A 57,671-nucleotide genomic window follows, 5' to 3' on the forward strand; every position below is an offset into this window, starting at 1 on the left:
GGGGTCGCACGCACCAGTCACCGGGCGACGTCGCGTTGTTCGACACGCTGCCCGGCTGGACCGTTCACGTGCCCGGACACCCGGACGAGGTCACGCCGTTGCTCCGGCAGGCGCTCAAGGACGACAACCGGGTGTACGTGAGGCTTTCGCTGCACGAGAACACGCAGGCGCATCCGGTGGGCGCGGGGTTCACGACCATCCGGCACGGGAAACGTGGTGTGGTGCTCGCCGTGGGGCCGATGCTCGACCGCGTGGTCAAGGCCGTCGAGTCGGAGAACGCCGACGTCGCGGTGCTGTACGCGGCCACGGTCCGGCCGTTCGACTCGGACGGGCTGCGCAAGGCCGTGCAGGACACCGACCACGCTGACGTGATGGTGGTGGAACCGTACCTGGAGGGAACTTCTTCTCATCTTGTGTCCGAGACGCTGCAACAAATCCCGCACCGCGTTCGTTCTATAGGTGTCAAACGGCACGCAGAGCTCCGCAACTACGGCACGGCCGAAGACCATGACGCGGCTCATGATCTCGACGTGGTGGGGCTGGGGAGTGCTGTGCGGAGTTTCTTCAGGGGGTGAAGAAACATGTTCGCAGTCATGGGGGATGACTGGACCGGCGCGCCTTCTCGCGCGGTTTAGGGGGCGGCGCCCCGTGCCGTCGGGTCGGTCTGGAGTGGACGGAGCCGGCGGCGCGGACGCGCCGTGAATTGCATTGGAGTCCGTTGGATTCCTCGGGGGCGTTCTCCTGGAATGATGTTGGACGTGAGAATGCTGATCTGGACCCCGTTGAACGCCGCCGAGCTGCAGAAGTCCATGCACAGCGGCAACGTGGGCCCCGCGGCGCTCGTCCCGGTCCAGTCGGGCACGGTGCTGCTGCCTCCGCCGGGCACCAGGCTCAACGAGGCCGCGTACATGGCGAACAGGGTGCGCAAGCTCGGGAGCGGCGCCGCCCTCGCCGTGTGGAACGACGAGGCCGCGCTGCTCTACCTGTTCACGTCGACGATCGGGCGCGCCTCGATGTGGGGGTCGCGCGAGGCGGTGCTGCGGTTGTCGGCGCAGGCGAAGCAGTCGGGGCCGGTCGGGCTGGCCTTCGACCGCCTGACCGCGGGCCTGGTCACGCTGCGGGAGAAGGAGAAGTGGCAGCTCGACGCCATCGACAAGCTCACCGCGCTGTACCCGGCTGCCAGCCGCAAGGGGCCGCTCGAACGCATCCGCGACTTCGAGAACGGCCGTGCGGCGATCCCGGACTTCTTCCGCGCGGCGGGGCTGCCGGAGGTCGCGCAGGTCGCCGAGCTCGCGGAGCAGGGCCGTGCGGACTTCGTGCTGCAGACCCTGGAGGCGCCGCACGCGAAGCTGTGGCCGCTCGCGTTGATCTTCCCGCTGCTCGTGGTGACCGCGCTGGTGACGGTGCTGCTCCACATCCCGGCGATGGTCTACTACCTAGTCGGCGGCGTGCTCTTGGTGCTGATGTGCACGTTGCTCGTCGTGCTCAGGCGTCGGCTCGTGCGCACGAAACCGATCAACACCGTGTTGCCGGTCATCCCGGTCACGCAGGGCGCGGTGCCGACCGACTAACCTGGTCGGCGTGGCACGTGTCGTCGTACTTGACTATGGATCCGGCAACCTCCGCTCCGCCGAGCGCGCGCTCCAGCGGGTCGGCGCGGACGTCGAGGTGACGTCGGACCATCGCGCCGCCCGGAACGCGGACGGCCTGGTCGTCCCCGGCGTCGGCGCGTACGCGGCGTGCATGGAGGGCCTCAACTCGGTGCGCGGCGCCCGGATCATCGGCGAGCGCCTCGCCGGCGGCCGCCCGGTGCTCGGCATCTGCGTGGGCATGCAGATCCTGTTCGACCGCGGCATCGAGCACGGCGTGCTGACCGAGGGCTGCGGCGAGTGGCCCGGCACCGTCGAGCGGCTCGAGGCGCCGATCGTGCCGCACATGGGCTGGAACACCGTGCGCACGCCCGAGGACTCGAAGCTCTTCGCGGGCCTCGACAAGGACACGCGGTTCTACTTCGTGCACTCCTACGGCGTGCGCCGCTGGGAGCTGGAGCCGGCCGAGCACCTGAAGCCGCCGCTGGTGACGTGGGCGGACCACGCGGGCGACGAGTTCGTGGCGGCCGTCGAGAACGGTCCGTTGTGGGCGACGCAGTTCCACCCGGAGAAGTCGGGTGACGCCGGAGCACACCTCCTGCAGAACTGGTTGACTACCTTGTCGTGATCACACGACTGCTGACGGTAGCCACTCTGGTGGCTGTCACCGTCGCCGTGCCCGGGGCTGCGTACGCTGCTCCGGCACCGTTCCACGACACCTTCGACAACGCCGTGGACGCCGACCCGACCTACGGCCTCAACGACGACCTGAAGCAGCGCCAGGGGACCGGCGCCGTCACGTACAGCCGGGTGTCGGGCAAGTGGAACACCGGCGACGTGCCACGTCCGTGGTACGTGCAGGTCGGCCATCCGAACCACCGCGGCGCGCTGTCGATGCACCTCGGCACGACGGCGGTGCGGCTCGACGCGCCGTCCACGGGGTCGTCGATCTCGGCGACGCTGACGCCGGTGGCAGGCGACCGCACGTCCGGCGACTGGTCGTCGATCGCTCTGGGACGCTCGGCGAACAGCTGGGGCTATGTGTCCAATCAGGACATCGATCTCGGCTTCCTGGTGCGCGCCAACGGAGGCGTGCAGCTCTTCCAGTCGGGCAGGCCCGTCGTGGACCTGCCGACGTTCGCTGTGGCCAAGGCCGACGGCTCGTTCGACGTGACCTTGAAGCTCGCCGGGCCGGCGCTCGACCTGTCCGTCAACAGTGCTCGCAGGACGATCACGCTGGGCACGGCGGTGCCGGCCGAGCGGCTGTGGATCTACCTCGGGCGCTACTCCGACGACCCCGAGACCGTCAGCCTCGTCGACGACCTGCGCGTCGAGCGGATGAACTCCGACGACCTGCGCAAGCGTCCCGGCTCGCAGCTGCGCTACTACGGGTACTTCGGGGCGCGGCTGAACGCCGCCGGGGGCAACCACCTGCCCGAGGTGCGCGGCCGCAGCAACCTCAACTGGGTGCAGATCAGCGACGTCGACGCCTACCGTCCCGAGGTGCTGCGCGACTGCGCGCCCGCAGGATGCGTCGTCCACACGGGCAACGAGTTCTTCGACTGCGATGCGTCCGGCTGCCCGCTGTACCCGAACGCCGTGGAGCGCTGGCAGGTGCTCGCGGAGAAGGTGCGTCCGCACCTCGACCGGGTGGCCGGGTTCGTGTTGCAGGACGAGCCGTTCCACCACGGCGCGAGCTTCGCGGACGTCGAGCTCTCGGCCCAGCAGATCAAGAACACCTTCCCGGACAAGAAGGTCATGCTGATCGAGGCGGGTGTCCGGGTCGACGACTCCTTCCGCGTGCCCGCCGCCGTCGACTGGGTCGGCTTCGACGAGTACTGCGTCGGGTACGAGGCGCTGGACGCCCGCATGACCGAGCTGGAGCAGCGTGCGCCGGGCAAGGAGCTGTTCCTGCTGCCCGAGGCCGCGCCGCAGTCGTGGTGCGCGGACAGGACCGACGCGGACCTCGCGAGCACCCAGTACCTGCACATGGCGCTGGCGCAGGAGCACCCCGCGTTCGTCGGGATCATGGTCTTCGGGCCGTGGACGGGCGTCGGACCTGCCGCGACGGGTCCCGGTACGCCGGTGCCGTCGACGTTCCCGCGCGCCACGGAGGCCCAGGAGCGCGTGGCCGCCCTCGTGCTGGGGGACGCTAGGCTGCCCGGGTGACGTTCACACTCCTCCCCGCTGTTGACGTGGCCGACGGTCGTGCCGTCCGGCTCGTGCAGGGCGAAGCCGGTACCGAGACGAACTACGGCGAGCCGCTCGACGCGGCCCTGCAGTGGCAACGCGACGGAGCGGAGTGGATCCATCTCGTCGACCTCGACGCCGCGTTCGGCCGCGGCTCCAACCGCGAGCTGATCGCACGTGTCGTCGGCGAGCTCGACGTGAAGGTGGAGCTGTCCGGCGGCATCCGCGACGACGCCTCGCTGGAGGCTGCCCTCGGCACCGGCTGCGCCCGCGTGAACCTCGGCACGGCCGCGCTGGAAGACCCGGAGTGGTGCGCCAAGGCGCTCGCGGCGTACGGCGAGAAGATCGCGGTGGGCCTCGACGTCCGCATCACCGAGCAGGGCCACCGGGTCAAGGGCCGCGGCTGGACGTCGGACGGCGGCGACCTCTGGGAGGTCCTCGACCGGCTCGACCGCGACGGCTGCACGCGTTACGTGGTCACCGACGTGTCGAAGGACGGCACGCTGACGGGCCCGAACCTGGAGCTGCTGAGCGAGGTCTGCGCCCGCACCGACGCCCCGGTCATCGCGTCCGGCGGCGTGTCCACTGTGGACGACCTGGTCGCGCTCGCGAAGCTGTCGCGCGACGGCGTGGAGGGCTCCATCATCGGCAAGGCCCTGTACGCCGGCGCCTTCACGCTCCCGGAAGCGCTCGCTGCGGTCCGTTGACCACGCCCTCGATGTGAGTGGCCGCGGCCGCGTGCGTCACACCCGTGTTGTGCAGCACGTCAGCCGCGGTCCCCTCGGCTTCCAGCAGCACGCCGAGCAGGATGTGCTCGGTGCCGATGAACATGTGACCCATCCGGAGCGCCTCGCGCACGGCCAGTTCGAGGGCCTTCTTGCAGTGCGTCGTGTAGGGCTGCTTCTCCGGCCGTTGCTGGGCCTCTGAGTCGAGCCGGTTCAGCGTCGCGATGCGCGTGCTGCCGTCGCCCGACTCGAGCTTCGCGATCGTCTTGGCCGCGAGCCCGGCCGACTCGTCGAGCAGCCCGAGCAGCAGGTGCTCGGTGCCGATCCGCTCGCTGAACCGCGCGTGGTGCCTGGCCAGCGCGATCACCCGCCTCGACCGCTGGGTGTAGCGCTCCATGCTCGGCTTGCCCAGCTCCGGCGACTCCTTGGGCACGAACCGCTTCTGCGCGGCCTGCTTCGTGACGCCGAGGCTCTCGCCGATCTCGGCCCAGCTCGCCCCGCCCCGCCGGGCCTCGTCGACGAAGTGGCCGATCAGGTGGTCGCCGAGCTCGTTGAGCTGACCGCTCAGCTCGACGGCCTTAGCCAGACGCACGAGGGCGTCGTCAGCTTCTTGAGCGACCGTGACGATGAGGTCGGTCAACTGGATCATGCGTCAACTCTAGGTTGACGCTGAGCGGCGGGTCAACCTCGGGTTGACGGTCGACGTCGATTCAACGTTGACACACCTGATCCACGTCGAGTCCACGTCGAATCGATGTGGACGCTCGCGATCAACATGGACGTGCCGCATCAACATGCACAGAAGACAACGTTGTCATCGCTGTGGACAGCGTCAACCCCGCATTGATTCTGTTCAAGTCAATGTCGATCGGACGGCGATCAATGTCGAGTCGACATCGGATCAACGTGGACAGGCGCCATCGACGTTGATCGGCGGGATCAACGTGGACTCGACGTCGACGGGTCAGCTCACCGGCGTGATCTCGATGCCGACCGTCCCGGTCCGGCCGCGGCGCAGCCTGCTGCCGGTCATCGTCAGCCAGCCCATGAACCCGTACTTCTTGACGATGCGCGAACGAACGTCGTCGCTGGCGGAGTCGTCCAACAGCCGGGCCCGCGCCTTGACCGACGGGCCCTGGGGGTTGCCACGCAGGTCGCACGGCCCGATCTCCACGTCGCCGCTGCGGCGGATCCGCTTGACCTTGCCGGTCTCCTTGGCGCTCCAGGCGTAGATCACGTCGTCGGAGGGGCCCGGCGCGACCCAGGCCGGGGTGGGCACCGGGGTGCCGTCCTTGCGGAACGTCGTCAGCAGCAGGTACTGGCCGCGGCCCAGTTCGGTGATCATGGCGCCGCAGCGTAGTCCTCAGGCCTCCCTTGTAGGCTTTCCCGCATGTCAGTCGCGGTCCGTGTCATCCCCTGTCTCGACGTCGACCGGGGCCGGGTGGTGAAGGGCGTCAACTTCACGAACCTCGTCGACGCGGGTGATCCCGTCGAGCTCGCCAGGGCGTACGACGCGGAGGGCGCGGACGAGCTGACGTTCCTCGACGTGACGGCCAGCAGCGGCGACCGGGAGACGACGTTCGACGTCGTCCGGCGCACGGCCGAGCAGGTGTTCATCCCCCTCACGGTCGGCGGCGGCGTGCGCAGCCCCGAGGACGTCAACAAGCTGCTCCGCGCCGGCGCGGACAAGGTCAGCCTCAACACCGCCGCCATCGCCCGTCCCGAGCTGCTCAAGGAGTGCTCCGAGCGGTACGGCGCGCAGTGCATCGTGCTGTCGGTCGACGCGCGGCGCGTGCCCGGCGGCACCGGCTTCGAGGTCACCACGCACGGCGGCCGCACCGGCACCGGCATCGACGCGATCGCCTGGGCCGCGAAGGGCCAGGAGCTGGGCGTCGGCGAGATCCTGCTGAACTCGATGGACGCCGACGGCACCAAGGCGGGCTTCGACCTGGAGCTCCTCGAACTGGTGCGCCGCGAGGTCGACGTCCCGCTGATCGCGAGCGGTGGCGCCGGCGCGGTCGAGCACTTCCCGCCGGCCGTCGCCGCGGGCGCCGACGCCGTGCTCGCCGCGAGCGTCTTCCACTTCGGCCAGCTCCGCATCGGCGAGGTCAAGGACGGCCTGCGCCAGGCGGGCGTCGTGGTGCGATGAAACCCGTCGAGGTGCGCGTCGCCTCGGCGGTCGCGTTCGGTGGCGCACTGGTGTTCTTCGCGGTCGGCCTGATCCTCTGGCGCACGACCGGCGATCCCGACGTGCTGAAGCTGCCGTCGTTCCTCGCGATCCTCGAGCTGCCGGTCGCGGCCGCGCTGCTCATCAGGCTCCGGTTCATGCACTACCCGGCGATGATCGTGTTCATCCTGGTCGCGCTGCTGCACCTCGTGATCGTGCTGGCAGACGGCCCGGCGTGGGCACGCGTCGCGTCCGGAGTGCTGTCCGCCGTGCACATCTACGGAGTGGTCCTGCTCAACACCGGACCGGCTCGTGAACACCTGGGAGGTCCCCGTTGAGCGCTCAGCTCGATCCCGCCGTGTCCCAGCGCCTCAAGCGCACCGCGGACGGCCTCGTCTGCGCCGTCGCCCAGCAACGGGGCACCGGTGAGGTGCTGATGGTCGCGTGGATGGACGACGAGGCGCTGCACCAGACCCTCACCACCCGCCGCGCGACGTACTACTCGCGCAGCCGCCAGCGGCTGTGGGTGAAGGGCGAGACCTCCGGGCACACCCAGTACGTGCACGAGGTCCGGCTCGACTGCGACGGCGACACGCTGCTGCTGACCGTCGACCAGGTCGGTGCTGCCTGCCACACGGGCGACCGCACGTGCTTCGACGCCACGGTCCTGCTCGCCGAGGCGGATCAGTCCAGTTCGCCGGTGAGGTAACGCTGCATGTTCGGCGCGATGGCCTTGACCACCGTCTCCAGGTCGGTCGACGCCAGCGGTTCGAAGCGCACGACGTAGCGGACGATGCCGAGCCCGACCATCTGCGTCGCGCACAGCGTGGCCCTGAGCTCGTGCTGCTCGGCGCCGATCTCCGCGAGCACCTTCTTGAAGATCGCGTTGATCAGGAACGACTTCAGCGCGCCGGCCACCTCGGGCTGGCTGGTGACGCTGCGGATCAGGGCGGCGAACACACCGCCGCCGGTCGCGTCCCACACCGTCACGAACGTGCGGATGATGCGTTCACCCGCCTGCTCGACGGGGCCGTCGAGCAGGCGTTTGAGGATCTCGGCCGGGTCGAAGGGGAGCTGCAGCACGGACTGGGCGAACAGGCCCTCCTTGCCGCCGAACCAGTGGTTGACCATCGCGGCGTCGACGCCCGCCTTGCCGGCGATCGCGCGTACCGTGGCGCCGTCGTAGCCCTTCTCGACGAACACCTCGCGGGCCGCTGCGACGAGCGCGGCCTTGGTGTCCTCGCCCGCGGCGCGGCGGCCTCGGCGCTTCTGGTTCACTTGCTCCACGTGGGCCATAGTTCAACAGATGTTGAATTTATGCAACAATCAGCGGCATGGTGAGCGTCATCGGGGCTGTGGCCGCCGCTGGTCTGGGGGCCGTGAGTCCCACGCGTGAGGAGTTCCGCGAGCTGGCGGTGAACCGCCGGGTCATCCCGGTCGTCCGCAAGCTGCTCGCGGACGCGGAGACCCCGGTCGGCCTGTACCGCAAGCTCGGGGCCGATCAGCCGGGCACGTTCCTCTTCGAGTCGGCGGAGAACGGGCGCTCCTGGTCGCGATGGTCGTTCATCGGCGTGCGGTCCGCGGCGGCGCTGACGGCGACCGGCGGCGAGGCGTTCTGGACGGGCACGCGGCCCGTCGGCCTGCCCGACGGCGGTGACCCGCTGCAGGCGTTGCGCGAGACCATCGAGGTGCTGCGCACCGACCCGTTGCCCGGCATGCCCCCGCTGACCGGCGGCATGGTCGGCTACATCGGCTACGACGCGGTGCGGCGGCTGGAGCGGCTGCCCGTCATCGCCGAGGACGACCTGAAGATCCCCGAGCTGGTCATGCTGCTGGCGACCGACCTCGCCGCGCTCGACCACCACGAGGGCACCGTCACGCTCATCGCGAACGCGATCAACTGGGACGACTCGACCGAGCGGGTCGACGCCGCCTACGACGACGCGGTGCGCCGCCTCGACGAGATGACGGTGGCGCTGCACACGCCCGCGCCGCCCACGGCCGCCGTGTTCTCGCGGCCCAAGCCCGAGTTCCGGCGCCGGCGCTCGCAGGCCGAGCACTTCGCGGCCGTCGAGAAGGCCAAGGAGGCCATCCGCGCGGGCGAGGCGTTCCAGGTCGTCGTGTCGCAGCGGTTCGAGATCGACACGGACGCCGACGCGCTCGACATCTACCGGGTGCTGCGCGCGACGAACCCCAGCCCGTACATGTACCTGCTGCGCCTCGACGGGTTCGACATCGTCGGGTCCAGCCCGGAGTCTCTGGTCACGGTCCGCGACGGCAAGGCGACCACGCACCCCATCGCGGGCACCCGCTGGCGCAGCGAGGACCCCGAGGAGGACGCCCTGCTCGAGAAGGACCTCCTTGCGGACCACAAGGAACGCGCCGAGCACCTGATGCTCGTCGACCTCGGCCGCAACGACCTGGGGCGCGTCTGCAAGCCGGGCTCGGTGCACGTCGTCGACTTCTTCAAGGTCGAGCGGTACAGCCACGTCATGCACATCGTGTCGACCGTGACCGGTGAGCTGGCCGAGGGCAGGACGGCCTACGACGCGGTCGCCGCCTGCTTCCCGGCGGGCACGCTGTCCGGTGCGCCCAAGCCGCGCGCGATGGAGCTCATCGAGGAACTGGAGCCCACGCGCCGCGGCCTCTACGGCGGCGTCGTCGGCTACTTCGACTTCGCCGGGGACGCGGACACCGCCATCGCCATCCGCACCGCCCTGGTGCGCGGGGGAGTGGCGTACGTGCAGGCCGGTGGCGGCATCGTCGCCGACTCGGACCCGCTGGCCGAGGACAACGAGTGCCTCAACAAGGCGGGAGCGGTGCTGGCCGCGATCGCCACCGCGCAGACGATGGCGCCGGCAGTTGAAGGCTAGGTCGCTGCTGTGGACCGCCGTGCTCCTGCTCGTGGGCGCGGCGGGTGCCTTCTGGGGCGCGGGCTCCGTGCCGGTCGCGTTGCTGTGCCTCGCGGCCGTCGCGGCGGCCGTCGCCCTGAGCGGGGTGACGCGCCGGGTCCTCGGCGCGCTGCTGGTCGTCGTCGGTGTCGCGGGAGCGCTCTCGGGCCACTGGCTCGCGATCGCCGGTGGCGTGTTCGTGGTCGCCTCCGGTGTGCTCCAGGCGGCGTTCGGGGCGCGGATGCCGAAGATCGGGGTGGGTGGGCAGAAGGCCCGCGCGCACGACCCCGAGACGGACATGTGGCGCGCACTGGAGCGCGGGGATGATCCGACCGACGACAAGAGCCCCGGCGGGACGATCTCGAAAGAGTGAAGATCATCATCCGTGTTCCCGCATGTGACACGTGTACGGCCTCGGTTAGCTGCGGGGACACTTGAACCCCGGTGGCTGGGGCGTTACTCCGCCGGGGTTAGCATCCCCGTAGCGGGAAGGGGAACAACACTGTGACGGTTCTCGAGTCGATCCTCGAAGGTGTGCGTGAGGATCTCGCCGCTCGCGAGGCCCAGTTGCCCTTTGAAGTCGTGAAGGAGCGCGCGGCCAAGTCCGCGCCGCCGCTCGACGTGCTGTCGGTGCTGCGCGGGCCGAACGTGGGTGTCATCGCCGAGGTCAAGCGCCGCAGCCCCTCCAAGGGCGCGCTGGCGGAGATCCCGGAGCCGGCCGAGCTCGCGTCCGCGTACGAGGCGGGCGGCGCGTCGGTGATCAGCGTGCTGACCGAGCAGCGCCGCTTCGGCGGGTCGCTGGCGGACTTCGACGCGGTGCGCCGGGCGGTGAAGATCCCGCTGCTGCGCAAGGACTTCATCGTGTCGCCGTACCAGGTGCACGAGGCGCGGATGCACGGCGCGGACCTGGTGCTGCTGATCGTGGCCGCGCTGGAGCAGAACGCGCTCGTGTCGCTGCTCGACCGGGTCGAGTCGCTCGGCATGACGGCGCTCGTCGAGGTGCACACGGCCGAGGAGGCCGACCGTGCGCTGGAGGCGGGTTCGTCGGTCATCGGGGTGAACGCGCGCAACCTCCACACGTTGGAGGTCGACAAAGACGTTTTCGGCAGGATCGCTCCGGGACTACCCTTCGAGACGATCAAGATCGCCGAGTCGGGCGTGACCGGGCCCGGCGACCTGATGTCGTACGCCGGCGCGGGTGCCGACGCGGTGCTCGTCGGCGAAAGCCTGGTGACCAGCGGAGACCCCAAGGCCGCCGTGAACAAGCTCGTGACCGCGGGCTCACACCCCGCGTGCCCCCGGCCCAGCCGGTAGGGCACGGTTGATCCAAGCGCTAGAGGAGCTACCCGATGGGCCAGTTCACGCCCACACCGCATGATCCCGACGCACGTGGCCATTTCGGTCCGTGGGGCGGCCGGTTCGTCCCGGAGGCCCTGATCGCCGCGGTGGACGAGCTGGCCGCCGAGTACGACAAGGCGCGGCTCGACCCGGAGTTCGTGAACGAGTTCAAGCGTCTCCTGCGCGACTTCGCGGGCCGTCCGTCCCTGCTGACCGAGGCCCCGAAGTTCGCGGAGCACGCCGGTACGCGGGTGTGGCTCAAGCGCGAGGACCTCAACCACACGGGTTCACACAAGATCAACAACGTGCTCGGCCAGGCGCTGCTGACCAAGCGCATGGGCAAGCAGCGCGTGATCGCGGAGACCGGCGCCGGCCAGCACGGCGTGGCGACGGCGACCGCGTGCGCGCTCCTCGGCCTCGACTGCGTCGTCTACATGGGCGAGGTCGACACCGAGCGCCAGGCCCTGAACGTCGCGCGGATGCGCCTGCTGGGTGCCGAGGTCATCCCGGTGAAGTCCGGGTCGCGCACCCTGAAGGACGCGATCAACGACGCGTTGCGCGACTGGGTCGCCAACGTCGACGAGACGCACTACCTGCTCGGCACGGCCGCGGGCCCGCACCCGTTCCCGCTGATGGTCCGCGACTTCCACCGGATCATCGGCATCGAGGCGCGCGAGCAGATCCTCGAGAAGGCCGGGCGCCTGCCCGACGCCGTCGTCGCCTGCGTCGGTGGCGGCTCGAACGCCATCGGCATCTTCCACGGTTTCATCGACGACGCGGACGTCCGCCTGGTCGGCGTCGAGCCCGGCGGCTCCGGCCTCGACAGCGGCAGCCACGGCGCGACGCTGACGGCCGGCACGCCCGGCTCGCTGCACGGCGCGATGTCGTACGTCATGCAGGACGACGACGGCCAGATCACCGAGGCGCACTCGATCTCCGCCGGTCTCGACTACCCCGGCGTGGGTCCCGAGCACTCGCACCTGAAGGACATCGGCCGCGCCGAGTACTTCCCGGTCACCGACGCCGAGGCCATGGAGGCGTTCGCCCTGCTCTCGCGCACCGAGGGCATCATCCCGGCGATCGAGTCCTCGCACGCGCTCGCGGGCGCGCTGAAGCTCGGACCGTCGCTCGGACCGGACGGACTCCTGGTCGTGAACCTCTCCGGCCGCGGTGACAAGGACATGGACACGGCCGTGAAGTACTTCGGCCTCGCTGACGGGGGACAGGCCTGATGTCGACGTTGTCCGATGTGTTCGCCGCCGCGAAGGCCGAGTCGCGCGCCGCGCTGATCGGCTACCTGCCCGCGGGTTTCCCGACGGTCGAGGGTTCCAAGGCCCACCTCCGTTCGATGGTCGAGTCCGGGTGTGACCTGGTCGAGGTCGGCATGCCGTTCTCCGACCCGGTGATGGACGGCCCGACGATCCAGGCCGCCGCCGAGCAGGCGCTGTCCGCGGGCTTCCGCGTGCGTGACCTGTTCGACGTGGTCGCTGCTGTCTCCGACGCCGGCGGGCGTGCGGTCGTCATGACGTACTGGAACCCGGTGCTGCGCTACGGCGTGGACGCGTTCGCGCGTGACCTGGCCGCGGCCGGCGGGCTCGGCATCATCACGCCCGACCTCGTCCCGGACGAGGCCGAGGACTGGATGGCCGCGTCCGAGGCGCACGGCCTCGACCGGACCTTCCTGGTGGCGCCGTCGTCGACCGAGGAGCGCATCGCGATGACCGCGCGTGCCTCGTCCGGCTTCCTCTACGCCACCGCGGTCATGGGCGTCACGGGCGCCCGTGACGTCGTGTCGTCCGCCGCTCCCGCGCTCGTCGCGCGGGTCCGTGAGCACACCACGCTGCCGGTCGGTGTCGGGCTGGGTGTGCGCTCCGGTGCGCAGGCCGCCGAGATCGCCGGGTTCGCGGACGGCGTCATCGTCGGGTCGGCGTTCGTGTCGGCCGCGGGCGAGAGCGACGCCGCGGTGCGCGCGCTGGCCGCGGACCTCGCCCAGGGCGTGCGATCGGCTCCCGCGACGGTCTGACCCTCCTCTGCTCGGTGAAACCGCTCGGCCTGCCGGCCGGGCGGTTTTGCTTTGCGCCGCTTCGAGGAAGCCACCTCTGCAGCGACGGCTCCGTCTCGCGGTTGCCGGGTGGCGCGGTGGTGTTTCACGAGGTCGAACACCGTGCTCGCCATCGAGTGGTTGTCAGGGTGACGGGGTATGGAGTCGTGGGTGGCCATGCCTCCGATCAGAGTCGCTGGTGTTCCTCCAAGAGAATCACACGGATTCGAACACCTGATCGAGTGAAGCTGGAGTCGGTTGGGGCCAAAACCCCCTTCGGTCGCCGGTCTGACCTGCGATCGTGGACTCATGCACAACCCGACCAGCCGCCCGGCGTGCCACACTGGCGGTACGCAGGCGGTCAACGGAGGTGATGCCCAGTGGCGGCGCCAGCCGAAGCTCGACCCGACGTCCTGCTGCCCGCTCATGAAGGGCCGTGGACGCTCGAGGACGTCCTCGCCCTGCCGGAGGAACACAGTCAGCGCATTGAGCTCGTTGACGGGATGCTTCTCGTGAGCCCGCTGGGGAGCTACCGGCACCAGCGGCTGGTGGGCCGCGTGTTCGCTGCGCTGGATCGCGCGTGCCCGGACGAGGTCGAGGCGACTGTCGAACTCAACGTCGCGCTGTCGACCGGGCGTTTGTTGATTCCGGACTTCACGGTCGTGAAGCCGTGCGATGCCGACATCACGTTCCCGGTGTCGAACCTCGTGATCGTGGGCGAAGTGCTCTCCAAGAGCACGCGGATGAACGACCTCGTGCTCAAGCGCCAGGTGTACGCGGAAGCCTCAGTTCCTTACTACCTGATCATCGATCCGATGAAGAAGGTCGTCGAGGCGACACTGTTCGAGCTCGAAGAAGGGAAATACGTCGAGCTCGCGCGCAGCGAGGCAGGCGTGCTGACCTTCGAGCGGCCGTTCCCGGTCACGATCGAGCTGGCCTCCTAGTCGTAGAGCCACTCCAGCCGTTCGTGGAGGTCGGCGACGCTCCACGAGGCGAACAGCGCGTCGCGTGCCCGCGCCGCCTCGCCTGCCGGGTGGTAGACCTCCCGGCCCATCCACCGCGAGGCGTGGTGGACGCGCGCGGCCCGCTCCGAGCGGAGCGCCACGTACCGCGCGAAAGAGCCGGCCACGTCACGAGAGTCGAAGACGGACGAGAGGCACACGGCGTCCTCCAACGCCTGACAGGCGCCCTGCGCGGCGTACTGCAGCACGGGATGGGCGGCGTCCCCGAGCAGCACGACGCGGGAGTCCTGCCAGTCCGCGATCGGCTCGCGGTCGCACAGCACCCACGCGCGCCACTCGCGGGCGAGCGCCATGATCCGCGCCGCGTCCTCGCACAACGGCGAGAAGTGCTTCACCACCTCAGCGTGCTCGACGGGCTTGCCGCTCAGGGGGTCCGTGGCGCCGTTGTCCGCGGTGGCCACGAGGTTCACGAACCGTCCGCCGGCGATCACGTACCAGACGACGTGGTAGCGAGGCCCGGCCCAGAGCGTGACGACGTTCTCCTTCAACGCATGCGGCACGTCCTGCGAGGGGATGACCGCGCGAAAGGTCGTGTGCCCGGACACCTGCGGGTCTCCGTCACCCACGAGCTGCCGCCGCACCGCCGACCTCAACCCGTCGGCGCCGACCAACGCCTCGCCGCGCACGACCTCTCCCGACCGCAGCACCGCGGAGACCCCACCCGAGTCCTGTGCGTAGGCCTCGACCGCGCTGTTCACCCGCAGCGCGATCCGCGGGTCGTTCCGGCAGGCCTCGAGCAACGGCGTGAGCACGTCGTTGCGATGCACCACCGCATAGGTGCCGAACCGCTGCCGGAAGCCCTCGTCGACCGGCACCCCGGCGATCTGCCGCCCGGACACCCCGCACCGCAGCCGCAGCTCGTCCACGTGTACGGCCCGAGCCCGCACGGCCAGCCCCACGCCCAGGGAGTCGAGCATGCGGAACCCGTTGGGCCCCACCTGGATGCCGGCGCCGATCTCCGCGAACTCCGGCGCGGCCTCGAGCACCGCGACCCGCACCCCGGCCCGCGCGAGCCCGAGCGCTGCCGCGAGTCCGCCGATGCCGCCGCCGACCACCAGGACCGTCATGTCCGACCTTTCGCGAGTCCGCCCAGACGGGTCCGAGTATCTCGGCCGGGCGATCACGAACCACCGGGGGTCATGAGCCCGCCCGGGCTCAGATCGGGGGTTCGGGCTCAGCCGGGGCACCGTTCGGGGTCGGTGGCGATTCGATCAGCGCTGGGCGATCCCGGGACCTGCCGCTTCCTCGTCCGGGAACGTTCGGGCTCGATAACGATCGAGCGTCCCCACGAGGCGCTCACAACGCGACCGGTACGGTGGGCGCCGTGTTGGACGCCCTTCTGGCCACGATCCCGAGTCCCGACCGCGGTGTGTGGCACCTCGGTCCTCTCCCCATCAGGGCCTACGCGCTGTGCATCATCGCCGGCATCATCGCCGCCATCTGGTGGGGTGAGCGTCGCTGGATCGCTCGCGGCGGCCTCAAGGGCGAGGTCACCGACATCGCCGTGTGGGCGGTGCCGTTCGGTCTCGTCGGCGGTCGGCTGTACCACGTCATCACCGACAACCAGAAGTACTTCGGGCCGGGCAAGAACCCGCTCGACGCGCTGGAGATCTGGAACGGTGGCCTCGGCATCTGGGGCGCCATCGCGCTCGGTGCCGTCGGTGCGTGGATCGGGTGCCGGCGCCGGGGCATCCCGTTGCCCGCGATGGCCGACGCGCTGGCTCCCGGCATCGTCCTGGCGCAGGCGATAGGGCGGCTCGGCAACTACTTCAACCAGGAGCTCTACGGCGGCGACACGACGCTGCCCTGGGGCCTGGAGATCTACCGCCGCGTCACGCCCGAGGGCCGTGAGGACGCGCTGGCGGGTGTCGCCATCGACCACACGCCGATCCAGGTCGTGCACCCGACGTTCCTCTACGAGCTGCTGTGGAACGTCGGCGTCGCGTTGCTGATCGTGTGGGCGGACCGGAAGTTCCGGCTCGGCCACGGCCGGGTGTTCGCTCTCTACGTCGCGGGCTACACGGCCGGTCGGTTCTGGATCGAGCTCATGCGCACCGACGAGGCGACGCTGATCCTCGGCACGCGCGTGAACGTGTTCGTGTCGGCGCTCGTGTTCTTCGGGGCGGTCGCGTACTTCGTCATCGCCAGGTCGCGCGGTGAACGCGAGGACATCGTCGCGTTGCGGGGCACGGGCACCGCAGAGCCGGCGGACGAACCGGCCGAGGTCGCGGACGTGGCCGAGGACAAGAGCGTCGTCGACGAGAGCGAGGACGGCGCCGCCGAGAAGGACAAGAAGGACTCCCCGGCGGAGTCCGTCAAACCGGAGTGAACCTGTGCGCGTGCTCGTCGTCGAGGATGACGACCGGGTGGCCCGAGGCCTGCTGACCGCGCTGCGGCACGCGGGTTACGAGGTGCATCGGGTGGCCACGGCCGCCGACGCGCTGCGTGCCGCGCCCGCCGACGTGGTGTTGCTCGACCTCGGCCTGCCCGACGGTGACGGCCTGGACGTGCTGCGCGAGCTGCGGCACCGTCCGGGCACCGCCGTCATCACGGTGACCGCGCGCGGCGAGGAACGCGAACGCGTGCTCGGGCTGCGCGCGGGAGCCGACGACTACGTGGTGAAGCCGTTCGGCACGTCCGAGCTCCTCGCCCGCATCGAGGCCGTTCTCCGCAGGACCCGCACGCACCGCGCGGAGCCGGAGGCGGAGGGGCCGGTCCAGATCGGTCCACTGCGGATCCTCGCCTCGACGCGTGCCGCCACTTTGGACGGTGAGCCGCTCTCGTTGACTCGCAAGGAGTTCGACCTGCTCGCGCTCCTCGCCGCCCGCAAGGGCGAGGTGGTGAGCCGCGACTTCATCGTGGACCAGGTGTGGCAGGCGCACTGGGAGGCGCCGTCGCGGACGCTGGACACGCACATCGCCGCGCTCAGGAACAAGCTCGGCGGCCACGTCAAGATCGAGACGGTCAGGGGAGTGGGCTACCGGCTCGTCACGTGACGAGCGTCCGGAAGACAACTCGCGCAGCGGTGCGGAACAATCGTCACCGATGCTCCGCCGACTGCTCGCCATCACCGTTCCGCTGCTCGTCGCCCTGGTCGCGGCGCTCGGCATCCCTTTGGCGTCCGCGGTCGTGCAGCGCGAGACGCAGACGACGTACCTCGACCGCCTCGGCGACGCGAGCCGGTTCGCGAGCCTCGGCGAGAGCGCGTTGCAGTCGGACCGGCTGGAAGCCCTCAGCCAGGAGATCCAGCGCTACGACAACCTCTACGACATCCCCGTCGCCCTCGTCAGCGCCGACAAGCGGATCCTGCTGGCGTCCCGGCAGGGCTTCGACCCCAGCAACGACCCCGAGGTCACGAAGGCCCTGAACACCGCGTTGAACGGGGGCGTGCGGCCCGAGCCCGAGTACACGGGCTGGCCGTGGCGCACCGGGCCGATGGTCGTCGTCGAACCGGTCGGACGCGACAGCGAGGTCGTCGCGGCGGTCGTCACCATCTCGCAGACGCGCGGCCTGCGGACCGAGGTGCTGCGGCAGTGGGGACTGATGGCGCTGGCCGGGCTCGCGCCGATGCTGGCCGTGGTCGCCGCCGCCTGGCCGATGTCGCGGTGGGTGCTCCGGCCGGTCGGCAGGCTCGACGAGGCCACCGCCGCCGTCGCCGCCGGCAACCTCGACGTGCGGGCGGACGAGGTCGGCGGGCCCCAGGAGCTCCGACGGCTCGCACGGAGCTTCAACACCATGGTCGACGTCGTCGGCAAGGCCCTGAACAGGCAGAAGGCGTTCGTCGCCGACGCGTCGCACCAGCTGAGGAACCCGCTGGCGAGCCTGCGGCTGGCCGTGGACAACCTCGAACCGCACGTCGAGGGCGAGCTCGCGAAGGAAGCGCACCAGATCGCGGTCGAGGAGGCCGAGGAGATGGGGCGCGTGCTCGACACCCTGCTCGCCGCGACCCGGCTCGACAGCGCGCGGCAGACCGAGCCCGTCGAGATCGACCAGCTCCTCACGACGCACCGGGCGGCCTGGCAGGCGCTCGCCGCCAGGTCCGGCGTCGAGCTGAGGATCGACGTACCGGCGGGCCTGACGATGCAGGAACCGCCCGGCGGCCTCGGCAGCGTGCTCGACGAGCTCGTCAGCAACGCCATCCGGCTCGCCAACGCGAGCGAGGTCACGATCACCGGCAAGCACGGTGAGCTGCACGTCGTCGACAACGGCGACGGCCTCACCCCGGAGGAACGCGAACTCGCGCTGCAGCGGTTCTGGCGCGCCACCAAGCACCAGAACATCGCGGGCACCGGCATGGGACTCGCGATCTGCGCCGAGCTGATCGAGTCGGCCGGCGGCACGCTCACCCTGCACGACGCCGCGCCCGGACTGGACGTGAAGGTCGCCCTCAGCGCTTCACGGAACGGAACCAGCGCATAGCGCCGTCGTGCAGCGGCACGAGCCCGGTCGCGATGCCGGTGCGGACGTTGATGCGCGACGCCTCCGGGTGCCCCTCCACGATCCGCGCGGTCTCGGTGAACACCGTGCGCGTCACGACCTCCACGACGTCCGCGCTCAGCGACTCGCGGGCGAGCAGCAGGTTCGGCACCGCGAACGTCTGGTTCGCCGGCACGTTCACGTAGGTGGTGCTGGGGATCGTCGCCGGGATGTACGGGCCCTTGTACTTCTCCGCGAGCCGGACCGCCTCGTCCGGGATGTTGACCAGCCGCACGTCGCCCTGCAGGTCGGTGATCGCGGGCGTCGGGATGCCCGTCAACGCCAGCATCGCGTCCAGCGTGCCGTCCGCGACCCGGCGTGACGCCTCTGCGTGCGCCATGCGTTCGTCCATTGCGGACAGGCCGAAGAACTCGATCATCCGCTTGGCGGTGAACTCCGTGCCCGAACCCGTGGGACCCAACGAGATGCGCTTGCCCGCGAGATCGCCGAAGGTGTGGATCGGGGACGCCGCCGGGACCGCGATCTGCATGAAGCTGTCGTAGAGCCGGCCGACCGCGCGGACGCTCTGCGGGTCGTCGATGGGGTCCAAAGAGGACAGCGCGAGCTGGGCCTCACCCGATCGCAACAACTGGAGGTTCTCCACCGACGCGGCCGTGGGGATCGCGGTGACCTTGGTGCCGGGCAGCTGCTCGGCCAGCGCGGCCGCCAGCGCCCCTCCGACCTCGCGGAACACCGCGCCTTCCGGGCCGGTGGCGAGCACCAGCTCAGCAGGGGCCTCGACCTTGCGCGGGGTGCATCCCGCGAGAGCCAGGCCGGCCCCTACCAGAAGTGTGCGACGGCTGAGCGACACCAGCGAAGCCTAGCTGTTACGTCAGGGCTGTCTGAAGTTTCCTCACGTCGGCTTGTCGGGCCTGGTGGCGCGGCTCACTCTCTCACCCAACACGTAGTTCAAGGAGGAACAGTGGCCACCACGACCACAGGGCGCAAACCGATCTACAAGCACCTCTACTTCTGGGTGCTCGTCTCCATCGTTCTGGGCGCTGCCGTCGGCTTCCTGTTCCCCAAACAGGCGTCCGAGATGAAGTGGCTCGCCGACCTGTTCGTGAACCTCGTGAAGGTCGTCATCGCGCCGACCATCTTCGCGACGATCATCGTGGGCATCGCGGGCCTCGGCAACCTCGCCAAGGCGGGTGGCCTCGCACTCCGCACGATCCTCTACTTCACCGCGATGACCACGGTGGCGCTCGCCATCGGCCTCATCGTCGTGAACATCGTGCAGCCGGGTCACCACGGCGGCGAGATCACGCTCAACGCGAGCCAGGCCGACGCGACGCTGAAGTCCGCCTCGACCGCGGAGACCGGTGTCACCGGCTTCATCCTGAGCCTCGTACCCAAGTCGTTCGTCAGCGCGTTCACCGACGGTCAGCTGATCCAGGTGCTCGTGGTCGCCATCCTCGTGGCCGTCGCGGTCGCCGGCATGGGTGAGCGCGGCGCCAAGGTCGTCTCCGCCATGGAGACGCTCTCCAAGGTGATGTTCGGCATCATCAAGATCGTCATGTACGTCGCCCCGATCGGCGCCTTCGGCGGCATCGCCTACACCGTCGGCAAGTTCGGCGGCAGCGTCCTGGGCAAGCTGCTCTGGCTGATGGGCTCCTTCTACGCCACCTGCCTCCTGTTCGTCATCGTGGTCCTCGGCCTCGTGGCGAAGTTCGCGGGCTTCAACCTCTTCAAGTTCCTGCGCTACATCAAGGACGAGATCCTGATCGTCCTCGGCACGTCGTCCTCCGAGTCGGTGCTGCCGCGCATGATGGTCAAGCTGGAGGCGGCGGGCGCCCAGAAGTCGGTCGTCGGCCTCACGATCCCGACCGGGTACTCGTTCAACCTCGACGGCACCTGCATCTACCTGACCATGGGCGCGATCTTCATCGCCCAGGCCACGGGCCACGACGTGTCGATCGGCGTCCAGATCGGCCTGCTGCTCTTCATGCTGATCGCGTCGAAGGGCGCGGCGGGCGTCACCGGCGCCGGCCTCGTCACCCTGGCCGCCTCGCTGCAGGCCTTCGAGGCCCACTCGGCCATCCCCGCGGTCGGCATCGCGCTGATCGTCGGCATCGACCGCTTCATGTCCGAGGCCCGCGCCATCACCAACGTGATCGGCAACGGTGTCGGGTCGCTCGTGGTCGCCGCCTGGCAGAAGGCCCTCGACAAGGACCAGCTGACCCGCGTCCTCAACGATCCCGACAGCGTCGACGTCGACGACCTGCTCTCGAAGCAGACCGGCGCGGAGGACGACAAGAAGGAGCCGGTCGCGGCCCACTGAGAACGTCCGTGGCCGGAGGCGGCTCTTCCCCGCCTCCGGCCACGAGACCTCAGACCTCCATGTATGCCGAGGTCCCGCTCTCCCCACATGCGGCCGTGGGGTGAACGGGGCCTCGGTCTCGTTTGGTGGGGAACAACCGTGATCTGCCCGAATGGACGGTGCGGCAGGGCCGGGTTCCGGTGACGTGAGCGTCCGCTAACTGGGACGGCAGGCGTCTGAGCAGCAAGAACGGTGAAGTACCCGGCTCAACCAGTGGCAAACCGGGAATGTCGCGCAACTCTCATCGGGCTGGCCCGAGTTGAACGTTCGGTTACGCTTACCCGGTTGTAACGAACGCCGACGTTGGCCGCAATGTCGTTCCTCAGCCGGGAATCGTTACACATCCATGACCTAGATCACCCATTGGAGGGTGTCCCTGGGTTTCGCGGCTGTTAAAGTCGCGTCAACACGCGGGCCATCGTCGTCCCGTGCTCCCACCTGTTGGTTCGAGGTCTGAGCACGAGGACTTTGTTCTTTAGCGAGGACGACGAAGGAGGTCTGCGAAGTGATCTTCTCCGCCATCCCCGGCCCCCAGGGTCTTTACGACCCGGCTGATGAGCGCGACGCCTGTGGTGTCGCCATGGTGGCCGACATCCAGGGCAGGCGTTCCCACGGCATCGTCGTCGATGCCCTGACAGCGCTGGCGAACCTGGAGCACCGGGGTGCCGCCGGCGCCGAGCCCACGTCGGGCGACGGTGCTGGCATTCTTCTGCAGCTGCCGGACGAGTTCCTGCGCGCTGTCGTCGAGTTCGACCTGCCCGAGCGCGGGCAGTACGCGGCGGGCATCGCCTTCCTGCCGTTTGAAGCCGAAGAACGCGCCACCGCGATGCAGGAGATCGAGCGCATCGCGGAACAGGAGGGCCTCGTCGTCCTCGGCTGGCGTGACGTCCCGACCGACCCGGAGAAGGCCGACGTCGGCCCGACCGCGATGTCGGTGGCGCCGCACTTCGCGCAGCTCTTCGTGAAGGGCACCCGCGAGGAGTCCGGGATCGCCCTGGACCGCCTGGCCTTCTGCCTGCGCAAGCGCGTGGAGCACGAGGGCAGCGTCTACTTCCCATCGCTGTCGGCGCGCACGATCGTCTACAAGGGAATGCTGACGACCGCGCAGCTGCCGGCGTTCTTCCCCGACCTGCACGACGAGCGCCTCTTCACGGCGATCGCGTTGGTGCACAGTCGTTTCTCCACGAACACCTTCCCGTCGTGGCCGCTCGCGCACCCGTTCCGGTTCGTCGCGCACAACGGTGAGATCAACACCGTCCGCGGCAACCGCAACCGCATGCGCGCCCGCGAGGCGTTGCTGGACAGCGAGCTCATCCCGGGCGACCTCGCCCGGCTGTTCCCGATCTGCAACCCGGACGGCTCGGACTCGGCGTCGTTCGACGAGGTGCTGGAGCTGCTGCACCTCGGCGGCCGCAGCCTTCCGCACGCGGTGCTGATGATGATCCCCGAGGCGTGGGAGAACCACGCCACGATGGACCCGAAGCGCCGCGCGTTCTACCAGTTCCACGCGTCGCTGATGGAACCGTGGGACGGCCCGGCCTGTGTCACGTTCACCGACGGCACGCTCGTCGGCGCGGTCCTCGACCGCAACGGCCTGCGCCCCGCCCGCTGGTGGCAGACCGCGGACGGCCGCGTCGTCCTCGCGTCCGAGACCGGTGTGCTCGACGTGCCGTCCGACCAGGTCGTCGCGAAGGGCCGCCTGCAGCCCGGCCGCATGTTCCTCGTGGACACGGCCGAGGGCCGCATCGTCGACGACGAGGAGTTCAAGTCGGGCCTCGCCTCGGAGTCGCCCTACGACGAGTGGCTGCACGCCGGCCTGCTCGACCTCGCCGACCTGTCGGACCGCGAGCACGTCGTGCAGAGCCACGAGTCCGTCGTGCGCCGCCAGCTCACCTTCGGCTACACCGAGGAGGAGCTGCGGATCCTGCTCACGCCCATGTCGATCATGGGCATGGAGCCGCTGGCCTCGATGGGCACGGACACCCCGGTCGCGGCGCTCAGCCAGCGCTCCCGGCTGCTCTACGACTACTTCGTGCAGAACTTCGCGCAGGTCACGAACCCGCCGCTGGACGCGATCCGCGAAGAGATCGTCACGTCCGTCAAGCGCGTGATGGGCCCGGAGCAGAACCTGCTCGACCCCGGCCCGGTCTCGTGCCGCCACGTGACGCTCGACTACCCGGTCATCGACAACGACGAGCTCGCCAAGCTCATCCACATCAACGACGACGGCGACCTGCCGGGCTTCGCCTGCACCGTCCTGTCCGGACTGTACGAAGTGGACGGTGGCGGCGAGGCGCTGACGGCCGCGATCGAGCGCGTGCGTCGCGAGGCGTCGGAGGCCATCGCGAACGGCGCTCGCACGCTGGTGCTGTCGGACCGCGACTCCGACCACCGCATGGCGCCGATCCCGTCGCTGCTGCTCGTCTCCTCGGTGCACCACCACCTGGTGCGCACCAAGGAACGCCTGCGCGTCGCGCTCGTCGTCGAGTCCGGTGACTGCCGCGAGGTCCACCACGTCGCCGCCCTGCTGAGCTACGGCGCCGCAGCGGTCAACCCGTACCTCGCGTTCGAGACGATCGAGGACCTGATCAGCCAGGGCGCCATCACCGGCGTGCCCGCGCACAAGGCCGTGCGCAACTACGTCAAGGCGCTCGTCAAGGGCGTTCTGAAGATCATGTCGAAGATGGGCATCTCGACGGTCGGCGCCTACACCGCGGCGCAGATCTTCGAGGCCGTCGGCCTGTCGAACGACCTGCTCGACGAGTACTTCACCGGCACGCAGTCGAAGCTCGGTGGCGCCGGCCTGGACGTGCTCGCCGAAGAGGTCGCGGTGCGTCACCGCCGCGCTTTCCCGGACAACCCGACCGACCGCGCGCACCGCAGGCTCGAAGTCGGTGGCGAGTACTCGTACCGCCGCGAGGGCGAGCTGCACCTGTTCACGCCGGAGACGGTGTTCCTGCTGCAGCACGCCACGAAGACGCGCAAGGAAGAGGTCTTCCGCCAGTACACGGCGGAGGTCGAGCGCATCTCCCGGCAGGGCGGCACGTTGCGCGGGCTGTTCAAGTTCCGCAACGAGGGCCGCACGCCGATTCCGATCGACGAGGTCGAGCCCGTCAGCTCGATCGTCAAGCGCTTCAACACCGGCGCCATGTCGTACGGCTCGATCTCGGCCGAGGCGCACGAGACCCTCGCCATCGCGATGAACCGCCTCGGCGGCCGGTCGAACAGCGGTGAGGGCGGCGAGGACCGCGAGCGCCTGTACGACCCGGAGCGCCGCTCCGCGGTCAAGCAGGTCGCGAGTGGACGGTTCGGCGTCACGAGCGAGTACCTCGTGAACTCCACGGACATCCAGATCAAGATGGCGCAGGGTGCCAAGCCCGGCGAGGGTGGTCAGCTGCCCGGCTTCAAGGTCTACCCGTGGGTCGCGCGCACCCGGCACTCCACGCCGGGTGTCGGTCTGATCTCGCCGCCGCCGCACCACGACATCTACTCGATCGAGGATCTGGCGCAACTCATCCACGATCTGAAGAACGCGAACGAGCAGGCGCGGGTTCACGTGAAGCTCGTCTCGTCCATCGGCGTCGGCACCGTCGCCGCCGGTGTGGCGAAGGCGCACGCGGACGTCGTGCTGATCTCGGGCTACGACGGCGGCACCGGTGCCTCGCCGATGAACTCGCTGAAGCACGCGGGAACGCCCTGGGAGATCGGCCTGGCCGAGACCCAGCAGACGTTGCTGCTCAACGGGTTGCGCGACCGCATCACCGTCCAGGTCGACGGCGCGATGCGCACCGGCCGTGACGTCGTGGTCGCCGCCCTGCTCGGCGCCGAGGAGTTCGGCTTCGCCACGGCACCGCTGATCGTCGCGGGCTGCGTGATGATGCGCGTCTGCCACCTGGACACGTGCCCGGTCGGCGTCGCCACGCAGAACCCCGACCTGCGCGCCCGCTACACCGGTCAGGCCGACCACGTCGTGAACTTCTTCGAGTTCATCGCGCAGGAGGCCCGCGAGATCCTGGCCGAGCTCGGTTTCCGCACGATCGACGAGGCCGTCGGTCACGCGGAGCTGCTCGACAAGGACGACGCGATCGAGCACTGGAAGACCGCGGGCCTGAACCTGGACCCCGTCTTCGAGGTGCCCGAGACCCCGTACCCGACGGCGAAGCGCAAGATCCGCGACCAGGACCACGGCCTCGACAAGGCCCTGGACCGCACGCTGATCCAGCTCGCCGAGGCGGCGCTGGAGGACGCGCACAAGGTCACCCTCGAACTGCCGGTCCGCAACGTCAACCGCACGGTCGGCACGCTGCTCGGCGCCGAGGTCACCCGCCGCTTCGGCGGCGAGGGCCTGGAGGACGACACGATCCACGTGAAGCTGACCGGCTCGGCCGGCCAGTCGCTCGGCGCGTTCCTGCCGCGCGGCATCACGCTGGAGATGGTCGGCGACGCGAACGACTACGTCGGCAAGGGCCTGTCCGGCGGGCGGATCATCGTCCGGCCGCACGACGACGCCCCGTTCCGCGCCGAGCAGCAGGTGATCGCGGGCAACGTGATCGGCTACGGCGCGACCTCCGGTGAGGTCTTCCTGCGCGGCCGGGTCGGCGAACGCTTCTGCGTCCGCAACTCCGGCGCGCTGCTGGTGGCCGAGGGCGTGGGCGACCACGCGTTCGAGTACATGACCGGCGGCCGGGCAGTGGTGCTCGGGCCGACCGGGCGCAACGTCGCGGCCGGCATGTCCGGCGGCATCGCGTACGTGCTGGACCTGGATCCCCTGTCGGTGAACCAGGAGATGGTGAATCTGCAGCGCCTCAGCGCCGAGGACCTGCGTTGGCTCAAGGACGCGGTCACCAAGCACCACGACGCGACCGGTTCCGCCGTCGCCGCGTCGCTGCTCGGTGACTGGACCCGTCGGGCCGGTGCGTTCACGAAGGTCATGCCCGGCGACTACCAGCGCGTTCTCGAGGCCATGCGCCTCGCGCGCGCCGAAGGCCGGGACGTTGACGCGGCTGTCATGGAGGCGTCTCGTGGCTGATCCACAGGGTTTTATGAAGCACACCCGCTCCGACGCGCCGAAGCGTCCGAAGCCGGAACGCTTGCAGGACTGGAACGAGGTCTACCTCCACGAGGAGCCGGCCGAACGCAACGCCGCCGTGCGCACGCAGGCGACGCGGTGCATGGACTGCGGCATTCCCTTCTGCCACAGCGGAACGGCGGGCTGTCCGCTCGGGAACCTCATCCCCGAGTGGAACGACCTGGTGCGCCGCGGCGACTGGGAGCTCGCCTCGGACCGCCTGCACGCCACCAACAACTTCCCGGAGTTCACGGGCCGGTTGTGCCCGGCGCCGTGTGAGGCCGCCTGCGTGCTGTCGATCTCGCACGACGCGGGTGGCGCCGTCGCGATCAAGCGCGTCGAGGAGACCATCGCGGACATGTCGTGGGAGAACGGCTACGTGCAGCCGTCCCAGGCGACGGTGTCCTCGGGCAAGCGCGTCGCGGTCGTCGGTTCCGGTCCCGCCGGGCTCGCCGCCGCGCAGCAGTTGACCCGCGCGGGCCACGAGGTCGTCGTGTACGAACGCGACGACCGCCTCGGCGGGCTGCTGCGGTACGGCATCCCCGAGTTCAAGATGGAGAAGAAGGTCCTCGACCGCAGGCTCTCCCAGCTGCGCAAGGAGGGCACGAAGTTCGTCACGGGCTGCGAGGTCGGCGTCGACGTCACCGTCGAGCAGCTGCGGGCGGAGTTCGACTCGGTCGTGCTCGCCGTGGGCGCGCTGCGCGGTCGTGACGACAAGACGACCCCGGGACGTGAGCTCAAGGGTGTGCACCTCGCGATGGACCACCTGGTCCCCGCGAACCGCGCGGTCGAGGGGGACGGCCCGTCGTCGTTCTCGGCCCACGGCAAGCACGTCATCGTCATCGGTGGTGGCGACACGGGCGCCGACTGCTACGGCACCGCGACCCGGGAGGGCGCGCTGTCCGTGACGCAGCTCGACCAGTACCCGATGCCGCCGTCGGTGCGTGACGACGACCGCTCGCCGTGGCCGGTGTGGCCGCACATCCTCCGCACGTACCCCGCGCACGAGGAGGCCGGCGAACGCCGCTTCACCGTGGCGGTCAAGCGCTTCGTCGGTGACGAGGACGGGCACGTGCGGTTCATCGAACTGCAGCAGGTGCGCGTCGAGAAGGACTCGTCCGGCCGCCGTTCGGTCGTGCCGCTGACCGACGAGGTCGAGGTCCTGCCCGCGGACATGGTGCTGCTGGCGATCGGCTTCGAGGGCGTCGAGCACATGCGGCTCCTGGACGACCTGGGCATCTCGCTGACCCAGCGCGGCACTATCTCGTGCGGCTCCGACTGGCAGACGAGCGCGCCCGGCGTGTTCGTCTGCGGGGACGCCCACCGCGGCGCTTCCCTGGTGGTGTGGGCGATCGCCGAGGGGCGGTCCGTGGCGAACGCCGTGGACAGGTTCCTCACGGGTTCCTCGAACCTGCCTTCGCCCGTCATCCCGAACCAGCTTCCGCTCGCTGTGGTCTGACAACGGCGTTCGACCTGCGGAGAGCAGCATGACGCCCCGCGTGACAACGACGTCGCGCGGGGCGTTCGCCTTTCCCGGGGTGAGCTCGTGCGAGTGGACGAGCGGGCTCGGTCCGGCATCACCCGCCAGCCGGCGCACAGGTGTCGCGGTAGGCGAGCTCCGGCAGGTACCGCTGCCACTCGACCCGGCTCAGGCCGCCGGACGCGACCTGGCAGGCACGGGCGAACGACCCGGGCGACCTCTCCCCGAACGACCTGTGCAACGTGGTGGCCAGTTCGGCGTTCGTGTCCGAGCCTGGCGCCAGCGAGTGCGCGGCCAGACCGAGCCGCAACGCCAGCTGTGGCGAGGAGTCGCGCGCGACCTGCGCCTGCACGACGAGCGCGCGCGCCGTTGCCCGGTCGCGTTCGACGCCGGCGACGTGCCACTGGACCGCCGCCAGTCCCGCCGCGCCGATCGCCGCCACCAGGAACACCGCCAGCCAGCTGATCGTGCGCCTGCGTTCGCGCCGTCGTTCTGATTGCAGCGCGAGGATTCTGCCGCGGCTCACGGTCAGGAACCGGCGGGCGTCGGGGGAGAGGTCGTCGTCGGCCACCAGCGGTGAGACGGCGGCGAACGTGTCCTCGTTGAGCAGCAGGTGGTCCGCGCGTTCACCCTCGATCCACTGAGAGGCGTCGAGCTCGACGGACTGGGCGGCACGCAGGCCGGTCTGCCGTTCGTCGATCGCGCCCCGCAGCGGCAACCACTCGGTGAACAACGCCTCGTGCGCCACGCCGATCCAGCGGCCCTGCTGGTCGCCGCTCGCGGTGAGCAGGCGGTGCCGGACGAACACCTCGAGCGCGTCGCGGGCCCTCTCGTCGAGCTGGGCGAGGCTGACGCGCTTGCGGGTGGGCCTGCCGGTGTGGTCGAGCGTGGCGAGGGCCGCGAGCCGGGCGAGCAGGTCCTCCTTGCCCATCCCGGTCTCCGCGACGGCGCTGTCGAGCACGTCGTCGGCGTGGCGGGCCAGCGCGCCGTGCACGCCGCCGAGGTGCTCGTACCGTTCGCTGGACAGCGTGCCGCCGCGGGGCACGCCCATCGCCAGGTGCTGCAACGTGAACGCGAGCAACGGCAGCGCCTCGCCGCTCGCCGTGTCCTCGACCAGCCGCGCGACGAGCTCCGGGTGCACCTTGAGCCCGGCCACGCGGGCCGGGCCGGTGATCACGACGTTGAGCACCTCCCTCGCCAGCGGCGCCAGCACGTAGCCGCCGAGGTGCACGCCGCCGAGCTCGGGCAGCTTGCGGAGCTCGTCGAGGAACTCCGACCGCAGCGTGAGGATCACCCGCACGTTGTCCCCGAGCGCGTCCCTGAGCAGGTTCGCGACGACCTGGCGGTCCTTCTCGGGGGAGCGGGTGAAGAGCTCCTCGGCCTGGTCGATCGTGATCAGCAGCCTGCGGTCCTCGTCCACGAGCTCCTGGGCGACGCCGCGCAGCCCGTCGAGGACGAGCCGGTCCTTGGTCTCGGCGAGCGTCCAGCCGAGGCCGACGCGTCCGGCGGTCTTGCGGACCGCGCGGGCGAGCGCGTCGAACGGGTCGTTGCCCGGCAACCACGGCGGCATGACGAGCCAGCGCGGGTCGTCCGCGAGCTGGGCCAGCAGACCGGCCCGCACGAGCGACGACTTGCCGCAGCCGGACGGGCCGACGACGGCGAGGAGACCGGGACCGCGGCGCACCTTGCGGGCCAGCGCGCGGGTCTCCGCGTCACGGCCGAAGAACACCGCGCTCAGCGCCGTGCTGAACGCGTCCAGGCCGGGGAACGGCTCCTGGTCCTTCGCGAGCTTGCGGCCACCGGCGTCGAACTGCCGCAGCGCCTTCTCGAGGTGCGTGCGGGCGGTGGCGTGCGGGATGTGGTTGAGGTGCCCGATCAACGGGTGGATGACGCCGTCGAGCTGGACGGGCAGCAGCAGGCACCCCAGGGCGTCCGCGATGGCGACCTCGGCGGTGCACCAGCTCGACACGACCGATGCCTCGCTGACGACGCAGACGACCGCATCGGCCTTGCGCAACTCGTGGTGCAAACGCTCGCGCCACGCTTCACCTACCTGAATCCCGTCATCGGGGTGAACTTCCAGGAAAGTTTCGTGGTCGTGGTCGAGCCAGTCACGGATCTGTGTCGCGATCGCCACATTCTGCGTCGCGTGGCTGATGAAAACCCTCGCCACGACAGCCTCCTTTGGCATTCGGTCACCGATTGTGCAGAACTGGCAGGGATCGGTGGCCGGTTGTCCACTAATTGGCTCATCTCCAACGCGGCAGGACCACTCTCCGCATACGTACGTTTCCGTGAAACCGGAAACCCTTTCGGGTGAAACTTGTGTGTGATGCGGGCGAAGTCAGTCTCGTATATCGCGAAGGTTGTCCACTTCGGGCGAAACTGATAGCTGTAGATCAACTCAGTCGGGGGGTGTCCGCATGCGCAGTGTTCTTCTGGCTGTCGTCGTCGCCCTGTGCGCGGTGCTGACCCCGGCCGTGTCGACCGCGTCGATCGGCGCGCCGCCGCCGAAGTCGAAGACCTCTGCCCCCAAGGAAGAAGCTCCGCGCGAGGAACGCGAACCGAGCCGGCTGCGCATCCTCAGCGCCGCCGCGACGGTGCTGCGCGTCTCGACCGTCGCGAGGCCCAGCGAAGTGGCGTTCTTCCCGCCCCGCTCGGTCGCCGGTGTCACCCTCATCTCCTCCGCCGAACCAATAGTGGTCTGGCGCACACCTCCCGCGTTGCAGGTGTTCCGCAACTGATCGGTCCCTCTCTCCCCGATCGAAACCGAACACCTTTTCCTACGCAGTGAGGGATTCCCATGGACTTCCATCGCTTTGTTCAGCATGCCCGCGCACACGCCGCGTCGCGTTCCCGCGCACTCGGCCGCAGGCTCGCCGCAGGTCAGCAACCCACCACGATGTTCATCACGTGCGCCGATTCGCGCATCGTGACGGCCGCGATCACGGGCGCCGAGCCCGGTTCGTTGTTCGAGCTCCGCACCGCGGGCAACGTGATCCCGCCCTATTCGCTCACCACGCCGTCCAGCGAGATGGCCACGATCGAGTTCGCGGTGCTGCAGCTCGGCGTCAGCGAGATCGTCGTCTGCGGCCACTCGCACTGCGGTGCGGTCGGCGCGTTGAACGGTGGCGGCATCGACCACCTGCCCGCGATGCGCGGCTGGCTGCGTCCCGGGCAGCCGCGTCAGGCGTCCGGTCCGGCGATGCGCCCGGAAGGCCAGGAGCACGTGCGCGCCCAGCTGGAGGTCCTGCTGGCGTACCCGTTCGTGGCCGAGAAGGTCGCCGCGGGGTCGTTGCGCGTCCACGGCTGGTTCTACGACATCGAGACCGGCGAGGTCTCCGCGTGTGCCGAGCACGCTTTCCTTCCGCTGTAGGGGTTCCGACGTGATGAAGAAGTACTGGACCGATCTCGGCGCATCGGTCGTCGTGTTCCTCGTGGCGTTGCCGCTGTGCGTGGGCGTGGCGGTGGCGTCCGGGGTGCCGGCCGAGCTCGGCATCGTGACCGGCGTGGTCGGCGGCATCGTCGTCGGCCTGCTGCCGGGCAGCACGATGCAGGTGAGCGGACCGGCCGCCGGGCTGACGGTGCTGGTGGCGGATGCCGTCAGCCGGCACGGGATCCAGGCGCTGGGTGTGATCGTGCTCGGCGCGGGCCTGCTGCAGGTGCTGCTGGGCTTACTGAGGTGCGGGCGGTGGTTCCGCGCGATCTCGCCGTCCGTCGTTCAGGGCATGCTCGCGGGCATCGGGCTCGTGCTGATCTTCGGTCAGCTGAAGCACCTGGTCGTCTCACCGGTCGCGGTGGCGCTCGGCCTGGGCACCGTGCTCATCATGGTGCTGTGGCAGCGAACGCCGATGCGCGTGGTGCCCGGCATCCTCGTGGGAGTGGTCGTGTGCACCGCGGTGGCGGCGGTGTTCGCGCTGGAGGTCGACAAGATCACGGTCGGCACGCTGTCGGCCGACGTGCACCTGCCGGACTTCTCGTTGCTCGACACAGGGGTCGTCGGCACGGCCGTGGTGTTCGCCCTCGTCGCCTCGGCCGAGTCGATGTTCAGCGCGGCCGCGGTCGACCGCATGCACACCGGTCCGCGCACGCAGTACAACAAGGAACTGGTCGCGCAGGGCGCCGGCAACACGATCTGCGGCCTGCTCGGTGCGTTGCCGATGACGGCGGTGATCGTGCGCAGCTCGGCGAACGTCAACGCCGGCGCCCGGACGAAGGCGTCGCGGGTGCTGCACGGCGTGTGGCTGCTGCTGTTCGTGGTGCTGCTGCCGGGCCTGCTCACGCTGATCCCGGTCGCCGTGCTGGCGGCCGTGCTGGTGCACGCCGGGTGGAAGCTGCTGGGCCTGCGCGAGGTGGTCGCGCTGTGGCGCACCGACAGGGCCGAGAGCCTCATCTTCGTCCTGACGGCCGGTCTCATCGTGGCGACCGACCTCCTGACGGGCACCGTCGCCGGTCTGCTGGCCGCGGTCGTCAAGACGGCCTGGGACGTCTCCCGGCTCCAGGTGACCGTGACGCCGGAGGGGGTGGCGTTGCGCGGCAACGCGACGTTCCTGAAGCTCCCGGTGCTGCTCGACCAGCTCGACCGGGTGGACCGGGAGCACGTCCGGATGGACCTGAGCGAGGTCAGGCACCTCGACCAGGCCTGCGGGCAGGCGATCGACCAGTGGGTCGACGAGTCGCGCAAGGCGGGCAGGACGGTCGACCTCGTCGGCCGGTAGGAAAAGGCGCCGCGACCGTGGGGCGCGGTCGCGGCGCCTCTCGTTCAGGTGGTCATCAGTGGTTCGCGATCGCCGCCGACGGGAAACTCGTCGAGAAGAGCTGATGAACACTGGGCCGTTCGGGTGCATGCGGCTAACGGCCCTGTGGGAGATGTCGACCCTGCAGATGAACCAGTAGGGGGCGACACATGACCAGTGCGGGATTCGACGCGAAGTTCCTCGGCACCGCTGCCGGGACGCCCGTCCTGACCGAGTCGGGCGCGGCCGACGCGGTCGAGCTCGACGGCTCCACCACGATCGACTACACGCACTTCTCGCTCGCGATGAGCAAGTCGCGCAAGTTCGCGAGCTGGGTCGCGTGGAACATCGACGGCGGCGAGATGAAGGCGCTGAGCCGCAGCAACATCCCGTTCGTCAAGGACAAGCGCGTCCCGGCCGAGTTCCAGACCGGAGACGAGCTCTACCGCGACAACCGGCTCGACCGCGGCCACCTCGCCCGCCGCGCCGACCTGTGCTGGGGCCCGAAGGCCGAGGCGCAGAAGGCGAACAGGGACTCGTTCTTCTTCACGAACATCACGCCGCAGATGGACGACTTCAACCAGAGCACCAAGGAAGGCCTCTGGGGCCGGCTCGAGGACGCGGTGCTCGCGGACGTCGACGTCGACAACCTCAAGGTCAGCGTCTACGGCGGGCCGGTCTTCAACGCCGACGACAGGGTGTTCCGCGGCGTCGCGATCCCGCGCGAGTTCTACAAGGCGATCGCGTTCGTGGTCGACGGCGAGCTGCGCTGCAGCGCGTTCCTGCTCACGCAGAACATCGTCCTGGCCGAGGCTCTCGACCTGGACGAGTTCCGGGTGTTCCAGGTGTCGCTGACCGAGATCGAGAAGCGGGTGAGCTTCACCTTCCCGGCCGAGCTGCACGCCGCCGACACGGCGTCGGTGCAGCTGCTGGAGGACACCGAACGCAGGCCGCTCGACAGCCTCGACGACATCCAGTGGTGACGCCGGCTGAACGGCGTCACGTCGTGATGCGCACCCCGGGCAGCTGACCGCGCAGCTCCTCGAGCCGCGCGAGCGACTCCGGCTGGTGCACCACGAGGTGTTCCAGCGCCGGCAGGACGCGCAGGTCGTCCGTCGCCGGCACACCGAACACCTCCAGCGACGTGATGGTCGGCCACCGCTCCAGCCCCGCCAGCGGGTAGGGCGGGCGGTGGTCGATCGCCAGCTCGCGCAACGCGGGCAGGCCAGGCAACGCGCCCAGCCCGTCGTCGGTGGCCGAGTCGCGGATCTGCAGGCGCCGCACCGCACCGCCCTCCAGCGACCCCAGGTCGACCCGGCTGAAGTGCAGGTGCAGCTCGCCGAGGTCCTTCACCGGCGTGAGGTCGATCCGTCCGAGCGGCCGGCACCGGCTCAGGTGCAGCTCCTCGAGCGACCGCGACCGGGCGAGCGGCGAGAGGTCGCGCATCACCTCGTTCTGCCACAGCTCCAGCCGGTGCAGCGACGGCATGGCGCCCAACGGGTCCAGCGGGTCGATGTTGCCGATGCACCGCACGTACCGCAGCTTCTCCAGGTGCATGATGAACTGGATCCGGTGCCAGCCGCGGACGTCCACCCGCCGGTCACCGAAGTCCACTTCGGACAGAACGGACCGGGCGTACTTCTCCGCGTCCGGCGTGTTCCGCCACGCCCGCAGCAGCTCGTCGATCACCATCGCGTGGTCCACGGCCACGAACTCCGCGATCCGCTCCCACGCGCCCTCGCCGCCGATGTTGGCCAGCGTCCGCACGATGTAGGCGGCCTCGTCGGACGCCTCGGGGCCCGGCAGCAGGTCCACCACGAACGACCCGGCCTCGGACAGCGCGTCGGCGTGCGCGAAGCTCGTCGGCGGGATGAGCGACGCCGCCGCGGCCGTCACCTGGGCACGGGCGCTCTCCGGTTCGATCACGTCGGCCTGGTCGAGGCACGCCAGCGCGAGCAGCCGCAGCTTGTCCCGGCCGCGCTCGTCCTTGCGCGTGTCGTCGTTGCCCGCCAGCAGGTCCATCAGCACGCGGGCCCGTTCGCGCGGACGGGCGTGCGCGACCGCCATCACCACCACGTCGTGCCACTCGTCGAGATGTGCCCTGTCCACCAACAGGTTCAGGTCGCCCGCGTCCACGACCTCCTTGGCCGCCAGGTAGTCCCGGAACGTCCGGTGCACGAACTGCACGCGTTCCGACGACACCTCCCGCAGCAGCCCGGCCCGTTCGAGCAACCGCTGCATCGCCTCGTCGGGGTCGATGTCGTGCGACCGCAGCCCGCGCATCGCGTTCCCGAGCCGGTGCACGGCCTCCTCACGTGGCACCATCAGCTCGCGGTTGCGCACCAGCGAGTACGCGAACCGTTGCAGCAGAACGAGCTGCTCCTCCTTGGAGAACGACGGCAGCGCGAGCCCGCGGTCCTCGTCCCACCGCACCAGCAGCAGGTCCAGGGCGGCCTCGTACAACGAGCGGCGGTCGCGCGGCAGGTGCATGTTCCGGTCCTGGTGCAACGCGCACAACAACCCCGCCAGCAACGGGCTCGACGCCAGCCGCCGCAGGTCCGGACGCTTCGCGAGCGTCGCCACCAGCCGTGCCTCGCACTCGGTGAGCCACACCCGTGCGTCCCGCGTCAGCCCCGGTTCGTCGCTGGCGGCGGTGTGCCAGGCCTCCACGAAGTCGCGCACGCCCTTGTCGCTCAACGGCAACAGGTCGAACGCGGCGAAGTCGAGGTCCTCCAGCCAGTCCTCCGGCACCGCGGCCGGGCGGGTCGTGATCGCGTACCGGGCGTCCGGGTAGGCCTTGACCAGCTTCTCGAGCCACAGCCGCGCCTCGGCCCGCCGTTCCTGCACCAGCTCGTCCACGCCGTCGACCAGGACGACCGCGCGGCCCTCCTTGAGCCGCGCGGTGACCCACCCCGGCGGCTTCTCCTCGTCGATCATCGAGGCGGTCGGCGCGATGAACTCCTCCGGCTTCGGCAGCGTCGTGCACTGCCGCAGCGGCACGAAGAACGGCACGAGCCCGAGCCACTCGTCGCCCGAGGTCCGCGTCTCGCCCAGCGCGTTCATCGCGAGCCAGCGCAGGAACGTCGTCTTGCCCGCGCCCGCGCCGCCCCTGACCAGGACCCGCGGCGTGTCCGCGAGCGCCGCCGCGACCGGCAGCCCGGCGCCGGTCAGCTCGTCGGTCTCCCCGACCCGCGCCACCGCCAGTGACACGTACGACGTGTCGAACGACTGCCGCCGCGGCGCCCGTCCGCGCGAGACCCCGAACAGCTCCAGCCCGCCCAGCGCGTGCACGACCTGCTCGGCGTAGCGGTCCTCGAAGTCCCGGTGTGACGCGGTGAGCGCCAGTTGCCGCTGGTCCGCGAGCCGTGCCACGGCATCGGCGGTCGCGCGGCCCATCCGGTACATCTCCACCGCGAGCCGCCGCGCGTACTCCGGTTGCGACCACACCAGTTCCACGACCGCGACGCACACCCGCAGCAGCAACGCGTCGTAGACCGCCGTCGCCTGGTCCGACAGCCCCGCCGCCCGCCGGATCGCCTGCGACTTCGCGAGAACGTGGGCCCGCAACGACTCGGGCGTCAGCATGATCCGCAGCGCCTCGTCCGGGCGCAACGGCAGCGCGGCCTCGATGGATTCGCGCACCGCGTCCACGGCGGCCTGCCACTCGTGGTCCTCGACGGTGCTCAGCTCACCACGCGCGAGCTCGGAGCTGACCCGCTCCACCAGCGGCCCCGGCCTGGTCAGCTCTCGCCGGCGCTTCTTGTCCCTGGCGCCCTTGTGCACGACGTCGAAGAGACCGAGCAGCACGCGCTCCAGCACGGTCTCCAGCACCATCAGCAGTCCGGCGGAAAACGGATCGGCCACGCGTCCAGTATCAGCACGTGATCACCGGCCACCGCGGGACTTCACCAGCTGTTCATCCGGGCCGGACCACTCGCACCGCGTCACTGCGGCAGGGCGACCTTGCGGACGTGCCCGAGGTCGAACTCCCGGCTCGTGCCGTCCTCGCAGTCCGCGCTCAGCACCCCTTCGAGGTGCTTGGTCGGCACGACGACGTGCGTCTCGGTCAGGCGCGGCCCGCTCGCGTACTCGATCTCGACGCGGCTCCCATCGACCAGCGCCGACGACAGCAGCACCACCTCTTCGTCGCGCAGGAAGACGTTCTGGTCGCGCAACATCCGCGCCGCGTTGGCCCGCGGGGTGCCACGGCCCGCGCTCGGCCGTTCCTGCTCCACCAGCCGGACCGCGAGCTGGGCCAGTTCCAGGTCGTCGAGCTCGGTCCGCCACCACTGCTCGGAGCGTCGTTCACCACGGGCCGCGGCGCGCAGCCGTCCGACGGTCTCCACAACGGACCTGTCGTCGGCGTCCAGGCCGGTCGGCGCGTACCCGCAGCGGCGCAACGCCGTGAGCGTGTCGGCCATCGGCTGCGCCGACGCCAGCACCGTCGGCGCGAGGAACCGCAGCTTCAGCGACCCGAGCCGCTTCGACTTCGCGATCTCCTGCAACAACAGGGGATCCGTGGCCCGGACGCAGCTCGCCACGTCCGTCACCGTCAGCTGCCCGTGCCGCCGCGCCACGTCCCGCACCTGGTACTCGATCACCTGCGGTAACGCGGCCTCCGACACGGCGGCCAGCCTCGCGAGCACCTCGTCGGCGGACAGCCCCGAGTCGAGTGCGCGCCGCACCGACCCGGCGGACAGCCGCCACACCCGTGCCGCGTCGTTGTCCTCCAGGTCCGCCACCAGGTTCAGCGTCGCGCTCAGCTCCGGCGACGGCAGACCGTTCACCACCGCGGTCATGTCCGTCTGGAACGCGGCCTTCTCCGTCGCCGGCGGCATCAACTCGCTCGCGGCGGCGTCGACATCGCCGTCGTGCAGCACCGCCACCCCCAGCGGTGTGAGCGCGCCCCCGGCCACCAGGCCCAGCGACTCCATCTCACCGATCACCGCCGCCGTCGCCCGCACGTCGTGCACACCGGGACGGCCCCAGGCGAGGTCCTCGACCAGTTCGGCGGTGCTGGTGAAGGCCTCCTCGGCGGAGAACCGCTCCAGCGCGCTGCGCCGCAGCACCAGCCCCGCCGCACCCGTGTAGTCGCGCAACGCCGCCCGCGCCAGGTCCGGCTCCGGCCGCCAGTCCATCCGCCGCCACGCCGCGACCAGCGCGGACAACCGCAGCCCCGGCGGGGAGCCGAGCCACTCGTCACCCTGCCTGGTCGGCAGCAGCCGGGACCGTTCCACGCCGAGCAACTGCGCCTCCACCGCGAGCTCCAGCCAGAGCCGCAGCACCCCGTCCGCGACCCGCAGGGCCCGTGCGACCCGCCGGATCTCCACGGTCGCCACGCCACCGGTGTAGCGGGCGTCGAAGTTGTCCTGCTCGCAGTGCGCCAGCAGTCGCGCCACACCGTCCACGATGGACATCGCGGCCACGATGGGGGAGACCTCGGACGCCCTGCGCCTGCCGGGGGTCTTCGGCCGCAACGTCAGCTGCCCCTGCGTCGCCCCGGTCGCCCGCACCGAGTTCACCGCGACGAGCCGCGCCCCCTCCGGCCACGCCAGCGCCCGCTTCTTCAGCTCGCCGAACGCCCGCTCGAAGTCGCCGACCGAGCACCGCAGCTCGGCGCACACCGTGTCGATCGTGCCGGTGTTCCCCTGCGTCACGATCGCCCCGAGCACGTCGAGCGCGCCCTGGTCCAGCGTGTCCTCGGCCGCGTGCACCGAGTCGGAGTCGGTCAGCTGGGTCGCGAGGTCCTTCACCGTGCGGATGTAGCGGTCCGCGACGTCGCGGCGGTGCAGGAGGATCGCGGCCACCTCGTCCGGCCCGAGTTGGAGGAGCCAGGTCGCGAGCGCGTTGATACGGCGTGGCATTCGTCGGATTATGGTCCCGATTGTGTGTCCTCAAACGAATTTTCACGCACATGGGCGATCGGCCTAGGCTGACTCGGTGACGTTCAGCGGTTTCGGCGAGTACGCCATCGACTTCTACGACGGCCTGGTTCTGGACAACTCGAAGGCGTACTGGGACGACAACAAGGAGACCTACCTGCGCGACGTGCGGGCCCCCATGGAGGCCCTGCTGCTCGCGCTGGAGAAGGAGTTCGGCGAGGGCAAGGTGTTCCGCCCGTACCGCGACGTGCGGTTCGCCAAGGACAAGACGCCGTACAAGGACCACTGCGGCGGTGTGATCGAGAAGGGCCGCGGCGGCGGCGCGTACTACGTGCAGCTCAGCCCCGAGGGCCTGATGACCGGCGGCGGGTCGTTCCACATGCAGTCGGACCAGCTGGCGCGCTACCGGGCGTCCGTGGACGCGCACGGGATCCTGCTGCGCAAGATCGTGGACAAGCTGGTGCGGCAGGGGTGGACGCTCGCCGGTGACGTGATGAGGTCGAAGCCGCGCGGGTTCGCGGACGACCACCCGCACCTCGACCTGCTGCGGCACCGGTCGATCTACGTGCGCAAGGTGTGGGAGCCGGACGACGTGCTGCACGAGCCGGGGTGTCTCGACAGGGTGCGGAAGTCCTGGAGGCAGCTCAAGGACTTCAACTCGTGGTGCGAGGACCACGTCGGCGTGAGCGAACAACCGAGGCGATAGCCCAGCCCAGGCCGATCCCGAGCACGTCCACCAGTGCGTCGAGCACGTCCCCGCTGCGGTGGAGCGGCGTGATCAGCTGCTGCAGAACCTCCGAAACGCCTGCGTACAGCACCAGCCACAGCAAAACGCGAGGAATCTTCGCGTACAGTCCGGTGAAGGCGAGCAGGGCGAACAGCAGGGTGTGGACCACCTTGTCCGTGCCGGGTGGCGAGCTCGGCACACCTGACTCGGGGGTGAACAACACGACGACGCTGAGCGACACCGCGATCACGAACGGAAGTACTCGACCCATTGTCAGAACATTACTGAGTGGTAGTTCGGGATCGGTCCAGGAACGGGGTCTACTCTCTCTACACGTGAGTCGACGCGCAAAGATCGTCTGTACCCTCGGTCCCGCCACTGGCACGCCGGAAAAGGTCCGTGACCTGGTAGCGGCCGGTATGGACGTGGCCAGGATGAACTTCAGCCACGGCAGCCATGCCGACCACAAGCAGGTCTACGACATGGTCCGCGCGGCAGCCGACGAGTCCGGCCGCGCCGTGGGCATCCTCGCCGACCTCCAGGGCCCCAAGATCCGCCTCGGCCGTTTCGCCGCGGGTCCGGTCGACTGGAACACCGGCGACGTCGTCCGCGTCACCGTCGAGGACGTCGAGGGCACGCATGACCGCGTGTCGACGACGTACAAGGAGCTCGCGAAGGACGCCAAGGTCGGCGACCGCCTGCTCGTGGACGACGGCAAGGTCGGCCTCGTGGTCGTCGACGTCGAAGGTTCCGACGTCGTGTGCGAGGTCACCGAGGGCGGACCCGTCAGCAACAACAAGGGCCTCTCGCTGCCCGGCATGGACGTCTCCGTGCCGGCGCTGTCGGAGAAGGACATCGAGGACCTCGAGTTCGCGCTCTCGCTGGGTGTGGACTTCATCGCACTGTCGTTCGTGCGTTCGCCCGCGGACATCGACCTGGTCCACCAGGTCATGGACCGCAACGGCGGCAAGCGGCTCCCGGTGATCGCGAAGATCGAGAAGCCGGAGGCCGTCGACAACCTCGAGGCCATCGTCCTCGCCTTCGACGGCGTCATGGTCGCCCGTGGTGACCTGGGCGTCGAGCTGCCGCTGGAGCACGTGCCGCTCGTGCAGAAGCGGGCGATCCAGATCGCCCGCGAGAACGCCAAGCCGGTCATCGTGGCGACCCAGATGCTCGACTCGATGATCACGAACTCCCGCCCGACCCGCGCCGAGACGTCCGACGTCGCGAACGCGGTGCTCGACGGCGCGGACGCCCTGATGCTGTCGGGTGAGACCTCGGTCGGCCGCTACGCCATCGAGTCCGTGCAGACCATGGGCCGCATCATCGAGGCCGTCGAGACCGAGTCGGTCGTCGTGCCGCCGCTGACGCACGTCCCGCGCACCAAGCGCGGCGTGATCTCCTACGCGGCCCGCGACATCGGCGAGCGCCTCAACGCGAAGGCCCTGGTCGCGTTCACGCAGTCCGGCGACACGGTCCGCCGTCTCGCTCGCCTGCACACGCACCTGCCGCTGCTCGCCTTCACGCCGGAGCCCTCGGTCCGCTCGCAGCTGTCGCTGACGTGGGGCACCGAGACGTTCCTGGTCCCGAAGGTGGAGTCCACCGACGAGATGGTCCGCCAGGTGGACGTGGCCATGATCGAGATCGGCCGCTACTCGGCCGGTGACCTCATGGTCGTCGTCGCGGGCTCGCCTCCCGGCACCATCGGCTCGACCAACCTCATCCGGGTGCACCGCCTGGGCGAGGACGACCACGCCTGAGTGCTCTGACTCTCAGGTCTGTCGTGACGGCGGCCCTGCTCCCGCATACTGGGGGAGCAGGGCCGTTTGCCTTGCAGGATCTCGAGGAGTGTTGCTGCCGTGACTGAGGCCGCCCGTGCCGCCGCTTCGAGCCCGTCGGGCCTGAGTGGACAATCCGCAGTGGACGACCTGGTCGCGTTGCTGGACCTGGAACGCATCGAGGAGAACATCTACCGGGGCGTGTCCCCGGCCGAGTCCCCGGTGCGCGTCTTCGGTGGCCAGGTCGCGGGGCAGGCGTTGGTGGCCGCCGGCCGCACCGTCCCGGCCGAGCGACGGGTGCACTCGCTGCACTCGTACTTCATCCGCCCCGGCGACCCGCGCGTGCCGATCGTCTACGAGGTCGACCGCATCCGCGACGGCCGCTCGTTCACGACCCGCCGCGTCGTCGCCGTGCAGCACGGCAAGGCGATCTTCGCCCTGTCCGCGTCCTTCCAGCTGGAGGAGCAGGGCAACGAGCACTCGTCGGCCATGCCCGAGGTGCCGGACCCGGAGTCGCTGCCGACGTGGAGCGAGTCCGCCAAGACCTATCCGCTGGTGAACCTGAAGTTCCCGCGCCCCATCGACGTCCGGTACGTGACCGAGCCGCCGTGGGAGTCGCGTGAGGACGGTCCCGGCGAGGCCGCGTCGCAGGTGTGGATGAAGGCCGACGGCAAGCTGCCGGACGACCCGATGCTGCACCTGTGCGTGATGACGTACGCCTCGGACATGACGTTGCTGGACGGGGTTCTGGCGAAGCACGGGGTTTATTGGGGGCTGGACAAGGTTCTCGGGGCTTCGCTGGACCACGCGATGTGGTTCCACCGGCCTTTCCGGGCCGACGAGTGGTTGTTGTACGACACCGCTTCGCCTTCTGCCTCCGGGAATCGGGGGCTGGCTACCGGGCGGTTCTTCACGCAGGACGGGCACCTGGTGGCGACCGTGGTGCAGGAGGGGCTGATCCGGGTGATCAAGCCTTCGCCCGGGGAATGAGTTCGCACCCTTGAGTGATCAAGGGCCGTGCCCGGTCAGTCGATGACCAGAGCGTGATGACGACGCTGGCCGGGTACGACGCGATGTCCGTGGACGACTGCAAGCGGCACGAGATCGTCGGCGGCGAGCTCGTGGAGATGCCGGGGCGGCCCATCAGGCACCAACGCGCTCTCCTGGTGCTCATGCGCATGCTGCTCGACCAGCTGCCGGACCACCTCGACGTGCTGCACTCCTTCGACGTCCTGCTCAAGGCCGGCCCCTGGCCGCTCCTGCGCAAGCCGGACCTCGTGGTGACCCGGGACCTGCGCGACGACGTGACCCGGTTCGACGCCAAGGACGTGCCGCTCGTCGTCGAGATCATGTCCGAGGAGTCGGAGCACGTCGACCTCGCGGTGAAGCTGCGCGAGTACGCCGCGGCCGGGATCCCGAACTACTGGATCGTCGCGCTCGACGACCCGGCGAGCATGGCCGCGTACGCGCTCGCGGACGGCCGGTACGAGCTCGCCACCGCCGCCAGCAGGACGATCGACGTGATGCGGCCGTCGCCGATGACCATCAACTTGGATGAGCTGATCCGCTAGCCCGGCGGCGCCGGGTCGGGCGCAGGGTCGCGGGCGGCGTCAGGGCCCTGGTCTCCACGCGCTCCAGCACCACGGACGACGTCAGGTTCCTGACCTCGGTCCGGGAGGCGATCTTGTCCATCAGGAACGCCTGCAGGTGCGCGGAGCCGGCGACGGCGATGTGGATCAGGAAGTCGGCCTGGCCGGAGACGTGGAAGATCGACCGTGTCTCCGGCTGCGCCATCACGAACGCGCGGAAGCCGGCCACCACCAGGCGGGTGTGCGGGCGCACGTTCACCGAGATCACGGCTTCGAGGGGCAGGCCTGTGGTGGCGGGGTCCACCACGGCGTGGCACCCGGTGATCACGCCGAGGTCGCGCAGGCGGCGGACGCGTTGCAGGCACGACGAGGGCGCCAGGCCCACGATGTCCGCCAGCGTCCTGTTCGGCAGCGTCGCGTCGTTCTGCAACTCCTCCAGGATGTGCCAGTCGACCGAATCCAGTTCGGCTTGTTCGCGCATAACCGAACATCGTACTGACCTGCTGGAACGCACACGAACGAAGCGCAGACGATCTGCGGCATGCACATCGCGTGGACGTCGTTCCTGCTGGCACTCGTGGTGATCACGGTCGTGCCCGGTCCCGACTTCGTTCTGGTCATGGGGAACGCGGTCAGGAGCCTCCGCAAAGGCGTCGAGGCGGCACTCGGTGTGCTCACCGGGCTGCTGATCCACGGGACGCTCGCGACGCTCGGGCTGTCCGCGCTCGTGGCGGCGGCGCCGACGGCGTTGTTCGTCGTCAAGGCGATCGGCGCGGTCTACCTCGCCTACATCGGTGTCATGACGCTGAAGTCGGCCAGCAAGCCGATCGAGGAACAGCCCCGGCAGAAGAACGTGTTCCTGCGCGGCATGTTGTGCGACCTGTTGAACCCCAAGGTGATGCTCACGTTCCTGAGCCTCATCCCGCAGGCGATGGACCCGAACGCCGCGCCGCTGCCCCAGGCGGCGATGCTCAGTGCCGTCACGGTCGGCGTGTTCGCGGTGTTCTGGGTCATCGTGGTGCCGTCCGCGCGTCAGCTCGGCAGGCTGCTGAGCAGGCCCAAGACCCGCGCGGTGTTCGAGCGGGTCTGTGGGACCGCTCTCATCGGGCTCGCGGCGTCAGTTCTCGCTACCTGAGTCCCACGTGACGGACAGCTCGTCGCGCGTGCCGAACCGGACCAGGTGCCGTTCCACGACATCGCGCAGCCGGGCCACGTCCTCCTCCGACGTGCACACCACGCGCATGATCAGCGCGTCGTCGGCGGCCTCGAACTCCGCCAGGCCCGCGGAGAAGCGGACGAAACCGCGGGTGTCCTCCCAGGACCCCTCGAGGTCCTTGGCCGTGAAGTGCTTCACCAGCTGCGATCCGTACCTCGGGGCACGGTCGGTCGCCGAGCGTCCCACGCTCGTGAATTCCGTCATGAAGCCAACTTACGCCTAGCAATACGTACCGGCACGTGACGCGGTTCACCTGGCAAAACGGAGTCTGAGAACACCCTGTGACGTCTCGCGCAAAGCCGGAGAACACGGCAGGCTGTGCGCATGACGGAAGGCAAAGCACGTATCGCGGTCACCGGTCTTGCCACCATGGGCAGCAACCTCGCGCGCAACCTCGCGCGTCACGGGTTCAAGGTTGCCGTGCACAACCGGACGCCCGCGAAGATGAAGGCCCTGCTCGACGAGCACGGCCACGAGGGTGACTTCGTCGGCGCGGAGACGTTGCAGGACCTGGTCGACAGCCTGCAGACGCCGCGCCAGATCATCATCATGGTCAAGGCGGGTGGCCCGACCGACGCCGTCATCGACGAGCTGAGCGGGATCCTCGAGCCGGGCGACATGGTGATCGACGGCGGCAACGCCCACTTCAACGACACGCGCCGCCGTGAGGCCGCGCTGAAGGAGAAGGGGCTGCTGTTCGTCGGCGCCGGCATCTCCGGTGGCGAGGAGGGCGCGCTCAACGGCCCCAGCATCATGCCGGGCGGTCCGGCGGAGTCCTACAAGCACGTCGGCCCGGTCTTCGAGGAGATCGCGGCCAAGGTGGACGGTCAGCCGTGCTGCGTGCACGTCGGGCCGGACGGCGCCGGTCACTTCGTGAAGATGGTCCACAACGGCATCGAGTACGCCGACATGCAGCTCATCGCCGAGGCGTACGACCTGCTGTCCCGCATCGGTGGCCAGTCGCCGGCGGAGATCTCCGAGGTCTTCACGCAGTGGAACTCGGGCGACCTGGAGTCGTACCTGGTCGAGATCACCGCCGAGGTGCTCAAGCACGTCGACGCCGACGGCAACCCGCTCGTGCAGGTCATCGAGGACGCGGCGGAGCAGAAGGGCACCGGCCGCTGGACGGTGCAGGAGGCGCTCGAGCTGGGCGTCCCGGTCACCGGTATCGCCGAGGCCGTGTTCGCCCGCAGCCTGAGCGGTCACACCGACCAGCGCAAGGCCGTGCGCGAGGCGTTCGGTGCCAGCGAGGTCGTCGCGAAGCCGGACGCCGAGCTGGTCGACGACGTGCGCCAGGCGCTTTACGCGTCGAAGGTCGTCGCGTACGCGCAGGGCTTCGACATGATCCGCGCGGCGTCGGAGGAGTTCGACTGGAACATCGACCTCGGCGCGATGGCGACGATCTGGCGCGGCGGCTGCATCATCCGCGCGCAGTTCCTCAACCGCATCCGCGAGGCGTACGACACCAACGCGAACATCGCGTCTCTTTTGGTGGACAACTACTTCCGCGACGCGGTGCAGAACGCCGAGGCCGCTTGGCGCAGGGTCGTGGTCCGTGCGGTCGAGTCCGGCGTGCCGACTCCTGGCTTCGTGTCCGCTTTGGCCTACTACGACGGACTTCGCTCCGAGCGGCTGCCCGCCGCGCTCGTGCAGGGACAGCGGGACTTCTTCGGGGCGCACACGTACAGGCGCACGGACAAGCCCGGTAGCTTCCACACGTTGTGGTCGGGTGATCGATCAGAGGTGGAAGCGTGAAATTTCGTGTTCTGGGGGCGGTCGTCGCTGTGGCGGCAGGGTTCTCCCTGTCGTCCAGCGGCGGCGCCGTGGCGGTCGGAAACGAGGCGCTCACGGCTGATCTCGACACGATCCTCGCCGACAACGCGCTGAAGGGCGCGGACGTCGGCGTGGTCGTGCGGGACGCCAACTCCGGAGAAGTGATCTACACCAGGCAGAGCAGCAGGCGTTCCCAGGTCGCGTCGAACCTGAAGCTGCTCACCACGGCGACGGCGCTGGACCTGCTGGGCCCGGACTTCCGCTGGAAGACCGAGCTCGTCTCCGCTGGAACGAAGACCGGGACGGTGCTCGACGGCGACCTGGTGCTGCGTGGCGGCGGGGACCCGACGATGTCCCGGCTGCGCTACCAGCAGCTCGCGGACTCGTTGAAGGCCAGCGGTGTCACGACGGTCAACGGCGCGTTGGTCGTCGACGACAGCAAGTTCGACGCGCAACCGTACGGCTCGGGCTGGGCGTGGGACGACGAACCGTTCTCCTACAGCGCGGAGACGTCGGCCCTCACCCTCTCGCCGGACGCGAAGTTCAGCGCGGGCACGGTGGTCGTGCGCGTCAAGCCGGGTGCCGCGGCGGGCACCCCGGCCGTCGTCACGACCGAACCGGCGAACGACCACGTGCAGATCGTGTCCACGGCGACGACCGGCAACGCCGGCATCACCGTGGAACGGGAGCACGGTACGAACCGCGTCATCGTCAGCGGTTCGACGTCCGTCGAGACCACCAGGCTCTCGACGGTCAAGGATCCGACCGGGCTCGTCACGTCGGTGTTCCAGAAGGCCTTGCAGGCCAGCGGGATCACCGTCACCGGTGGCGTGAAGCGGCAGAAGGCCCCGGCCGGTGCCGCGGTCCTCGCGACGGACACGTCGCAGAAGCTCAGCGAGCTGATGGTGCCGTTGCTCAAGGACAGCAACAACATGCTGGCCGAGGTGCTGGTCAAGACCGCGGGTGGCTCGTTCACCAACGGCGTCAACCAGCTCAGCACCAAGTGGGCCGGTCTGGGCGTCGACCCGAACGCGGTCGAGGTCTTCGACGGCTCCGGCATGTCGCGGCTCGACCAGTTCTCGCCGGACGACCTCACGTCGGTGCTGATCAAGGCGAAGACCAAGCCGTGGTTCTCCGCGTGGCAGGCGTCGCTGCCGGTCGCCGGTGTCGACGGCACGCTGGTCAACCGCATGAAGAACACCCCGGCCGCGGGCAACGTGAAGGCCAAGACCGGGTCGCTCTCGGGCGTCTCGGGCCTGTCCGGGTACGTGAGGACGGCCGCGGGCAGGGATCTCGTGTTCTCGGTGGTGCAGAACAACGTCCTGTTGTTCAACAGCCCGAAGACCATCGAGGACAGGATCGCCGTGCGCCTGGCCTCGGACGGTGGCACCGTGTCGCCGCAGGTCCAGTCAGTGCCGCAGCAGCGCAAGGCTCCGGCACAGGACCGCACCGAGGTTCCCGCACAGGAACGCTTCGACGTGGAGTGCTCCTGGATCGGCACCTGCTAGGAACAGTCGCAAGTGGAGCCGCCCCGAGCTTTTTCGGGGCGGCTCCTCGCTTTTCTACGCCGGTGACGGCACGGGTTCGAGCCCGTTGAGGTCCGGGTCCACGAGGTACACGCGGGCGTTCGAGATGTCGAAGTACATGCCCTTCAACGTCAGCGTGCCCGCCGCGATCGCCTCCCGCACGCTCGGGTAGCCGAGCAGGTTGTCGAGCTGCTGCGCGACGTTCGCGACGGCGAGCCGGTCGGCCACCGGCAGGTCCGCGCAGCCCGGTGACGTGGGCGCGTGGAACCTGATCAGCGACGGTTCGGCGTTGCGCAGCCACGAGTGCAGGTGCGAGCCGCGCGACGCGGACCCCTTCACCAGTGCCTTCATCGCGCCGCAGTCGGAGTGCCCGCACACGACGATCTTGCTGACGCCGAGGATCTCCACCGCGTACTCGATCGCCGCGCCCACGGACCTGTCGCCGGCGGACGACATCGGCACCAGGTTGCCGATGTTGCGCACGCAGAACAGGTCACCCGGCCCGGACGTGGTGATCAGGTTGGGCACCACGCGGGAGTCCGCACACGTGATGAACAACTGCTGGGGCCGCTGCCCGCGCACCGCCAGCTCGTGCAGGAACGGCCGCACCAGCGGCGCCGAGCGGCGTTCGAACTCGTGCATGCCGCGCAGCATCGGGTCGCTTTCGGCCGAGGCCCGCTGCGCCGGCAACGAGACCGCGTCCGGGGTGCCCTGCCAGTGCGACCACGGCGCGAACCAGCGCGGCAACGGGCCGGGCAACGTCTTGCGCCGCCCCGGTTTGCCCTGGTCCGCCCGGTCGTACCAGGTGTCGTGCACCTCGTCGACCCGCACTCGGCCGCCGAGCCGTTCGTAGCCCTCGCGCCAGTCGTTGATCGCCTCGTAGGACGCGTGGTCCAGGTAGTCGACGTGCAGCTCCAGCAGGACGGTCTCGCCCTGCGGCATCCTGCGCAGCTCCCGCACGAGCCGCCCGACTCCCAGGAACACCAACGATCCGCGCACGCACACCCGGTTGCCCTCGACACGCACCGAACAGTGCGTCAACCGGTACAACGCGCGCAGCAACGCGATCACCAGACCGGCGACCACGCCCTCCAGCAGTCCGAAGAGGACAACGCCGAGAGCGGTCGCCGCGTAGACCATGAACTCCCCGTGCCGCAGCAGGTTCCGCATCCGGTCGATCGACACGAGCTTGAGCCCGACGACGAACAGCACGCCCGCCAGCGCGGACAACGGGATCAGTTTCAGGGCGGGAGCGAACGCCAGCACCGCCACCGCGATCCAGACACCCTGGAAGATCGCGGCGTACCGGGTCTTGGCGCCCGCCGCGACGTTCGTGGAGCTGCGCGCCAGGCCACCGCTGATCGGGAACCCGCCGAGCGCGCCCGTGAGCACGTTGCCGGTGCCCTGCGCGATGAGCTCCTTGTCGAGCCGGGCGCGCGGCCCGTCGTGCAGCCGGTCCGTGGCGACGGCCGACAGCAACGACTCCATGCTCGCCACGAGTGCGACGGTGACGACGGCCGTGAGCACCGTGCCGACGCTGCCCCGCGGCATCTCGGGGAACGTCAGCGCGTGGCTGTCCGGCAGGTCGACGCGCGCGACGTCGAGGCGCAGCACGGACGCCAGCGCGGTCGCCAGGGCCACGGCGACCAGCGGCGCGGGGATCAGCGAGACGCGCGGAATCCGGGGCCACAGCAGCAGGACCGCGATCGCCACCGCGCCGGCGGTCACCGAGCCCAGCGAGAGGTCGGCCAGCGACCCCGGCAGCAGCGCGAGGTTCGCGGGCACGGTCGACGCCGCGGTGCCGCCGAGCACCACCACGAGCTGCCCGACGGCGATCGAGACGCCGATGCCGGCGAGCATGCCGTGTACGACGGCGGGGGACAGCGACATCACCAGGCGGCTGATCCCGGTGAGCCCCAGCGCGAGCTGCAGCACGCCCGCGGCCAGCGTGATCGCCGCGGTGGCCGCCCACCCGAACTGCGCCACCAGCCCGGCGACGATGACGACGAGCCCGGTGCCGGGCCCGCTGATCTGCAACGGTGCTCCGCTGATCGCGCCGACGACGACGCCGCCGATGATCGCGGAGATGATGCCCGCCATCAGCGGCGCGCCCGTGGCGTGCGCGATGCCGAGCGACAACGGGATCGAGATGAGGAACAGCACGAAGCTCGCGGGCAGGTCGTGCTTCAAGAGCAGCGGAGGACCGTGCGGGGTGTGCTCGCCGGTGGTGGTCCTGGGTTGGTGGTTCACGTGGTTTCCCTTTTCTGGACAGCGGCATGGCCCTGTGCGGCGGATGCACAGGGCGGGGAAGGGGAGCTGTGAAGGGGAGCGCTCTAGAGGCGCTCTAAGGGCAGCAGACGGCGCGGCCGGACGGCGGAGAGCTCGTCGGCGCGGTCATGCGGGGTCGGCACGGGAACACCTCCGTGTCGGCACAGGCATCGTGGGGCGGGATCAGGCCGCGTCGCCACCAATGATGAGGCCGGAAACGGTGCTGTGGCAGATCTTTCAGCCAACCGTGTTGATCTTCGCGGAGGCAGTCACGCGAGGTGATGACGTAGAAGGGCCGGCTCCGGTCGGGGGGTGCGGAGCCGGCCCAGGTCGCGACGGAACTGAAGAACTATCGAGTTCCGGAAATTCAGCCTACCGAGCGCAGGTGCTTGCCGTGTGAAGTCTCCTGGCCGACGACGGTCAGGATCAGCTGCGCCGAGAGATAAGCACGGCACGGTGCGGGCATTCGCCTCGAGAACCAGCCGCGCTTGCAGGTCGCGCACCGGCCGTGCTCGTCGGGCTGGTGCTCGTCGAGCAACGCCTTCACCACCGCGACCACCCTCGGCAACTCAACCCTGGCGAGTACGAGAGCGGTCTGGTCGTCGCCGCGTTCGGCGAGATCGGTGAGTGTGGCCAGGTGGGAGTGCAGCGACTTGTCCAGTTGGCTGAACACCGTGACGGCCATCAGGCTCAGAGCTCCAGTCCTTACGTAAGCAGCCCATGCAGACTGTCGCGCCGAACCTGCGATCTGCAAGTTGCAGTACACGAATGGATGACGTCTCTTTGCGACACGCTCCTTTGCTCTCAAACTGGGAACGACCAGGAGGTGTGGGATGTCCAGGGGCAGCAGCCCGACCCTGCGCAAGCGCCGGCTCGTGAGCGAGCTGAGGCGGTTGCGCGAAGCGGCCGGGCTGACGATCGAAGAGGTGGGTGAGCGCCTCGAGTGCTCGGCCTCGAAGATCAGCCGCATCGAGACGGGGCGTGTGGGGGTGAGCCCGCGCGACGTGCGGGACATGCTCAACGCCTACGACGCGGACGCCGCCACCCTCGAAGAACTGGTCCAGCTGGCCAGGGAAGCCCGTCGCAAGGCGTGGTGGGACGAGTTCGGTGACATCGTGCCCGGTCGTTACGTCGGGTACGAGGCCGACGCGGACTCGATCAGGACCTATCAGGGGCTGATGATCCCCGGCCTGCTGCAGTGCGAGGCGTACACGAGGGCGTTGATCTCCCAGGTGCTGCCGGACGCGCGCACCGCCGAGATCGACCGGCGCGTCCGGTTGCGCAAGGCCAGGCAGGCCTTGCTGAGTGAGGACGACCCGTTGCGCCTGCACGTCGTGATCGACGAGGCCGCCCTGCGCCGGCTCGTCGGCGGCGCCGAGGTGATGCGCGTGCAGATGGCGCGTCTTCTCGAAGTCGGTGCACTGCCGAACGTCACGATGCAGGTCGTGCCGTTCAGCGCCGGAGGTCATGCTGCGATGGACGGCCCGTTCGTCATCTTGAGCTTTCCCGAGCAGCTCGACTCCGACGTGGTGTACATCGAAAGCACCAGAAGTGGCGTCTACCTGGAACAACAGTCGGACGTCCATTCCTACGCCGAGATGTTCGAGCGTCTCGTGAGTTCCGCCCAGTCCCCGCGGGAATCGGCAACCCTGATCACGGAGATCGCTCGCACTCTCGCGTGACTGCGACCGGGGAGTGAACAGAGTGGAAAGCTTGCGTTGGCGCAAGAGCAGCAGGTCGTCGGCCGGTGGGCCCGATTGCGTGGAGATCGCGCTCGTTCCATCAGGTGCGGCGGTCCGTGACAGCAAGAACGCGGACGGAGCGAGGCTGGCGTTCGGCGGAGCGGGGTGGGACGTCTTCCTCGCTGCCGCGAAGACCGGCTCTTTCGTCGGCTGATTGACGAACACGCAGAAGGCCCGGCTGGATTCGCCCAGCCGGGCCTTCTCGCGTAAGGGGACGTGGGTCGGCCGGCGTTCCGCCGCCGCGGGCTGGATGCCCCTTGCACGCCGGCCGACCCACGTCGATCATGGGGAGCAGCGGGTGTTCCGCTGTCCGGTCCAACCTGCTCCGACTCGCTGATCTCCGGTTTCCGTTGATCTCGCGGTCTGTGGTTGGTTGGACACGCTAAGCGTAAGAATGCCTTCTACAGCACGACTGGAGCCCGACTGAAGTGATCTTCAAGCTCCAGGTGGCCCACAGGCGAAGGACAGATCGGTGACGCACGGCGAGGAACCCCTTCGGTTCGAGGTTCTCGGCCTTCTCCGAGTCGTTCGCGCAGGTCAAGAGGTTGATCTCGGTGCGGCGAAGCAGCGCGCGGTCCTCGCGGTCTTGCTGCTGGCACGGAACACGCCCGTCAGTCGCGGGCAGATCATCGAGGCCGTCTGGGGGGACAACGTGCCCTCCAGTGCCGTCAATCTGGTCCAGACCTATGTGGCCGGGCTGCGCCGGGCCCTCGAACCGACCCGTGCGCGACGGGCTCCCGCCGAGCTGCTGACCTCGGTCGGCGACGGCTACCTGATGCGCGTCGAGCCCGGCGCCCTGGACCTCGACGTCTTCGAACGTCAAGTCCTGCTCGCGAACCGCATGCGCGCCGCCGGTGACCTGGCCGGAGCCGCGGTCGAGCTGGACGACGCGCTGGCGTTGTCCCGGGCCGAGCCGCTGGGCGGGGTCTCCGGCCTCTTCGCCGACGTCGAACGCGGCCGGCTCGTCGAACGGCGGCTCGCGGTGCTGGAGGAGCGCGCCGAGCTCGGCCTCGGCATCGGGCAGGGCCCGGAACTGCTCTCGCAGCTCGGCTCGATGGTCACCGAGCACCCGTTGCGCGAACGCGGCCACGGTCTGCTGATGCGGGCGCTGGTCCAAGCGGGCCGGCAGGCCGAGGCGCTGGCCGCGTACCGCGAGGCCCGCGCGGTGCTGATCGAGGAGCTGGGCGTCGAGCCGGGTCCCGAGCTGCGCCGCGTGCACCAGGCCGTGCTCGCGGGGGACAGTCCCGAACCGGAACGCGCGCCGGTCCGCGTGCCGCACCAGCAGACGACTCCCGAACCCGCGCCGGTGACGATCCCCGCGCAGCTGCCGCGCGCGCCCGTCGCGTTGATCGGCCGGGACGTCGAGCTCGGGTACATGGACGCGTTGCTGCGCGGCCACGAAGGCCCGGTGATGCTCGTGACCGGCCCGGCCGGGGTGGGCAAGACGGCGCTGGCGCTGCACTGGGCGCACCGGGTGCGCGAGGAGTTCCCGGACGGCCAGCTCTACGTCGACGTGCACGGGTACGACCCGAACCGGGAACCGCTGGAGATCGGCGAGGTGCTCAACCGGTTCCTGCGCGCTCTGGGCGTCCCGGCCAGTGACACCCCCGTCTCGGTGGACGAGCGCTCCGCCCTGCTGCGCACGTTGCTGGCCGACCGCCGGATGCTCGTGATGCTCGACAACGTCCGCAGCTCGGCCGACCTCTTACCGCTGCTGCCGGGCGCGCCCTCGTGCGTCGTCGTGACGTCCCGTCGTCGGCTCGTCGGACTCGTCGCGCAGGTCGAGGCGAAGCTGATCGAGCTAGACATGCTCGACCCGGAGGCCGCCGTCGACGTGCTGGGCCGCATTGCCGGCCGCTCCGACATGGAGGCCGGTGCCCTGCGTGAGCTGGCTCTGTTGTGCGACGGCCTGCCGCTCGCGTTGCGGATCGCCGCGGCCCGTCTCGCCGTGGCGCCCCGTCTACGCGTGGCCGAGCTCGTCGAGGAGCTCCAGGACGAGCAGGGCCGTCTCGCCGCCCTCGGGCTGGAGGACGGCGAAGGCACCGTACGAGCCGCATTGGACGCCTCGCGCCGTGCGCTGCCCTCGGAGCCGTCGCGGTTGCTCGCGATCGTCGGCCTGCATCCCGGCGCGGACCTGACCCCGCACGTGGTCGCGGCGATGGGCGACGTCCCGTTGCTGGAGGCCCAACGCGCGCTGGACGCGTTGACGGCCGCGAACCTGCTGTCGGTCAGCGAACCCGGCCGGCACTTCGCGCACGACATCGTCCGCGTCTACACCAAGACGCTGGCGGGGGAGCTGTCCGAACCGGAACGCCGCGCCGCCACCGGCCGCATGCTCGACTACTACCTGCACTGCGCGGACCTCGCCGACGGTCTGCTGCCGATCAACCGCGGCAGCGTCCTCGTCGCACCGGAGCACCGGCCCGTCCACGTGCCCGCGATCTCCGGTCCCGCGGAGGCGACGGCCTGGTTCGACGCCGAGCGCGCCAACCTGATCGCCGCCGCCGAGCTCGCCTCTGGTTCGGGCTGGCACGTCCACGCGTGGCAGCTGCCGTACACCCTGTCGCGCTACCTGTGGCTGCGGACCGAGCGTGAGACGTCGTTGCGCCTCACCGAGGCCGCCCTGCAGGCCGCGATCGCCCTGAACGACGACGACGCGCGGTTCGTCATGCAGTTCAACCTGGGTGTCGCGCTGCTCCAGTTCGAACGCTTCGAGGAGGCCCTGCAGGCACAGCAGGGCGCGCTGGAAGTGGCGCGGCGCAAGGAGGACGTGCACCAGCAGGCCCGTGCCCTGACGACGGTCGCCGGCACGTTGCAGGACCTGGGACGTGCGGCCGAGGCCGAGGCGCACTACCGCGAGGCGATGGAGATCTCGCGGATCGCGGGCTCGAAGTGGGCCGAGGCCAACGCCCACCACCACCTCGGCCTGCTGTACCTGAGCACCCAGCGCTTCGACGACGCGATGCCGTGGCTGAGGGTGGCGTTGCGGATGTACCACGAGGTCGGCGAGCAGTGCGGTGAGGCGGCCTGCCACACCGACATTTCCACGGCGTTGCTGGAGACCGGGGACACGGACGGTGCGCTGTCCGCTGCGCGCACGGCGTTGGCGGTGGCGTGTGACGCCGTCTCGCCGTACCACCAGGCGTTGGCGCACGACCGGCTCGCGGCGGTGTTCGAGAAGCTCAACGCGGCGGGGGCGGCGGCGCACTGGCAGCGGGCGCTGGCGTTGTTCACCGAGCTGGGGGCGCCGGAGGCGGACGGCGTGAGGGCGCGGCTGGCCCGCGCGCGTGCGGTGACGGTCGGGTAAGGGGTCCGTCGCGCAGGACTGCGTGATCGCCCGATGCCTGAGGTGCGGCCTCAGGACGAACCTCAGGTCCATGAACGAATGGACCCCTGAGGCGATCAAGGCGGAAATCGACTACCGGCGTGGCACCGCGGTGTGCAACTGGCGCCGGGCCAACCGCGACATGCCGTCGTGGCTGAGCCGGGTGATGCACCGCACCTCTGGAAAACACGGCAACGCTGGCTCATGACATGTGCGAGCATGCCTCTTGTGGCGCGCCTCGGTTCCGGAATCCCACTGGTCGCGCGTGATCGGGAACTGGTCCGGTTGCGTGCCGCGTTGGCGAAGGCGGGCGAGGGAACCGCGGGGGCGGTGCTGCTCGCGGGCGACGCCGGGGTCGGCAAGACCCGGCTGATCGACGAGCTGGCCGCCAGCGCCGACGACACCCTCGTCCTCATGGGACGGTGTCTCGACGCCGGTGAGACCGGCCTGCCGTACCTGCCGTTCGCCGAGGCGCTGAGCAAGCTCAAGACCGACGTCGCGAACCGGCCCGCGCTCGCGATGTTGCTGCCGCAGCTGGCGTTGCCGGCCGAACGCGAGCCCGGTACCGAGGGCATGATCGCGCCGAGCCTCATCCCCGGCCGCCGGCCCGAGCAGGACGTGGGGCAGCTCCAGCTGTTCGACGCCGTGCTCGGGCTGCTGGGTGATCTCTCCGAACGGCAGCGGGTGCTGTTCGTGGTCGAGGACCTGCACTGGGCGGACGCGTCCACCCGGTACCTGCTGTCGTTCCTGTTGTCCCGCCTGCGTTCCCAGCGCCTGCTGGTTGTCGCCACCTACCGCGCTGACGACCTGCACCGCAGCCATCCGTTGCGCCCCTTGCTGTCCGAGCTGGTCCGGCTTCCCGCCGTCGACCGCATGGACCTCGCGCCGTTCAACGCGGCGGACGCCCGCCGGTTCGTCGAGGCGCTGTCCGACGACCTGCCGCAGGACGTCCTCCGGCAGGTCGCGGAACGCTCCGAGGGCAACGCCTTCTTCGCCGAGGAGCTCATCGCGGTGGCGACGTGCGACGACGCCAGGTCGTTGCCGTCCGCGCTCGCCGACGTGCTGCTGAGCCGGGTCGAGAGCCTCAGTCCCGAGGCGCAGCACGCCGTTCGCGTCGCGTCCGCCTGGGGCCGGCGCGTCCGGCACTACCGGCTGCACGAGGTCGCGGGCATGGCGGACCTCGCGTTCGACGCGGCGTTGCGCGAACTGGTCCAGCACCACCTGCTCGTCGTGAGCGACGACGAGGTCTACACGTTCCGCCACGCCCTCGTGCGCGAAGCCGTCTACGGGGACCTGCTTCCCGGCGAACGGGTGCGGCTGCACGCCGCCTACGCCCACCACCTGGCCCAGCGGCTGGAGGAGCGCGGTGCGGCGTCGGCGCTGGCCCACCACGCGTTCGAGAGCCACGACCTGCCGCAGGCGCTGAAGGCCTCGATCGCCGCGTCCAGGGAGGCCGAACGCGCGGGTGCGCCCGCGGAGTCGTTGCGGTACCTGGAGAAGGCGCTCAACCTGTGGAACGCGGTGCCGAAGGCGGACCGTCCGTCCGATGTGGACGAGTCGGTGCTGCTGCGGCGCGCGTCCTGGGTCGCGGGCACGGCCGGGCAGCCGGAACGCGCGGTCGCGTTCGCCCGCAGCGCCACCAAGGCGATCAGCGCGGAGCAGACGCCGGAGGAGGCCGCCGAGATCTGGCTGCGGCTCTCGCAGGCGCTGTCGATCCTCGACGGCAACGAGGAGGAGCACTACCTGGTCCTCGCGAAGGCGCTGCAGCTCGTGCGGGACCGCGAACCCAGCCCGACGCGCGCCAGGGTGTTCGCGGGCAAGGCTTCTTCCCTGCGCCAGCAGCGCAAGGACGCCGAGGCGCGCGAAGCGGCCGAGGTGGCCATCGCGAACGGGCAGGCGGCGAACGCGCCGGGTGCGGTCGCGGACGGCCTGGGCACGCTCGCGATCCTCGACGACCACGCGGGCGAACCGGCCGAGGCGAAGGCCAGCTTCGAGCGCGCGATCGAGTGCGCGCGCGAGGTCGGAGCGTTCAACAACGAGCTGAGGGCTTGGTACTACTACGGAATGATGCACTACGACCGCGGCGATCTGGCCGAGGCGGCGCGCGTCTACAACCTGGCCGGGAACAGGGCCAAGGAGACCGGCCTGACCTGGAGCATGTACGGGCTCGAGATCCGGGTCCTGCAGGTGCTGGTGCACTACTACATCGGCGACTGGGACTATGCGGCGTGGGCCAGCGAACCGCCCGGAATGTCGGTGTCGTCGACGGTGCTGGCCCGGCTGGCGTCGGCGAGCACGCACCTCACGGTCTCGCGCGGCGACCTGGCCGAGTCCGAGCGGATGATCACGAAGCTGCGCAGCGACTGGCACCGCGACATCCAGATCGCACTGATCAACGGCGGTACGGGTGCCGAGCTCGCGTTGTGGCGCGGCCGTCCCGAGCTGGCCGTCGAACGCGTCACGGACGCGCTGGCGTGGGCGCACAAGCTCGGCGGTCCGTGGATGCTCGCGGGCATCCGGATCGGCGCGGTCGGCATCGCGGCGCACGCGGAGATCGCCGCGAAGGCGCGTCGCAAGCGGGACGCCGGGGCGGAGGCCGGCGCCGTGAAGGCCGGCCATGAGCTGGCCGAACACGTCCGGCTGACCGCCCGGAACGGCAAGCCGCGCGCCGGGATCCTGGGGCCGGAGGGCCGGGCGTGGCTCGCCCGCGCGCTCGCCGAGGAGTCCCGGCTGACCGGCGCGGGTGACCCGGCGCTGTGGCAGGCGGCCGTCGACGAGTTCGCGTACGGCGTCGTGTTCGAGCAGGCCCTGTGCCGGTGGCGGCTCGCGGAGGCGTTGCTCGGCGCGGACCGCCGTGACGAGGCCGCCGAGCAGCTCAGGCAGGCCGACGAGGTGGCGACGAGGCTCAAGGCCGTGCCGCTGGCCGAGGCCGTCGCGGCGTGCGCCAAGCGGGCCCGCATCACCCTCAGGGTGGACGAACCGGTGCGCGAGCAGGTCGACCTCTTCACCCCGCGCGAACGCGACGTGCTCGGCCTGGTGGCCTCGGGACGGACGAACCGCGAGGTCGGCGAGGAGCTCTACATCAGCGAGAAGACCGTGTCCGTGCACCTTTCCCGGATCATGGCGAAGCTGGGGGCCTCCCGGCGTGCGGAGGCCGTGGCGATCGCGTACGACCGGGGTCTGCTGGAATAGCCCCGGTTGTCATACCTCAGGCTGATGCGCAACGCGTCGCGGAGTTGATGTCCGCGCACGGACCGTCGAAATAGCTTCTTCCTCATCAAGGAACGTCCCCTGTGAGGAAGGCAAGCGACATGTCTGCACTGGTGTCCGAGGTCGGCACCCGGACCGCCGCGGCGGCCCACAACCTGGTGAAGGTCTACGGCAAGGGTGACACCGCGGTGCGGGCGCTCGACGGCGTGAGCGTCGCCTTCCAGGCCGGCCGTTTCACCGCGATCATGGGCCCGTCCGGCTCCGGCAAGTCCACGCTGATGCACTGCCTCGCGGGACTGGACACGGTGGACGGTGGCGCGATCCACATCGGACAGACCGAGATCACCAAGCTGAACGACAAGGACCTGACCAAGCTGCGCCGCGACCGCGTCGGCTTCGTCTTCCAGGCCTTCAACCTGCTCCCGACGCTGACCGCCGAGCAGAACATCCTGCTGGGCCTGGAGCTCGCCGGTCGCAAGCCCGACAAGGAATGGTTCGACACGATCGTCAACGTGCTCGGGCTGCGCGACCGCCTGACGCACCGCCCGACCGAGCTCTCCGGTGGCCAGCAGCAGCGCGTGGCGTGTGCCCG

The 57,671-nt window shown here is 69.9% G+C and carries 50 protein-coding genes (2 of these 50 cut by a window edge); 37 read left to right on the top strand and 13 right to left on the bottom strand.

Annotated elements, in window-relative coordinates:
• The 5 genes from ACWF7A_RS33940 to priA form a co-directional block, all read left to right on the top strand.
• Window positions 1-575, top strand: the 3' portion of a protein-coding gene (locus ACWF7A_RS33940; RefSeq protein WP_452254594.1) for a transketolase family protein. Its footprint begins 319 nt before the window's first position; the window shows 575 of its 894 coding nt (coding positions 320-894); its start codon lies beyond the left edge, outside the window; its stop codon occupies window positions 573-575.
• A gap of 183 nt (window positions 576-758) precedes the next feature.
• Window positions 759-1,571, top strand: a complete 813-nt coding sequence (locus ACWF7A_RS33945) for a hypothetical protein (protein WP_452254595.1) — start codon at window positions 759-761, stop codon at window positions 1,569-1,571.
• 10 nt (window positions 1,572-1,581) lie between these two features.
• Window positions 1,582-2,217 (top strand): imidazole glycerol phosphate synthase subunit HisH, encoded by a 636-nt coding sequence (hisH, locus tag ACWF7A_RS33950; RefSeq protein WP_452254596.1) that lies wholly within the window; start codon window positions 1,582-1,584, stop codon window positions 2,215-2,217.
• Window positions 2,214-3,758, top strand: a complete 1,545-nt coding sequence (locus tag ACWF7A_RS33955; protein WP_452254597.1) for a hypothetical protein — start codon at window positions 2,214-2,216, stop codon at window positions 3,756-3,758. The genes hisH and ACWF7A_RS33955 overlap by 4 nt, the downstream gene beginning before the upstream one ends.
• Window positions 3,755-4,486 carry a bifunctional 1-(5-phosphoribosyl)-5-((5-phosphoribosylamino)methylideneamino)imidazole-4-carboxamide isomerase/phosphoribosylanthranilate isomerase PriA gene (priA, locus tag ACWF7A_RS33960; RefSeq protein WP_452254598.1) on the top strand — a complete coding sequence of 244 codons (732 nt, stop codon included), beginning with the start codon at window positions 3,755-3,757 and terminating at the stop codon, window positions 4,484-4,486. The genes ACWF7A_RS33955 and priA overlap by 4 nt, the downstream gene beginning before the upstream one ends.
• Here priA and ACWF7A_RS33965 read toward each other — a convergent pair.
• Together ACWF7A_RS33965 and ACWF7A_RS33970 are read right to left on the bottom strand one after the other, a co-directional pair.
• Window positions 4,452-5,153 carry a Clp protease N-terminal domain-containing protein gene (locus ACWF7A_RS33965; protein ID WP_452254599.1) on the bottom strand — a complete coding sequence of 234 codons (702 nt, stop codon included), beginning with the start codon at window positions 5,151-5,153 and terminating at the stop codon, window positions 4,452-4,454. The two genes, priA and ACWF7A_RS33965, sit on opposite strands and share 35 nt — an antisense overlap.
• 315 nt (window positions 5,154-5,468) lie before the next feature.
• Entirely contained in the window at window positions 5,469-5,849 is a 381-nt protein-coding gene (locus tag ACWF7A_RS33970) for a PPOX class F420-dependent oxidoreductase (protein WP_452254600.1), read from the bottom strand.
• Between the two features lie 45 nt (window positions 5,850-5,894).
• On the opposite strand from ACWF7A_RS33970, the gene hisF reads away from it, so the two are divergent.
• The 3 genes from hisF to hisI are packed head-to-tail and all read left to right on the top strand — an operon-like array spanning window position 5,895 to window position 7,380.
• Window positions 5,895-6,653: an imidazole glycerol phosphate synthase subunit HisF gene (gene hisF, locus ACWF7A_RS33975; protein WP_452254601.1), complete on the top strand. Its 759-nt coding sequence runs from the start codon at window positions 5,895-5,897 to the stop codon at window positions 6,651-6,653.
• On the top strand, window positions 6,650-7,009 hold the full coding sequence (locus ACWF7A_RS33980) for a hypothetical protein (protein ID WP_452254602.1): 360 nt from the start codon (window positions 6,650-6,652) through the stop codon (window positions 7,007-7,009). The genes hisF and ACWF7A_RS33980 overlap by 4 nt, the downstream gene beginning before the upstream one ends.
• Window positions 7,006-7,380: a phosphoribosyl-AMP cyclohydrolase gene (gene hisI, locus ACWF7A_RS33985; RefSeq protein WP_452254603.1), complete on the top strand. Its 375-nt coding sequence runs from the start codon at window positions 7,006-7,008 to the stop codon at window positions 7,378-7,380. The genes ACWF7A_RS33980 and hisI overlap by 4 nt, the downstream gene beginning before the upstream one ends.
• Here the strand turns inward: hisI and ACWF7A_RS33990 are convergent.
• The gene (locus ACWF7A_RS33990; protein ID WP_452254604.1) at window positions 7,356-7,958 is read right to left on the bottom strand and encodes a TetR/AcrR family transcriptional regulator; all 603 of its coding nucleotides are present in this window, start codon (window positions 7,956-7,958) and stop codon (window positions 7,356-7,358) included. The genes hisI and ACWF7A_RS33990 overlap by 25 nt on opposite strands.
• 47 nt (window positions 7,959-8,005) lie before the next feature.
• On the opposite strand from ACWF7A_RS33990, the gene ACWF7A_RS33995 reads away from it, so the two are divergent.
• The 6 genes from ACWF7A_RS33995 to ACWF7A_RS34020 all read left to right on the top strand — a co-directional run bounded on the left by ACWF7A_RS33995 (window position 8,006) and on the right by ACWF7A_RS34020 (window position 13,885).
• Window positions 8,006-9,544 carry an anthranilate synthase component I gene (locus ACWF7A_RS33995; protein WP_452254605.1) on the top strand — a complete coding sequence of 513 codons (1,539 nt, stop codon included), beginning with the start codon at window positions 8,006-8,008 and terminating at the stop codon, window positions 9,542-9,544.
• A complete protein-coding gene (locus ACWF7A_RS34000; RefSeq protein ID WP_452254606.1) occupies window positions 9,534-9,935 on the top strand; it encodes a Trp biosynthesis-associated membrane protein in 402 nt (133 codons plus the stop codon). Before ACWF7A_RS33995 ends, ACWF7A_RS34000 begins: the two co-directional genes overlap by 11 nt.
• Before the next feature lie 131 nt (window positions 9,936-10,066).
• A complete protein-coding gene (gene trpC, locus ACWF7A_RS34005) occupies window positions 10,067-10,876 on the top strand; it encodes an indole-3-glycerol phosphate synthase TrpC (protein ID WP_452254607.1) in 810 nt (269 codons plus the stop codon).
• A gap of 35 nt (window positions 10,877-10,911) precedes the next feature.
• Window positions 10,912-12,132 carry a tryptophan synthase subunit beta gene (trpB, locus tag ACWF7A_RS34010; RefSeq protein ID WP_452254608.1) on the top strand — a complete coding sequence of 407 codons (1,221 nt, stop codon included), beginning with the start codon at window positions 10,912-10,914 and terminating at the stop codon, window positions 12,130-12,132.
• The gene (gene trpA / locus ACWF7A_RS34015; RefSeq protein WP_452254609.1) at window positions 12,132-12,923 is read left to right on the top strand and encodes a tryptophan synthase subunit alpha; all 792 of its coding nucleotides are present in this window, start codon (window positions 12,132-12,134) and stop codon (window positions 12,921-12,923) included. Before trpB ends, trpA begins: the two co-directional genes overlap by 1 nt.
• A gap of 398 nt (window positions 12,924-13,321) precedes the next feature.
• Complete coding sequence (locus ACWF7A_RS34020) at window positions 13,322-13,885, top strand: Uma2 family endonuclease (RefSeq protein WP_452254610.1); 564 nt, start codon at window positions 13,322-13,324, stop codon at window positions 13,883-13,885.
• On the opposite strand, the gene ACWF7A_RS34025 is transcribed toward ACWF7A_RS34020, so the two are convergent.
• A complete protein-coding gene (locus ACWF7A_RS34025; protein WP_452254611.1) occupies window positions 13,882-15,030 on the bottom strand; it encodes an FAD-dependent monooxygenase in 1,149 nt (382 codons plus the stop codon). The genes ACWF7A_RS34020 and ACWF7A_RS34025 overlap by 4 nt on opposite strands.
• Window positions 15,031-15,290: 260 nt before the next feature.
• On the opposite strand from ACWF7A_RS34025, the gene lgt reads away from it, so the two are divergent.
• From lgt to ACWF7A_RS34040, 3 genes are read left to right on the top strand one after another with little or no spacing between them, the layout of a single operon-like run.
• Window positions 15,291-16,292 carry a prolipoprotein diacylglyceryl transferase gene (gene lgt, locus ACWF7A_RS34030; protein ID WP_452254718.1) on the top strand — a complete coding sequence of 334 codons (1,002 nt, stop codon included), beginning with the start codon at window positions 15,291-15,293 and terminating at the stop codon, window positions 16,290-16,292.
• 4 nt (window positions 16,293-16,296) lie between these two features.
• Window positions 16,297-16,959, top strand: a complete 663-nt coding sequence (locus tag ACWF7A_RS34035) for a response regulator transcription factor (protein ID WP_452254612.1) — start codon at window positions 16,297-16,299, stop codon at window positions 16,957-16,959.
• 49 nt (window positions 16,960-17,008) lie between these two features.
• Window positions 17,009-18,382 carry an ATP-binding protein gene (locus tag ACWF7A_RS34040; RefSeq protein ID WP_452254613.1) on the top strand — a complete coding sequence of 458 codons (1,374 nt, stop codon included), beginning with the start codon at window positions 17,009-17,011 and terminating at the stop codon, window positions 18,380-18,382.
• Here the strand turns inward: ACWF7A_RS34040 and ACWF7A_RS34045 are convergent.
• Window positions 18,351-19,250, bottom strand: a complete 900-nt coding sequence (locus ACWF7A_RS34045; RefSeq protein WP_452254614.1) for a TAXI family TRAP transporter solute-binding subunit — start codon at window positions 19,248-19,250, stop codon at window positions 18,351-18,353. The two genes, ACWF7A_RS34040 and ACWF7A_RS34045, sit on opposite strands and share 32 nt — an antisense overlap.
• A gap of 111 nt (window positions 19,251-19,361) precedes the next feature.
• Between ACWF7A_RS34045 and dctA the strand changes: the two genes are divergently transcribed.
• The 3 genes from dctA to ACWF7A_RS34060 all read left to right on the top strand — a co-directional run bounded on the left by dctA (window position 19,362) and on the right by ACWF7A_RS34060 (window position 27,286).
• Entirely contained in the window at window positions 19,362-20,720 is a 1,359-nt protein-coding gene (gene dctA, locus ACWF7A_RS34050) for a C4-dicarboxylate transporter DctA (RefSeq protein WP_452254615.1), read from the top strand.
• A gap of 544 nt (window positions 20,721-21,264) precedes the next feature.
• Window positions 21,265-25,788: a glutamate synthase large subunit gene (gene gltB / locus ACWF7A_RS34055; protein ID WP_452254616.1), complete on the top strand. Its 4,524-nt coding sequence runs from the start codon at window positions 21,265-21,267 to the stop codon at window positions 25,786-25,788.
• Entirely contained in the window at window positions 25,781-27,286 is a 1,506-nt protein-coding gene (locus tag ACWF7A_RS34060; RefSeq protein ID WP_452254617.1) for a glutamate synthase subunit beta, read from the top strand. The genes gltB and ACWF7A_RS34060 overlap by 8 nt, the downstream gene beginning before the upstream one ends.
• Before the next feature lie 118 nt (window positions 27,287-27,404).
• Here ACWF7A_RS34060 and ACWF7A_RS34065 read toward each other — a convergent pair whose 3' ends face one another.
• The gene (locus ACWF7A_RS34065; protein WP_452254618.1) at window positions 27,405-29,480 is read right to left on the bottom strand and encodes a toll/interleukin-1 receptor domain-containing protein; all 2,076 of its coding nucleotides are present in this window, start codon (window positions 29,478-29,480) and stop codon (window positions 27,405-27,407) included.
• A 250-nt stretch (window positions 29,481-29,730) separates the two neighbouring features.
• On the opposite strand from ACWF7A_RS34065, the gene ACWF7A_RS34070 reads away from it, so the two are divergent.
• The 4 genes from ACWF7A_RS34070 (at window position 29,731) to ACWF7A_RS34085 (ending at window position 33,026) form a co-directional block, all read left to right on the top strand.
• A complete protein-coding gene (locus ACWF7A_RS34070; protein ID WP_452254619.1) occupies window positions 29,731-30,051 on the top strand; it encodes a hypothetical protein in 321 nt (106 codons plus the stop codon).
• Window positions 30,052-30,110: 59 nt separating this feature from the next.
• Entirely contained in the window at window positions 30,111-30,683 is a 573-nt protein-coding gene (locus ACWF7A_RS34075) for a carbonic anhydrase (protein ID WP_452254620.1), read from the top strand.
• A 13-nt stretch (window positions 30,684-30,696) separates the two neighbouring features.
• Window positions 30,697-32,025, top strand: coding sequence for a SulP family inorganic anion transporter (locus ACWF7A_RS34080; protein ID WP_452254621.1), 1,329 nt, complete (start codon window positions 30,697-30,699; stop codon window positions 32,023-32,025).
• Window positions 32,026-32,213: 188 nt separating this feature from the next.
• Window positions 32,214-33,026: a DNA/RNA non-specific endonuclease gene (locus ACWF7A_RS34085; RefSeq protein ID WP_452254622.1), complete on the top strand. Its 813-nt coding sequence runs from the start codon at window positions 32,214-32,216 to the stop codon at window positions 33,024-33,026.
• Between the two features lie 16 nt (window positions 33,027-33,042).
• On the opposite strand, the gene ACWF7A_RS34090 is transcribed toward ACWF7A_RS34085, so the two are convergent.
• Both ACWF7A_RS34090 and ACWF7A_RS34095 read right to left on the bottom strand, forming a co-directional pair.
• The gene (locus ACWF7A_RS34090; protein WP_452254623.1) at window positions 33,043-35,907 is read right to left on the bottom strand and encodes an NACHT domain-containing protein; all 2,865 of its coding nucleotides are present in this window, start codon (window positions 35,905-35,907) and stop codon (window positions 33,043-33,045) included.
• Between the two features lie 80 nt (window positions 35,908-35,987).
• Complete coding sequence (locus ACWF7A_RS34095) at window positions 35,988-37,907, bottom strand: helicase-associated domain-containing protein (protein ID WP_452254624.1); 1,920 nt, start codon at window positions 37,905-37,907, stop codon at window positions 35,988-35,990.
• A 76-nt stretch (window positions 37,908-37,983) separates the two neighbouring features.
• On the opposite strand from ACWF7A_RS34095, the gene ACWF7A_RS34100 reads away from it, so the two are divergent.
• Window positions 37,984-38,631 carry a DUF2461 domain-containing protein gene (locus ACWF7A_RS34100; protein ID WP_452254625.1) on the top strand — a complete coding sequence of 216 codons (648 nt, stop codon included), beginning with the start codon at window positions 37,984-37,986 and terminating at the stop codon, window positions 38,629-38,631.
• Here ACWF7A_RS34100 and ACWF7A_RS34105 read toward each other — a convergent pair.
• Window positions 38,579-38,923, bottom strand: coding sequence for a VanZ family protein (locus ACWF7A_RS34105; RefSeq protein WP_452254626.1), 345 nt, complete (start codon window positions 38,921-38,923; stop codon window positions 38,579-38,581). The genes ACWF7A_RS34100 and ACWF7A_RS34105 overlap by 53 nt on opposite strands.
• A 64-nt stretch (window positions 38,924-38,987) precedes the next feature.
• Between ACWF7A_RS34105 and pyk the strand changes: the two genes are divergently transcribed.
• From pyk to ACWF7A_RS34120, 3 genes are all read left to right on the top strand, one after another.
• On the top strand, window positions 38,988-40,412 hold the full coding sequence (pyk, locus tag ACWF7A_RS34110) for a pyruvate kinase (protein ID WP_452254627.1): 1,425 nt from the start codon (window positions 38,988-38,990) through the stop codon (window positions 40,410-40,412).
• Window positions 40,413-40,511: 99 nt separating this feature from the next.
• Window positions 40,512-41,420, top strand: a complete 909-nt coding sequence (gene tesB / locus ACWF7A_RS34115) for an acyl-CoA thioesterase II (protein ID WP_452254628.1) — start codon at window positions 40,512-40,514, stop codon at window positions 41,418-41,420.
• 56 nt (window positions 41,421-41,476) lie between these two features.
• Window positions 41,477-42,001, top strand: a complete 525-nt coding sequence (locus ACWF7A_RS34120; protein ID WP_452254629.1) for a Uma2 family endonuclease — start codon at window positions 41,477-41,479, stop codon at window positions 41,999-42,001.
• Here ACWF7A_RS34120 and ACWF7A_RS34125 read toward each other — a convergent pair.
• Entirely contained in the window at window positions 41,976-42,500 is a 525-nt protein-coding gene (locus tag ACWF7A_RS34125) for an Lrp/AsnC family transcriptional regulator (RefSeq protein ID WP_452254630.1), read from the bottom strand. The genes ACWF7A_RS34120 and ACWF7A_RS34125 overlap by 26 nt on opposite strands.
• Window positions 42,501-42,560: 60 nt before the next feature.
• On the opposite strand from ACWF7A_RS34125, the gene ACWF7A_RS34130 reads away from it, so the two are divergent.
• Window positions 42,561-43,154 carry a LysE family translocator gene (locus tag ACWF7A_RS34130; RefSeq protein WP_452254631.1) on the top strand — a complete coding sequence of 198 codons (594 nt, stop codon included), beginning with the start codon at window positions 42,561-42,563 and terminating at the stop codon, window positions 43,152-43,154.
• Here ACWF7A_RS34130 and ACWF7A_RS34135 read toward each other — a convergent pair.
• Window positions 43,137-43,439 carry a DUF2218 domain-containing protein gene (locus ACWF7A_RS34135; RefSeq protein ID WP_189158634.1) on the bottom strand — a complete coding sequence of 101 codons (303 nt, stop codon included), beginning with the start codon at window positions 43,437-43,439 and terminating at the stop codon, window positions 43,137-43,139. The two genes, ACWF7A_RS34130 and ACWF7A_RS34135, sit on opposite strands and share 18 nt — an antisense overlap.
• Before the next feature lie 120 nt (window positions 43,440-43,559).
• On the opposite strand from ACWF7A_RS34135, the gene gndA reads away from it, so the two are divergent.
• Both gndA and dacB read left to right on the top strand, forming a co-directional pair.
• On the top strand, window positions 43,560-44,990 hold the full coding sequence (gene gndA, locus ACWF7A_RS34140; protein ID WP_452254632.1) for an NADP-dependent phosphogluconate dehydrogenase: 1,431 nt from the start codon (window positions 43,560-43,562) through the stop codon (window positions 44,988-44,990).
• Window positions 44,987-46,516 (top strand): D-alanyl-D-alanine carboxypeptidase/D-alanyl-D-alanine endopeptidase, encoded by a 1,530-nt coding sequence (dacB, locus tag ACWF7A_RS34145; RefSeq protein ID WP_452254633.1) that lies wholly within the window; start codon window positions 44,987-44,989, stop codon window positions 46,514-46,516. The genes gndA and dacB overlap by 4 nt, the downstream gene beginning before the upstream one ends.
• A gap of 54 nt (window positions 46,517-46,570) precedes the next feature.
• Here the strand turns inward: dacB and ACWF7A_RS34150 are convergent, their stop codons facing one another.
• Entirely contained in the window at window positions 46,571-48,784 is a 2,214-nt protein-coding gene (locus ACWF7A_RS34150) for a SulP family inorganic anion transporter (protein WP_452254634.1), read from the bottom strand.
• A gap of 385 nt (window positions 48,785-49,169) precedes the next feature.
• A complete protein-coding gene (locus ACWF7A_RS34155; protein ID WP_089917134.1) occupies window positions 49,170-49,487 on the bottom strand; it encodes a hypothetical protein in 318 nt (105 codons plus the stop codon).
• A gap of 148 nt (window positions 49,488-49,635) precedes the next feature.
• Here ACWF7A_RS34155 and ACWF7A_RS34160 point away from each other — a divergent pair, with 148 nt between their 5' ends.
• The 6 genes from ACWF7A_RS34160 to ACWF7A_RS34185 form a co-directional block, all read left to right on the top strand.
• Window positions 49,636-50,484 (top strand): helix-turn-helix domain-containing protein, encoded by an 849-nt coding sequence (locus tag ACWF7A_RS34160; protein ID WP_452254635.1) that lies wholly within the window; start codon window positions 49,636-49,638, stop codon window positions 50,482-50,484.
• A 22-nt stretch (window positions 50,485-50,506) separates the two neighbouring features.
• Window positions 50,507-50,698, top strand: coding sequence for a DUF397 domain-containing protein (locus ACWF7A_RS34165; protein ID WP_452254636.1), 192 nt, complete (start codon window positions 50,507-50,509; stop codon window positions 50,696-50,698).
• Window positions 50,699-51,016: 318 nt separating this feature from the next.
• The gene (locus ACWF7A_RS34170) at window positions 51,017-53,851 is read left to right on the top strand and encodes a BTAD domain-containing putative transcriptional regulator (protein WP_452254637.1); all 2,835 of its coding nucleotides are present in this window, start codon (window positions 51,017-51,019) and stop codon (window positions 53,849-53,851) included.
• A gap of 70 nt (window positions 53,852-53,921) precedes the next feature.
• A complete protein-coding gene (locus tag ACWF7A_RS34175; protein ID WP_452254638.1) occupies window positions 53,922-54,077 on the top strand; it encodes a hypothetical protein in 156 nt (51 codons plus the stop codon).
• 11 nt (window positions 54,078-54,088) lie between these two features.
• Window positions 54,089-57,061 (top strand): helix-turn-helix transcriptional regulator, encoded by a 2,973-nt coding sequence (locus tag ACWF7A_RS34180; protein ID WP_452254639.1) that lies wholly within the window; start codon window positions 54,089-54,091, stop codon window positions 57,059-57,061.
• A 119-nt stretch (window positions 57,062-57,180) separates the two neighbouring features.
• On the top strand, window positions 57,181-57,671 hold the 5' portion of the coding sequence (locus tag ACWF7A_RS34185) for an ABC transporter ATP-binding protein (RefSeq protein WP_191302766.1). Its footprint extends 262 nt past the window's final position; 491 of the gene's 753 nt are visible here — the first part of the coding sequence; it begins with the start codon at window positions 57,181-57,183; its stop codon lies beyond the right edge, outside the window.

Source organism: Lentzea sp. NPDC055074 (assembly GCF_053608005.1).

Bases quoted from the DNA above. Each gene is read 5' to 3' on its own strand.
- trpB (WP_452254608.1), top strand. From the start codon at position 10,912: ATGGGCCAGTTCACGCCCACACCGCATGATCCCGACGCACGTGGCCAT.
- ACWF7A_RS34095 (WP_452254624.1), bottom strand. From the start codon at position 37,907: ATGCCACGCCGTATCAACGCGCTCGCGACCTGGCTCCTCCAACTCGGG.
- ACWF7A_RS34135 (WP_189158634.1), bottom strand. From the start codon at position 43,439: ATGACGGAATTCACGAGCGTGGGACGCTCGGCGACCGACCGTGCCCCG.
- ACWF7A_RS33995 (WP_452254605.1), top strand. From the start codon at position 8,006: ATGGTGAGCGTCATCGGGGCTGTGGCCGCCGCTGGTCTGGGGGCCGTG.
- ACWF7A_RS34155 (WP_089917134.1), bottom strand. From the start codon at position 49,487: ATGGCCGTCACGGTGTTCAGCCAACTGGACAAGTCGCTGCACTCCCAC.
- ACWF7A_RS34175 (WP_452254638.1), top strand. From the start codon at position 53,922: ATGAACGAATGGACCCCTGAGGCGATCAAGGCGGAAATCGACTACCGG.
- ACWF7A_RS34105 (WP_452254626.1), bottom strand. From the start codon at position 38,923: ATGGGTCGAGTACTTCCGTTCGTGATCGCGGTGTCGCTCAGCGTCGTC.
- gndA (WP_452254632.1), top strand. From the start codon at position 43,560: ATGACGGAAGGCAAAGCACGTATCGCGGTCACCGGTCTTGCCACCATG.
- ACWF7A_RS34075 (WP_452254620.1), top strand. From the start codon at position 30,111: ATGGACTTCCATCGCTTTGTTCAGCATGCCCGCGCACACGCCGCGTCG.
- ACWF7A_RS34130 (WP_452254631.1), top strand. From the start codon at position 42,561: ATGCACATCGCGTGGACGTCGTTCCTGCTGGCACTCGTGGTGATCACG.
- ACWF7A_RS33980 (WP_452254602.1), top strand. From the start codon at position 6,650: ATGAAACCCGTCGAGGTGCGCGTCGCCTCGGCGGTCGCGTTCGGTGGC.
- ACWF7A_RS34070 (WP_452254619.1), top strand. From the start codon at position 29,731: ATGCGCAGTGTTCTTCTGGCTGTCGTCGTCGCCCTGTGCGCGGTGCTG.
- ACWF7A_RS33970 (WP_452254600.1), bottom strand. From the start codon at position 5,849: ATGATCACCGAACTGGGCCGCGGCCAGTACCTGCTGCTGACGACGTTC.
- ACWF7A_RS34160 (WP_452254635.1), top strand. From the start codon at position 49,636: ATGTCCAGGGGCAGCAGCCCGACCCTGCGCAAGCGCCGGCTCGTGAGC.
- ACWF7A_RS34120 (WP_452254629.1), top strand. From the start codon at position 41,477: ATGACGACGCTGGCCGGGTACGACGCGATGTCCGTGGACGACTGCAAG.
- ACWF7A_RS33965 (WP_452254599.1), bottom strand. From the start codon at position 5,153: ATGATCCAGTTGACCGACCTCATCGTCACGGTCGCTCAAGAAGCTGAC.
- ACWF7A_RS34040 (WP_452254613.1), top strand. From the start codon at position 17,009: ATGCTCCGCCGACTGCTCGCCATCACCGTTCCGCTGCTCGTCGCCCTG.
- ACWF7A_RS34025 (WP_452254611.1), bottom strand. From the start codon at position 15,030: ATGACGGTCCTGGTGGTCGGCGGCGGCATCGGCGGACTCGCGGCAGCG.
- ACWF7A_RS34085 (WP_452254622.1), top strand. From the start codon at position 32,214: ATGACCAGTGCGGGATTCGACGCGAAGTTCCTCGGCACCGCTGCCGGG.
- trpA (WP_452254609.1), top strand. From the start codon at position 12,132: ATGTCGACGTTGTCCGATGTGTTCGCCGCCGCGAAGGCCGAGTCGCGC.
- hisF (WP_452254601.1), top strand. From the start codon at position 5,895: ATGTCAGTCGCGGTCCGTGTCATCCCCTGTCTCGACGTCGACCGGGGC.
- ACWF7A_RS34180 (WP_452254639.1), top strand. From the start codon at position 54,089: ATGCCTCTTGTGGCGCGCCTCGGTTCCGGAATCCCACTGGTCGCGCGT.
- ACWF7A_RS34080 (WP_452254621.1), top strand. From the start codon at position 30,697: ATGAAGAAGTACTGGACCGATCTCGGCGCATCGGTCGTCGTGTTCCTC.
- ACWF7A_RS34125 (WP_452254630.1), bottom strand. From the start codon at position 42,500: ATGCGCGAACAAGCCGAACTGGATTCGGTCGACTGGCACATCCTGGAG.